Source organism: Rhodoferax potami, from assembly GCF_032193765.1.
GTDB classification, from domain to species: domain Bacteria; phylum Pseudomonadota; class Gammaproteobacteria; order Burkholderiales; family Burkholderiaceae_C; genus Allorhodoferax; species Allorhodoferax potami.
The window spans coordinates 340,745-398,415 of sequence record NZ_JAVBIJ010000001.1 but is presented as its reverse complement, the minus strand read 5'-3'; the positions used below and the strand labels follow the sequence as shown (position 1 = coordinate 398,415).

Genomic DNA, 57,671 nt, shown 5'->3' with positions numbered 1-57,671 from the left:
AGTTGGTGAGCGTCTGCAACTCGACCCCACTGGCCTGAAAGCGCAGCATGGTGAAGTAGCTGCGAAAGGTGGCGTTGCCGGTGTCAGCCATTCGCTCCAGAAGCCGCTTGTCCACAAAGTAGCGCTTGGACATGTCGAACTGGATGCCGGTTTTGCGATAGAAGAACTCCCGGAATTTCTGGAAGTCGTCTTCGGAGATAGAGGCGTCTGCCATACGGTGCTCAGTTCTCTTGAATGCGTTTGATCGCGAGATCAGCGGCATATTGGATGTAAGGCTCATCAGCGAACCGGACTTTGAGGCGCAACAGAGATTCGAGTGAGGCTGCGCCACCGACCTCACCCAGCAAATCCACCGCGGTGCCGCAGACGTTGACATGGTCGTCCACATCGATCACCTGCAGCAGCCAGTTCTCCACCAAGGGGTGGCGCAGGGACTCCAGGATGTTCACCGCGAAGATGCGCACATCGCTGTCTTCATCCATCAACAGGCCCAGCATGATCGGTGCCACCGCATCGGGCAGTTGCTTCATGGCTTCGATGGCTTCGTTCCGCAGGCCCGCATCCTCAGAGCGCAAGCACGCCACCAGGCCATTGACAGCGGTACCGTCACCAATGCGGGTGATGCTGGTCAGCATGACCTCACGCACCGAGGCATCAGGCTCGACTTGCAAAGCTTCCACCAGGGCCTCCGAGCAATCGGGGCAATCCACCAGATCCCGCGCAGCCCAGCGGCGCGCTTCGGGGTCAGCGGCGAGCAATTGCTTGCACAAGCTGGGGCAGTCACGCGCGGAGGTCCGGGTGTCCCCGCGGACGCCCTCCGCTGGAGTTTGTTTGATCAGTCCCATCGTGTGTACCTCAGGTGCGTGCAACCCAGGTTTTGACCTGCGCTGCAATTTTGTTTAAGGGGAGAACCAGGCTTGCGCCTTTGCGCTGAACCAGTTCTTTGGGCATGCCGTACACCACGGCGGTTTCTTCGGACTCGGCAATCGTGCTGCCACCGCGCCGTTTGATTTCTGCGAACCCCTCGGCACCGTCGTAGCCCATGCCGGTGAGCAGCACTGCGATGATCTTGGAGGGAGCCACATGCTCAAGCGCACTGCGCGCCAGCAACTCCACCGACGGATGCCACATGTGCTCGGGCGACTCCGGCTTGGGCGCCACGGTCAGGGTGTTGCCACGTTTGCTGAGCACCATGTCTGCACCCCCTTTGCCGATGTAAATCTTGCCGGCTACCACCGGCATGGGGCGATCGGCCTCCAGCACCTCCAGGGGGCACATGGCGTTCAGGCGGCCTGCAAAAGGCGCGGTAAAACTGGCCGGCATGTGTTGCGCCACCAGCACCGGCAGAGGAAAGTCTTCCGGGAAGAAAGGCAACACCTCTTCCAGTGAGCGGGGGCCGCCGGTAGAGACCCCCACCAGCACCACCCCGTCTTGCTTGCTGGCCGCCAACTGGCTCGCGCGCTCAGCCACCACCTGCCGGTCGGTTGCCATGCGCTCGCGCAATGAGCTGGGCTCTGCGCCCGAGGTCGCTTTGCTCCGCAGTTTCGAGCGGGCTGCTGCCCGCACTTTGGCCAGCATGTCCTTGCGGATGTCGTCCAGCGTGAGCGAAATCGTGCCACCGGGCTTGGCCACATAGTCCACCGCCCCGAGGTTGAGGGCCTCAAAGGTGGCCAGTGCGCCTTTCTCGGTGAGAGACGAGACCATGATCACCGGCACCGGCCGCTGGGCCATCATCAAGGAGAGGGCGGTAATACCGTCCATCTCGGGCATGTTGATGTCCAGAGTCACGACGTCAGGCTCAAAGCTCAGGTTTTGTTCCACCGCATCCTGGCCGTTGCGGGCCTGGCGGATGTCGAAGTCACCTTCGCTTTGAAACAACTGCGTCAATTGGCGCCGCATCAGTGCGGAGTCGTCAACGATGAGCAGTTTGATCATGGCGGTATCTCTCTCTTTCTTCAGGCGCTGATCGCCGCAACCTGGTTCAGATCGGCGTCGGCGAGCAAGTGGGAGGGTTCCAGCAGCTGGAGCATGCGTTTCTGCTTCTCGAGGTTGGCCATGCGGGCCAGCAGGCTGCTTTGCGCATCAGACATGCGGGGTGCCGGCTCGATCGCGTGCAGTGGCACCTTCAGGACTTCGGCCACCGAATCCACAATGAAACCGGTACGCACGTTGTGGATCATGAAGACCACGATGCGTTGGCCATCATTACGGGCCACCCCGTTCAGCCCCAGCCGACGGCGCAAATCCATCACCGGCAAGACCTGTCCACGCAAGTTGATAACCCCCTCCACCGCAGCAGGTGCTTTGGGCACATGCGTCAGCTCTGCGGGCACACGCACGATTTCCTGCACGCTGTCGATGGGCACACCGAACTCCTCGGTGCCGAGGCGGAACACCACGACCTGCTCATCATCCGGGCCCGTGTTCTGGTGGCGGTCTGTCAGGCGCTGGCCCTCGGCATCGAGGTTGGCCAGGGCGTCCTTGATGGCAGAGTGGCGAAACAGGTTGTCGGTAGAGATGATGGACACCAAGCGCTTGCCGCCGTCGATGCTGCAGATTTCGGTGATATCGGCCATATCGCCTTCGCGGGCCAACAAGGGCGGCATGGGCTCCACCAGCTTTTGCGGGACCCGCAACACCTCGTTCACGTTGTCTACCACCACGCCGACTGATGCGCCCTGCACCGACACCACCACGATGCGGCTGGACTCATCCGACGCGCGGCGGTCGAGTGCAAACATGCTGCGCAAGGAGACCAGCGGCAACAGGCGGTTGCGCAAGGTCATCACCCCCAGTACATGACTCTGAGAGCGCGGCACTTTGATGATGGTCTCGGGGATTTGCACAATTTCTTGCACATCCGAAATCGCAATCGCGTATTCCTGAGCCGCTACATCAAAGCTCACCAGGTGCAACTCGTCTTCGCTGGCCAGGTGCTGCGCAGTGGCCGTGGTGCCAGAGCCCATGCTGCTGATGCCAGCGGCTTGCTGGTCGCGCTGCATGCGGGCAATGTGGGCAAACTCCTGGTCGATCAGTTTCTGAAAGTTCAGAACCATCACCATGGCGTGGCCACCCACGTCTTTGATGATGCCTGATAGCAGGTCTGCATCGACGGTGCAACCGACGCCGTCCAGGCCTTCCATTTTGCTGGGGTCTACCCCAACTACGCTGGATACCCGGTCCACCACAAAGCCCAAAGGCTCGCCGTAATTGATGACCACGGCCCGCGAAGAGTCGTCAGACACCCGCTCGGCAAATCCCAGCGCGCGGCGCAAGGACACGATCGGCAACACATGGCCCCGCAGGTTGGCCAGGCCCTCCAGGGTGTGAGGCGCCATGGGCACCCGCACAACCTCAGGCACACGGATGATTTCTTGCACCGGCGCCATTTCCACCGCGAAGACCTCGTCCCCCGCCATGAAAGTGACGTACTGCCGGATCCCGGAGGCGTTGTCGCCTTCGTCCGGCACAGCCGCACCGGGCGGCTGCATGGAACTGTTGGGAGTGCTCATAACGCGTTACTCCGGTTCAAGCGCTTTGGAGTTCGTCAGCGAGTGAAGAGATCTCTTCGATAGCAGCCGCCAGTTCTTCGGCGCCTTGGGCTTGTTGCTTGGCTGCGGAGGCCGCCTCTTCCGAGGCTTTGGCAGCTTCTTGCGCAGCACCCGCGATTTGCTCCACACCCCTCTTCACCTGTGCGACTGCCGCTCCTATTTCTGTTGCAGCGGCCAGAATCTCGCCCACGTTGTTGCCCACCTCGGCAATATCGCTCTCGATGGTGAGCAAATTGACGGTGGTGGCTTTGGCCTTTTCAACCTCGTTAACCGCAGTCGACACGATTTCTTCAAGGTCACGGCCTACAACGCCGATCTGGTCCTGCACCGCCTTGACCAGGTCTTTGATGCGGTCGGCGTTCTCGGCAGAGTCTTGGGCGAGGTTGCGAATATCCGTGGCAACCACCACAAACCCTTTGCCGAATTCACCGGCCCGGGCCGCTTCGATCGAGCCGTTCACAGCCAACATATTGGTTTGGATCGACACCGTGGTGATCGCATCCACAATCTTGTCGATACGGCGGGACACGAGCTCCAACTCTTTCACCTGGCGAATGCTTTGGCGGCTGGAGTCTGCACTGGCCAACACGTTGGCAATTAGCGCGTCCACCGAGGTCTTGTTGCTGGCAAGCAGTTCGCGAATCGCTTTCACTTTGGCCGTGCCGGCGGTGCCGCGCTCCACCGCCAACTGGGCGCTCTTTTCGATCTGGGTCACGGCTGCAGAGGCCTCTTCGGTTCCGGCGGATTGAACCTCGGCACCTTTGCGGATCTGGTCGATGGCGGCCATGATCTGGGAGCCCGAGCGGCTGATTTCCTGCACCGCGGACGACAACTCTTCTGCGGCAGAGGCCACTTCCTCGGCGCTCTTGGCAACATCGGTCGAGTTCTTCAGGTCCTCGGCCAATTCCGACAGACCTTGGGCGGTTTGCTCGCATTGCGACAGGGCCTGCGCCTGCTCTGCCACCGTTTTGGCGGCCTCTTCTGCGGCTGCGGACTGCTCTTCGGCGGCCGCGGCAATATCTTCAGAACCCTTGAGCGCCTGCACGGTTGCAGTCGCAGACTGCTGGGCACCGGTGGCGATCTCGCTGATGGCGCCCACGATTTCCACCGTGTCTTTGCGGATCTGCTCCAGCTGGCTGGTGATCACTTTGCCGTTTTGCACTTCCTCTTCCACCGCTTTGGCTGATTGGCCAATGCCTTCGGCGATCACTTTGACCTCGCCCTGAATCTGGCCCACGAGATCCTGGATTTGTTTGGCGCTCTTCTCAGAGGTCTCGGCCAAGGTGCGTACCTCGTCCGCCACCACTGCAAAGCCTTTGCCGTGCTGCCCGGCGCGGGCGGCTTCAATCGCGGCATTGAGTGCCAGCAGATTGGTCTGGTCTGCAATCCGGGCAACCGCTTTGACGATGTCCCCGATATTGGCGGCCTGCTTTTCCAGCTCTGCCACCATGCCCACCGATGCCGCTTGCCGCTGTGCCGACACCCCCACATTAGCCACCAGGCTGGTCACTTCGGTGCCTGTGCGGGCAATCAGTGCCTGAGAGGACTCCACGCGGGCCGCACTGGCCTTGGCGTTTTGCAACTGGCGTGTCACGGCACCTTCTACCTGCTTGAATGCGGCCAGCGACTCCTGGGCTGCGCCTGTTGCCTCTTCGGCACCGGTGGCGATCTGGTCGGATGCGCGCTTGAGCTCTTCGGCGGCAGAGGCCGCTTCGGTGATGCCGGATGACATCTCAGTGGTGGCCGCCGCAATGCGCTCTGCCGCTTGCTGTTGCTTGGCCAGCGTGCGGGCGCGCTTGCGTTGGGCCTCAGCCTCACGGGTGACAGCGGCGGATGCGCGGGCGGAGTTGGTATCTGCAGCGACGCCATGCGGTGCGCTAACGGCTTTTTTAACGAGTGCCATGGGAGTGAGTCCTTTCGGGGGGGAGTTGCAGGCAGCTGGGCGCAGGGTTGACGAGAACGAAAGGGCAGCGCCGGGGCCCGGCCATATTCCATTGCGCTGCTGGGGAAAACATGAAAGAGCCTTGTGAGTTAGCGGTGGGCCGCGCCGGCGGCTGCAGGCTCTAGCTGGGCCGCCTCTTCAATCAGGCGGGTCACCAGCTCAATCAGCTCCACAGGCTGAAAGGGCTTCACCAGATAAGCCTTGGCGCCACTTGCCATGCCGGCTGAAATGTCGTCCTCCGAACCGGCGGCCGACAACATGACCACCGGCACGTTGCGAAGCTGGGGGTCTGCGCGCATGACTTCGCAGGCCGTCAGCCCGGAAACGCCGGGCATCCGGACATCCATCAGCACGAGGTCGGGCTTGTGTTCACGCGCCATTTCGAGGCCCTGCTCACCGCCATTGGCCTCCAGCACCAGAAAGCCCATATATTCGAGCGTCATGCGAATCAGCCGGCGAATGCCATCGCCGTCCTCAACTGTCAAAATTGTTTTTTTCATGTTTTTAGCACCTGAAAATCTATTTGGCGAATTTACCGAAAATTCCACTTTTAGTGTTGATTTTGATTTAAATTTTTTCTCAAACTTTTCTATCACTTCCTTCTCGCGATAGTTTTCATGTTTATTTTTTCGAAGATCGTGGCGTGGATCACCCAGCCCTTGTTCTGGGTTCTCCTGGTGTTGATCAGTGCGTGGGTGCTCGCCAAGCGACGCCCGGCGCTGGCGCGACCGGCCCTGGGCTGGAGCGCGGTGCTGGTGGCATTGATCGGCTGGATGCCATTGCCGGAACTCCTGATCCGGACGCTGGAAGCGCCTTATGCCGAGATCCCCCCGGAAACAGACATCTCCGGGTACGCCGGCATCGTGGTCTTGGGCGGTGGTACGGCCCGGGGGCACCTGCAGGCCGACTACCGCCACCCGTTGACCAATGACGCAGGCGAACGCCTGTCTGTCTCTGCAGCGCTGGCGCTCAAGAATCCGGGAATGACAGTGATCTATACGGGTGGAGAAGGCGACCCCAACGGGGGTGGGCCCAGCGAGGCTGAGCGGGCACTCAGGTTCTATGACAGCCTGGGGGTCCCGGACGGGCAAGTGCGTTACGAGTCGGTCTCGCGGAACACGTATGAGAACGCGGTGCTGACGGCCGAGCTACCGGGCATCAACCCGCAAAACCGCTGGCTGCTGCTGACCTCTGCCTGGCACATGCAGCGGGCCAAGGCCACCTTTGAGAAAGCGGGGTGGAATGTGACGGCCTACCCGGTCGACTTCCGCGCCGAAAGCAGCCCGCGGTGGACACGCTACTCGATGCAAGCCGGCGTCTCCGACTGGCAAATGGTGCTCAATGAATACGTGGGCTGGGTGGCCTACCGGCTCACCGGGCGGCTCTAAGCGCCCGGGATACCAAACTTATGCCAGGGGCTCTTTGAACGCGCGCACCTGGTCGATACGCCGGCCTTCGAGGGTCTGCACTTCAAACACCCACTCGCCCACAGTAATGCGGGCACCGGGCTGGGGGAGTTGACCGGTCACCGCCATCAGCAGCCCTGCCAGCGTGTTGTAGCGGCCACGCTCTTCATCAGGGAGTTCATCCTGAATATCCAGGCGGGCTTTGAGCTCGCCCACCGGCATGAGCCCATCCAACAACCATTGGCCATTCTCTTGCAGCGTGGCCCAGGCCTCTTCCTTGGCGTCTGGTTGCAGTTCACCGGTGATGGCCTCGAGCAGGTCATGCGGGGTCATCAGGCCCTGCACCACGCCATATTCATCCACCACAAACACCATCCGGGCCGAGCGCACCCGGAATTGCTCGATCAGCTCCATGCCAGTGAGTGTCTCGGGCACAAACACCGCCTGCTCGGCCAATGAGTCCACGGTACCGGTGTAGGTGTCGCCCATGGCCAGCAAGCGGGACACGCTGACCAGGCCCACCACATTGTCCAAAGAGCCGCGGCACACCGGATACCAGGAGTGGCCGTTACCTTCGCGGGTGTCACCCGCCAAGGCCAGCGCCTGGGGAACGCTCAAACCGGCCTCTATCCACGCAATATCGACCCGCGGCAGCATCATGCTAGTCAACGGCCGGTCGTCAAGGTGGAACACATTGCGCACCATCTGGTGCTCGTGCTCCTCGATGATGCCGGCATCCACCCCTTCTTCAAGGCTGGCGGATATTTCTTCTTCCGTCACCGCGCGGTTGTCGGTGGCGTTGAGGCGGAGCAGGCGCAGGGTGGCGTGGGTCGCGTAAGACAGCAGTTTCACAAAAGGTTTGGCCCCCGTGGCCACCCAGGTCATAGGAATCGCTAGAGCCCGTGCCACGGTTTCGGGATAGAGCTGCCCGATGCGCTTGGGCACCAACTCGCCGAACAGAATGGTGATGAACGTAATGCCGGTCACCACCAGCGCAGTGGCCGAAATCTCGGCTACCCGGGTGGAGAGCGAAAACTGGGTTTCCAACCAATGCGCCACGCCGTCGCTGAAGGCCGCTTCACCCACAATGCCATTGAGCATGCCGATGGAGGTAATACCCACCTGCACCACAGACAAAAACTGGGTCGGGTTATCCAGCAGGGCCAAGGCCGCCTTGGCCCCCTTGTCTCCAGCCTCCACCATGGTTTGCAAACGGACTTTGCGGCTGGCTGTGAGCGCCAGTTCCGACATGGCGAATACGCCGTTGAGCAAGGTGAGAACCAGAATGAGTAAGAAATCCATGGATGCAAGCGAGAATCGAGACCATGGCAATGTACCTTATCGGGGATGTTCAGGGCTGCGACACCGCTCTGGAACGGCTCACCCAAGCCATCGACTTTTCTCCCAGCCGCGACACGCTCTATGTTTTGGGCGACCTGGTGAACCGTGGCCCCGAATCTGCGGCGGTACTGCGCCGCTTAATGGGCTACGGCAGCGCAGCCCGCTGTTTGCTGGGCAACCACGACCTGCATTTGCTCGCGGTGAGTTATGGGGTCCGCAAACCCGGCAAGCGCGATACCCTCGCCCCCTTGCTGGAAGCCGACGATGCGCCCGGGCTCTTGTACTGGCTACGGCACCAGAAACTGGCCATTTACGAAAAAGTGGGTGATTCAGGCATATTAATGGTCCACGCCGGCGTATTACCTGCGTGGACAGCTATCAAAACAATAGCATTAGCCCAAGAGGTGGAAGCCGCCCTTCAAGCGTCGGATGCGCACCTTTTCTTCCAGCAGATGTATGGCAATGGCCCGGACGCTTGGAGCGACACCCTCATCGGTGCGGACCGGTTGCGTGTGATCGTGAATGCGCTGACCCGGCTTCGTTATTGCACGCCGGAAGGTGTCATGGAATTCAAACACTCCGGCGGCCTAGAGGCAACACCTGCAGGCTATGTGCCTTGGTTTGATGCCCCCGCCCGCCAGACCACCGGTGAGGTCATGGCGTTTGGCCACTGGTCCACACTGGGCTGGCTCCACCGGCCGGATGTATGGGCCCTGGACAGTGGTTGCGTGTGGGGCGGGTGCTTGAGCGCGTTGCGGGTTGCTGCTGCACCCGCAGGCGGTCTTGCGACCGAGCTGATTCAGGTGAAATGCCCTCAGTCCCAGGAACCCGGGGACTGAGAGCCACCCAGACCGTTAGGCGGACTTGAACAGTGCCGCGACCTTGCGCTTGGGCTTGATGTTGGCAGAGATGCCACGGCTGGCCGGCTTGGCCGCCGACTCCCACGATGGGGAAGGCGCTTCAGCCGCAGGTGCGCTGGGCTCGTAGGGCTTGTCAAAGAACGGATCGCGGGGCGCAGGAGCCGGACGACCGTATTCGCGGGGAGCGCGGGTGCGGTAGGCATCATCACGCTCGTTGCTATGGCTGCGGCCACGGCCTGCGTCACCACGACCGTCGCCTCGGCCTTCGCTACGGGGGCCACGAGCTTGCTCGCCGTTTTCTGCGTACATGCGGCGGCCGTCATTGATACGGCCCTGGCTGCGGATGTCCGGACGGTCTTCGTCGAACTCCACGGCTTCGAGCTCGATCTTGGTTTTGATCAGCTTCTCGATGTCAGCCACCAAGCGCGCATCGTTACCGCCACCGACAAAGCTCACCGCCAGGCCGGAGGCGCCAGCGCGGCCGGTACGGCCGATGCGGTGCACATAGTCTTCTGCGTTGAACGGAATGTCCATGTTGAACACAGCGGGCACGTCCTTGATGTCCAAGCCGCGGGCGGCCACATCGGTACAGACCAGCAAGTCCACTTCGCCTTTTTTGAAGGCTTCCAGCGCTTTCAGGCGCTCGTCCTGGGTCTTGTCGCCGTGCAAGGCAGCAGCGCGCAGTCCATCGCGCTCCAGGGCGCGGGTCAGGCGGGCGCAACCGAGCTTGCTGTTCACAAAAACAAAAGCTTGTTTGATTTGTTTGCTGCGCACGATCTGCAAAAGGGCGTGGCGCTTGTCATCGTCGTTGACGCGGTAGAAATGCTGCTCCACGGTGGAAGCCGTCGCGTTGGAACGCGCCACTTCAATCGTGATCGGGTTTTGCAGGTAGCTGTTGGCCAAGCGTTTGATTTCGGGCGAGAAGGTCGCCGAGAACAGCAAAGTAGTACGGGTCTTGGGCAGGTAGCTCAAGATGCGCTGCAGGTCCGGCAGGAAGCCGATGTCCAGCATGCGGTCAGCTTCGTCCAGCACCACGTATTCCACCTGGTTCAACACTGCGTTTTTGGCTTCGATGTGGTCCAGCAAGCGGCCGGGGGTCGCTACCAGCACTTCCACACCGGCTTTGAGCTCCAGGGTCTGGGGCTTCATGTCCATGCCACCAAACACCACGGCACTGCGCAGGTTGGTGTACTTGGCGTACAGCTTGACCTGCTGAGCCACCTGGTCGGCCAGCTCGCGGGTAGGCAACAGCACCAATGCGCGAACGGGGTGGCGGGCGGGAGAGGTGGAAGCGTTTTCGTGCTTCATCAGGCGCTGCAGCAAAGGCAGTGCGAATGCGGCAGTTTTGCCGGTGCCTGTCTGGGCGGCGCCCATGACGTCTTTCCCGGTCAGCACGACGGGGATGGCCTGCGCCTGAATCGGCGTCATGGTGGTGTAGCCCATTTCCGCTACGGCGCGGGCAAGCGGGTTGGCCAGCTGCAGCTGGGCAAAAGCCATGGTGGGCGTGTCCGCGGTGAGCTCGTTGGAGGTCACGGGAGTGGGAGTCAATTCAGTAATCAAATCGGTAAGGCATAGCCATAAAGAGTGCTATCCATCCGATAGCGGGTCGCCCAAAGGAAGTCAGGGCAAACCCCGATTATCCTCTAGTTCCCAATTCCTACCACGCACACCTGTGGTGTGTGGGGGCTAGATTCCCCGCCGGGCCGCCCCAAGGGGAATCCGCCCCCCTGGGGGGCAGCGACCCGCAAAGCGGCGGAGCGTGGGGGCTAGATAGTCCGGTTAGAAAACGTGTCGCAGCCCTTGACGCTGCCGGTTTTCAGGCCCTTGTCGAACCAGCGCTGGCGCTGTGCGCTGCTGCCGTGGGTAAAGCTCTCCGGCACCACTGCGCGCCCTGAGCCGCGTTGCAAAGCGTCGTCACCGATTTTGGCGGCGGCATTCATGGCTTCGGCCACATCGCCGTCCTCCAGCAGCTGGCGGGCGTTGTTGGCATGGTGCGCCCAGACGCCAGCAAAACAGTCGGCCTGCAGCTCCAAGCGCACGCTCAGGGCGTTGCCTTCCGCCTCGCTGACGCGACCCCGTGCCTCCTGCACCTTGGCGCTGATACCCAACAGGTTTTGCACGTGGTGACCCACCTCATGGGCGATCACATAGGCCTGCGCAAAGTCGCCTGGCGCGCCCAGTTGTTTTTGCAGGGTCTCGTAAAAACCGAGGTCGATATAAACCTTTTGGTCGGCCGGGCAATAAAAGGGCCCCATGGCGCTCTGGCCTTGACCACAGGCGGTCGGCGTAGCGCCGCGGAACAGCACCAGTTTGGGGTTGCGGTAAGTGCCGCCCCCTTTGGCGAAGACCTCGCCCCAGACATCTTCCGTATCGGCCAGCACGGTCGACACAAATTTGGCCATCTTGTCATCGGCCGGTGGGCGTTGGGCAGGTGCCTGCTGCACCTGCGCCGTGGGCGCCCCACCGCCGCTCAGGGCACTCAAAATCGTCAAGGGGTTGATACCCAGCACCCATCCGCCCAGCAAGGCAATCACGATGGTGCCGACCCCCAAGCGCCCGCTCAGCAGCGCGCCCAAAGGCCCAAGCCCTCCGCCACCGCCGCCCCTGAAGCTGCCACCACCGCCACTGCGGCGGTCTTCCACGTTGTCGGACTCGCGGTTGCCTTCCCATTTCATAGCTGTATCTTTCGCCCGCCCTGTTCAGCGGGAAGAGGTGGTGGTGGTTTCAATAAACTGCGCCAGTTGGGCCGACCAATCGGCCGACTCCGGCTGCAAGGTTTGCAAAGACTCGATTTCCACTCCGGCATCGCCGAGCATTTTTTCGGAGGCTGCGTTCACCCGCTCCTGGTGCGCTTTCTTTTCAAGGTACACCACGCGTTTGATACCGACCTGGATGATGGACTGCACACAGCGCGGGCACGGGTATTGGGTCGCGTAGATGGTGGAGCCATGCAACGGCAAGGAAGTGCAATTCAGGATCGCATTCTGCTCGGCATGCACGATGTAGCTGTGGCGCGAGTTCAGCGGGTCGGTGTCGTCGTCCTGCCAGTAATGCTCGTCGTGGTCATCGCAGCCACGGGGCAAGCCGTTGTAGCCCACGCCGGAAATCTTGTTGTCCGGCCCGACGATGCAGGCGCCATTGCGCTTGCGGGAATCTTTGGAACGGGCGGCGGCCAGAAGCGCCACACCCATGAACATGGAATGCCAGTGGATCAGAGAATCGTTTTTCATAGCATGCAGTGGTTTGGTCCAGTCTAGCATTCGACGCTTGACCGATGGCACAGGGTGCGCTGTTGAACAGACAGGCCCCGGCGGGACAACTACTGTGCGTCATGCGCTTCATCACCCTACTCCCCCTCATGGCGCTGTGCAGCGGGTGCACCACCATGCTGCCGAGTGAGCAAACCGACTCCAGCACCTTCACCAGTTTTGACGAAGCGCGCTTGGCCGTCGAGGTGCTGGTACCCATGCAAAGCAACTGGCACCTGATAGAGACCGGCAACCTCAACCCCGCCAATCACCCCAATGCAACGCACCTGACACAGGCAGACATCGTGCGCAAATTCTTTGTCCCCAACACCATGCTGACCCGGGACGACCTGGACCCCGGTGTGCTGACCTGCGTGGCCGCCCGAAGCAATTGCCGGGGGATCGAGTTGATCATCTCCAAGATCACCAAGGCGCGCACCGGGGGCTTTTTCAAGGACGTGGCCAACTTCAGCCGCCGCACCGAAACCACCGGCTGGCGATTCAGCGCCACCATCCTGATGGTGGACGACGTGGTCGTGTACCGGGCCTGGGGTGGCCAGCCGTGGGTCAATGAACTGGAAGTCACCCACAACCCGCTCGGCCCGCTGCAGGGCATGAATTTCTCGGGGATTGTGAAGCCCTGAGCTCAGGGCAGTGCTGGCAAGCCTTGGATCAAGCTTGGCAAAGCGCACGGGTGCTGCGCCGCTCCAACGCCACCGATGCACCAAACACCAATAGGCCAAGGAACGACAGCGCCGCGCCCACATAACCGGTAGCGGCATAGCCGTAGCCCAAGGTGATCACCAAGCCACCCAACCATGCGCCCAAGGCGTTGGCAATGTTGAAGGCGGAATGCATCGAGGCAGCGGCCAGGGTCTGCCCGTCTGCGGCGACATCCATCAACCGGGTCTGGATAGCGGGGCCGGCAGCAAAAGTGCAGCCAATCAAAAAGGTACACAAGCACAGCATCCAAGGAGAGGCTGCGGTCACGCTGAACAGCGTCATCACCACAATATTGAAGATCAACATGCCGCCGATGGTGCCCATCAAGGCGATGTCCGCCAGTTTGGAGCCCACGACATTACCCACATTCATGCCAACACCAAACAGAGCCATGATGACTGGCACCATGCCCGCGGGCATGTTCGCGACTTCGGTGGCAGTGCCCGCAATGTAAGAAAAGATCGAGAACATACCGCCAAAACCAGTCGCGGCCAGGGTGAGCGTCAGCAACACTTGCGGGTGGGTGAACGCCACCAGCTCGCGCATCACCGTGGCACCTTCGCTAGGCTTGTCGCGTGGCAGGTAAAGCCAGATGAGCGTGACCGTGATAGCCCCGATCACCCCCACCGACAGAAACAGCACCCGCCAGTTGAGCGACTGCCCGAAATAGGCCATGACCGGCGTACCCAAAAGGGTCGCGACCGTGAGACCCATCATCACGTAGCCCACCGCCTGGGCTCGCATCTGCACCGGCACCAGCGATGCCGCCACCAAGGCAGAAACGCCGAAATAGGCACCGTGCGGCAGACCCGTCAAAAACCGCAGCACCGTAAAACTCAAGAAATCAGGCGCCATCGCACTGGCGAGGTTGCCCACGGTAAACACCGACATCAAGATCAGCAATAACGAACGGCGCGACGCCTTGGCCCCGGCAATCGCAATCAGCGGCGCACCCACCACCACACCCATCGCGTAAGCGCTGATGACATAACCCGCCTGCGGCGTAGTGACCTGAAACGTGGCAGCCACATCCGGCAGCAGGCCCATGATGGCGAACTCGCCAGTGCCGATACCGAAGCCCCCGCACGCCAGAGCGAGGATGACCAAAACCACCTGAAACCGTGTCAACGGGGTGGCATCTTTTTTTGAATGCATGAATTCCTTGGGGGTGGTGCAGTGCACCTCGACATGAAACCGCGAGTGCTGCGTCAATTGGGGCAGACGCGCTCTCCAGTTGCTTTTCTGACGAAGCACAAGTTTTCGTCCGGAGTGCGGCGCTCGCTTTCCGGGCGCTGCTTTTTCGAGGCCTCTTGGGCTTGTTGCTGTTGAACTGCGGCTTGCACTTGTTTGTCGCGGCGCTCGCATTCCGCCCGCGCATCCGGGGTAGGGTATTTGTTGCAAAGCTCTTGGGCTCGCGCAAGAAAGCCCCCGGTACTGCAACCGGCGAGCAAACTTGCAGCGATCAAAACAACCCCGCTAGCGCACCGAGCCATCGCTCAACTCCTGAGAAATCACCGTTTTCTCAACCAGTCGGTCGTCGCCCAGCACGATCAGGCTGAACAGCAGCTCATCGAGGTTGGACGCCAACGCTGTCTTGCGAGCTAGGAGCGGCGTGGCTTGGGGGTTGAGGACCACAAAGTCGGCCTCGCAACCGGGCAGCAGGTTGCCTACCGCAGGCCCACCATTCGCGCCGTCCAGCCCCAATGCGCCTGCGGCGCCGGCGGTGTGCTGCCACCACAGGTGTTGGGGTGAGAGCGAGAGGCCCGGCTTGGTCCGGCCCTCGCGACCCACGTAGTAGGCCGCGAGCATGGTGTGGAAGGGGCTGAACGACGTGCCGCCCCCCACATCGCTGGCCAGGCCGTACTGGTAGCCCACGCGGTCGGCACCTTCGTAATCGAAGAAGCCGCTGCCCAGAAACAGATTACTGGTCGGGCTGATGGCCGCGGCCGCGCCGGTGTCGCGCATCAGGGCACGGTCGTCGTCATCGAAGTGGATGCAGTGGGCGTAGATGGCGCGTTCGCGCATCAGGCCGAAGTCGTCGTAGGTGGCGAGGTAGGAGCGGGACGCCGGGAACAGCTCGCGCGCCCAGGTGATTTCGTCCTTGTTCTCAGCCACATGGCTTTGAATCCACACGTCACCGTATTGCTTGGCCAACTCGCCCGCGCCGCGCAGCTGGGCATCGGTGCTGGTGGGCGCAAAGCGCGGGGTGATGGCGTAGCCCAGGCGGTCCACGCCATGCCAGCGCTGGATCAGCGACTCGGTATCGCGCAGGCTTTGCTCGGTACCGCTCACACTGCCCTGCCCCTGGTTCACCAGGTAGTCCGGGGCATGGCGGTCCATCAGCACCAGCCCGGTGATCAGGCGCATGTGCCGGGCTTGCGCCTCGGTGAACAAGGCGTTGACCGATTCGGGGTGCGAGGTGGCGAAAGTGAGCGCGGTGGTGACGCCATTGCGCAGCAGCTCTGCTACAAAAAACGTAGCTGCTTGCGCACTATGGCCGGGCGCGGAGAAGCGATTTTCTTCAGGAAATGTGTAATTCTCCAGCCAAGGCAACAAGCCGCTGGCGGGCGACCCGATCACATCAATCTGCGGGTAGTGGATGTGCAGGTCAATAAACCCCGGCGCAATGATGCGGCCGGGAAAATGCTGCACCGGCACTTGCGGATACTGCTTCGATACCGTGCCGTAAGCACCGATCGCCTGCACCACTTGCCGCCCCTGCGCATCAGGACCGACGACCAGCAGGCCGTCCTGCTCGTAGAGGGCACGGGCCACGCCCTCGCTGCGGGGGGCGAACCAGAGAAGAGAGGCGCGATAAGCGTTCATGGTGCTGTGTTTAGTGGGCACGCAGCGTGCAGCTGTCGCCGATGCCGTCACGCCACACGCGCACTTGCGACAAGCCCGGAAACTCAGCCGCCATGGCACGCCAGATGAATGCCGCCAAATTCTCCAGCGTGGCTGGGCCGAGGCCTTCGACTTCGTCCAACAAATGGTGGTCCAGCTGGGGGCGCAGCACCTGAATCGCGTTACGCAAGTGGCCCAGGTCCACCACCATGCCGGTGTCGGCATCGGCGCTGCCGGTCACCGTCACTTCGGAGTGGTAGGTGTGGCCGTGGATGCGGCGGCTACCGGCGATCTCTTCGGCGTCGTCCACCGTGCGCTTCAAGGTATGGGCGGCATCGAAGAAAAACTTCTGGCTGACCTCGCAGCTGCGGGGGAGCGGGATGGCGGGTGCTTGGGTCATCGGATGCCTGTGATCTTGTGGGTTTGCAACGAAAGGCGCCAGGCCGGGCGTTGCATGCACTGGGTGATGCAGGTCTCGGTGTTGGCCGCGCGCTGCGGGTTGTCCATGGGCTGCAGGTAGCGGTGGGTGAAGCTGGCGGCCTCGCACTCCTCCAGGGTGATGCCGGCCTGCGGCCACACCAGTTTGAGCTCGTGGCCCTGGCGCTGGATCCACTGCGAGCCGGCTTTGGGGCTCACGCAAATCCAGTCGATGCCTTCGGGTGCGAGCACCGTGCCGTTGGTTTCTACCGCGATCTGGAATCCCAGCGCATGCAGCGCGTCGATCAGTGCGGTGTCCACCTGCAGCAACGGCTCGCCGCCGGTCATCACCACAAAGCGGTGGGCCGAGTCGCCGGCCGGCCACTGCGCCGCAATGCGCTCGGCCAGCGCCTCTGCGGTGCTGAACTTGCCGCCCAGCGTGCCGTCGGTGCCCACAAAGTCGGTATCGCAAAATTTGCAGACGGCAGTCGCGCGGTCTTGCTCCCGGCCGGACCACAAGTTGCAACCCGCAAAGCGGCAGAACACGGCCGGGCGCCCTGCGTGCGAGCCTTCGCCCTGCAGGGTGTAGAAAATTTCTTTGACTTGGTATGCCATGGCCGTTACGCAACCACAGCGAAAGAAAGAGAGAAACAACAAGCGGCCACAGGTGTGGCAGCGAGGTTTTTGTACATGGTAGTCCTCTACATGGCTCCGGAACACAAAAGACAAGGCCCGCCGGAGCAGCGGGCCTTGGGGTGGATTTTACCGTGCGGCACTGCAAACGGTATACAGCGCCGCAGATACTATCTATTTGATAGCTACCCGCGCAGACATAGCGAGCGCTAGAGGCCTATTTGGCACTCAAACGCCGCCCGGGAGCAGGCGAGCGCGCTTGGCGGGTGCTCAGCGGAAAGTTTCAAACACCCCATCCAAGCGCTGCACGTACTTCTGGCGCAGGGATGCATCGATAAAGCTGGCATCAAAGCTGTTACGTGCCAGCGCATACGCGTGCTGGGCGCTCAGGCCCAGGGCGGCAAATGTCTGGGTGAAGTTTTCGTTCAGGTAGCCGCCGAAGTACGCCGGGTCGTCGGAATTGACAGTAGCCATGATGCCGGCGTCCAGCATGGTGCCGATGTTGTGCTGTGCCAGTGTGGGGAACACGCGCAGCTTCAGGTTGGACAGCGGGCACACGGTGAGCGGCATCTTGTCTGCGGCCAGACGCTGCATCAGGGCCGCGTCATGGATGGCTTGCACGCCGTGGTCGATGCGCTCGACCTTGAGCACATCCAGCGCGCTCCAGATGTAGGCAGGGGGCGCCTCTTCACCTGCGTGCGCCACCAACCGGAAGCCCAACTCGCGAGCGCGGGCGTAGACCTTGGCAAACTTCTCGGGCGGGTGCCCCACTTCGCTGGATGCCAAGCCGATACCGACAATCTTGTCGCGCAACGGCAGCGCCTGCTCCAGGCATTCAAAGGCTTCTTCTTCGCTCAAATGGCGCAGGAAGCACAAAATGAGCGAGGCGGTCATGCCGAACTTGGCAGGCGCATCCGCGCAGGCGCGGTACAGGCCGTTGATGACCACATCGGCGCTCAGGCCGTGGCCAGTGTGGGTTTGGGTGTCGAAGAAGATTTCGGTGTGCAACACGTTGTCAGCCTGCGCTTTGGCCAGATACGCGCAGGTCATGTCGTAGAAGTCCTGCTCGGTCTTCAGCACCATGGTGCCCTCGTGGTAGATGTCCAAAAACTCTTGCAGGTTGTTGAACACATAAGCGTCGCGCAGCGCTTGTTCGCTGGGAAAGCGCAAAGGCACGCTGTTGCGCTTGGCCAGCGCAAACATGAGCTCGGGCTCCAGCGAGCCTTCGATGTGCATGTGCAATTCCGCCTTGGGCATGGCGCGCAACAGGGCGGGCATGCGATCAGCAGATACGCTCTTGACGGCAGGAAAATTGGTCATCAGCAGACTCCAAAAGTAATACGTTCTTGTTTGAGAAACCGGCGGTATGCCGATGAGGCTTTGTCTGCCGCGGTGTGCACTTCGGCGCGCACATCCAGGGGCAGGCATTGGGGGGTTTGCGATTCCAGCACCGGTTTGTCTTGCATGAAGATGGTGTGCTGGAAATCTTGTAGCTTGGCATCCGGCGACTCAAAGTCGGCCATGGCCAAGCGGAACCAGACGCGGCTGGTCTCCGGTGTTGTCGGGCAAATGAACAATGCGATGGACTCGCGGAAGCCCTGCAGCGCCACACTGGCGGCGTCAGGCACCTTGGTCAGCACAGCGGTATACGGTGCGACGACTTCGTAGGTGTACTCGACCTGTGCAGGGGCGGTAGAGTGCACATTGCTTTGGGGCTGCCAGGCTTTGCATTGGGTGGCACGCAAACCCGTGGGGGTGGGCTCTACCGTGTAGTCGTCAATCGCGGTCGCTTCGCGCATGCCGAGCCAACCTTCGTGCACAAAACCGAAGTGCGCCATGTCCAGAAAGTTTTCCACAATCCGCGGCGCGCTGGTGGCCACGTCGTAGGGGCCGCACAGCACTTTCCGCAAACCGCCATCGGATTCCGCCGCAAACGGCGGCACCGTACGGGTCGGGTCCGCCTCCAGCTGCACCCACAGGAGCCCATAGTGCTCTTCGACGCCGAACACGCGAGCGGCATGGCCGTCAGGTGGCACAAAGCCGGGAAGCGCCGGCACCTTGATACAGGCACCATCCGCCGCAAATTGCCAGCCGTGATATGGGCACTCCAAGTGCCCCGAACACACCCGCCCCAACGACAGCTTGGCACCGCGATGGGGGCATTGATCCGCCCACGCGTGGGCGGTGCCTGCGTCATCGCGCCAGAGCACTACCGATTGACCGAGCAACTGCACGCCCAAGGGGGCTGCTTGCAAAGCGGTGCTTTGCGCGACCGGGTGCCACATACGGGCTTCTGTCAAAGATTCCATGCTGTCCAAGATGCAACTATGTAGCAGCCATTAACAAAAAAGGGCCGCACAGGGCGGCCCTTTCACTTACCGGGTCACCATTATTTGGCGCCGGGAACCTTGCCTTCCACGCCCTTGACGTAGAAGTTCACGCCGGACAGGAACTTGTCGTCAGCGGTTTCGCCGTCTTTCAAGATTTCCTTGCCAGCGTTGTCCTTCAGAGGACCTTTCCAGATAGAGAAGCTACCGTCGGCCAAGCCCTTTTTGATCTCTTCGACCTTGGTTTTGGTTTCAGCGGGCACGTCTTCGGCGACGGAAACGATATCGATCGCGCCTTCTTTCACACCCCACCAGACACCGGTGTTACCAGTCCAGGTGCCTTCCAGGGCGTCTTTGGTGGCCTTGATGTAGTAAGGACCCCAGTTGATCACTGCAGATGCCAAGTGGGCCTTGGGGCCGTAGGCGGTCATGTCAGAGTCCCAACCGAAAGCGCGCTTGCCCTTGGCTTCCGCGGTCTTCAAGACAGCGGCAGAGTCGGTGTTCTGGAACAGAACGTCGGCACCGCCGTTGATCAAGGAAGTCGCAGCTTCGGTTTCTTTGGGTGGATCAAACCAGCCGTTCACCCACACCACTTTGGTCTTGATCTTGGGGTTGCTGCTTTGAGCGCCCAAGGTAAAGCTGTTGATGTTGCGGATCACTTCAGGAATTGGGATCGAAGCCACCACACCCAAGGTGTTGGTCTTGGTCATTTTGCCGGCGATCACACCCGCCATGTACGCGCCTTCGTAGGTGCGGCTGTCGTAAGTCCGCATGTTGTCGGCTTGCTTGTAGCCGGTAGCGTGCTCGAACTTCACGTCCTTGAATTCGGGCGCAACTTTGAGCATGGGCTCCATGTAGCCGAAGGTCGTGCCGAAAATCAGCTTGTTGCCGCTGCTGGCCATTTCGCGGATCACGCGCTCAGCGTCCGCAGACTCAGGCACGTTTTCCACGAAGGAAGTGACGATCTTATCGCCGAACTCGGCTTCGAGCGCCTTGCGGGCATTGTCGTGTGCGAATGTCCAGCCGCCGTCGCCCACAGGGCCGACGTAGGCGAACGCAATTTTCAAAGGTTCTGGCTTGGGCGCAGGTGCGGAGGCAACTGGAGCCGGTGCCGGCGCGGGAGCCGGCTCTTCCTTCTTGCCGCAGCCAACCAAGGCAGCGCCAGCAACGGCTGTAAGGGCCGCTACCTTGAGCAAGGAGCGTTTTTGCAAATCTGTCATGTCACTTCCTTATAAAAAAACGAGAGATCCAACCAAAACTTTCGCGCGTCAGGAACCCGGATAAAACGGCTTGCCAATAGAGGCCGGCATGTTAATCCGGATCCAACGCGGATTGCGCGAAATAAGAGCCAAGACCACGATGGTCGCAAGATACGGCAACATGGTCAAGAACTGGCTGGGCACTTCGACGCCGATACCCTGCAAATGAAACTGCAACATGGTCACGCCGCCGAACAAATAGGCTCCAAGCAACACCCGTGCCGGGCGCCAAGTGGCAAAAGTGGTCAGAGCCAACGCGATCCAGCCTTTGCCGGCCACCATGCCCTCGACCCACAAGGGGGTGTAAATCACAGATATATACGCACCCGCCAAACCGCACAGTGCGCCGCCGCACACTACGGCGCCTAAGCGGATGGCGCGCACCGGGTACCCCAGTGCATGCGCAGACTCAGGGCTCTCGCCCACGCTGCGCAAAATCAAACCGGCACGGGTGCGGTACAAAAACCAGATCAACCCCAGTGCAAACAGTACCGTCAGGTACACCATCGGGTGGTGTTTGAACAAGGCGGGGCCCACAAACGGGATGTCCGAGAGGCCGGGAATCGCGAAGCTGGGCCGATCGGGCATTTTTTCCTGAACATACGAAATCCCTGCAAACGCAGAGAACCCCGCGCCGAAGAGGCTCAGGGCCAAGCCGGTGGCGTATTGGTTGGTGTTGAGCCAGATCACCAGCACACCGAAGATGGCTGCCATGACCGCACCTGCGGCAATACCGGCCATGAAACCCGCCACATCGCTGCCGGTGTGCACCACCGCCGCAAAGCCGGCAATAGCGGCGCACAGCATCATGCCCTCGGCACCTAGATTGACGATGCCGGCTTTTTCGTTGATCAACAGGCCGAGCGAGGCAATGGCCAGCACCGTGCCGGCATTCAGAGTTGCTGCGATCAGCAGTGCATACGCATCCATTATTTTTTACCTCCTGCAGCGGAGACCCATTTGAGGCGGTAATTCACCAACGTATCGCAAGCCAAGAGGCTGAACAACAGCAAGCCCTGGAACACACCTGTCAGAGACTTGGGCAGCCCCAAACGGGACTGGGCGAGCTCGCCACCGATATAAAACATGCTCATCAGCAGCGCCGAAAACATCATACCCACCGGATGCAGGCGCCCCACATAGGCCACGATGATGGCCGCAAAGCCGTAGCCGGCCGGCACATAGGGGGTGAGCTGGCCGATGGGGCCTGCCACTTCCAGCGCGCCAGCCAAGCCCGCCATGCCGCCGGATACCAGCAAGGCGGTCCACAGCGCTTTGCGTGATGAGAAACCGGCATATCGGGCAGCGGCAGGCGCCAACCCGCCGACCTGCTGGGCAAACCCGGCACGTGTGCGGAACAGAAAAATCCAAATACCAGCCACGGCCACCACCGCAAACACCACGCCGATCGTCATGCGGGAGCCCTGAAACAGCCGTGGAATGCGGGTGGCCGCCTCAAAGGTTTTGGTTTGCGGAAAGTTGTAGCCCAAAGGATCTTTCCAGGGCCCGTAGACCAGATAGCCCAGTACCTGCACCGCCACGTACACCAGCATCAAGCTAACCAGGATTTCATTGGCGTTGAATTTGTCGCGCAAGAAGGCGGTGAGCCCGGCCCAGGCCATGCCCCCGGCAATGCCCGCTATCACCACGGGCACCACAATCCAGCCCCCGGTGGTTTTTTCGGCCAGCAAGGCCACACCACTGGCCGCCACCGCGCCAATGATGTACTGCCCCTCGGCTCCGATATTCCACACATTCGAGCGGAAACAGACCGCCAGCCCCAGCGCAATCAGCAGTAATGGGGTCGCCTTGACCACAAGTTCACCCAGGGCGTAACCGCTCTTGATAGGCTCCCAGAAAAACACCAACAGACCCCGCACCGGGTCTTTGCCCAGTGCCATGAACAGCACGATACCGATGAGCACCGTCACCAGTAGCGCGAGCACCGGCGAACCGTAGCCCCAAGCTTTGGACGGCTGGGGCCGGGCTTCGAGTTTCAATCCGGCTTTAGCCATGGGCCACCTCCACAGCAGCGGCTGCGCCGGAGCCTTCCCACAATCCACTCATCCATTCCCCAATCTTTTCGACCGTGGCTTCCGCCACCGGCACCGATGGCGACAGCCGACCATGTGCAATCACGTGCAGGCGGTCGCTCACCTCAAACAATTCGTCGAGCTCTTCGCTCACCACGAGGACTGCGCAGCCGGCATCCCGCAGGGCTAGAATTTCGCCGCGGATCTGCGCTGCGGCCCCCACGTCCACGCCCCAGGTGGGCTGGGACACGATGAACAGCTTGGGCGCTGCATCGATCTCGCGGCCCACAATGAACTTCTGCAAATTACCGCCGGAGAGCGAGCGCGCCGCAGCCGTGGGGCCATTGGCCTTGACGTTGAAGGCCTTGATGATGCGCGCGGCATGGTCTTCCAACTGGCGCACCCGGATCCAGCCGCCGGCGAACTTGGGCGCAGAAATGGACTCGGTGCGGGTCAGCAACATGTTTTGCGCCAGACTCAGGGTAGGCACCGCACCACGGCCCAATCGTTCCTCGGGCACAAAGTGCAGGCCCAGCTTGCGCCGGCCGCCGGGGTGCATGGAAGACACATCGGCCTTACCCATGCTCACACTGCCCTTGGGCGCGCGCACGTCTTCACCCGACAGGGCGTAGAGCAGCTCCCTTTGGCCATTGCCGGACACACCCGCAATGCCCACCACCTCACCCGCATGCACCGTGAGCGAAATACCGTTTAGATCTACACCGAACTGGTCTTCGCGGGCCAGGCTCAGGTTTTTAACGGTGAGTACTGGCGAGCCGGCTTGTTGGGGGCGATGCTCCAGCTGCGGCGGTTCCGCGCCGATCATCAGGCGGGACAGAGATGCGTTGGATTCTTCGGCCGGATTGCACACCCCGGTGACCTTGCCGCCGCGCAGCACGGTGCAGGCGTTGCACAACTCGCGGATCTCGTGCAATTTGTGTGAGATATACAAAATACTGCAGCCCTCTGAGGCCAGCTTTTTGAGCACCACAAACAGCTTTTCCACCGCTTGCGGGGTCAGCACCGAGGTGGGCTCATCCAAGATCAGCAACTGCGGGTTGGTCAGCAAGGCGCGGATGATTTCCACCCGCTGCATCTCACCCACGCTCAGGGTGTGCACCGGGCGGCTGGGGTCGATGTCCAGACCGTATTCGGCCGCCTTGGCGGTGATGCTGGCGGTAACCTGCTCCAGGCTTTGCGCCTTGTCCAGACCTAGCCACACGTTTTCCGCCACTGTGATGGTGTCAAACAGGTTGAAGTGCTGGAACACCATGCTGATGCCCAGCGCCCGCGCTTCTTTGGGGTTGCGAATGTTGACAGGCTTGCCGTTGAACAGCACTTGGCCGGCATCGGGCTTGATGGAACCGTAAATAATCTTCATCAAGGTGGACTTGCCGGCACCGTTTTCGCCGAGCACGGCGTGGGTCTGGCCGGGCAGCACGGTAAGCGATACGTCGCTGTTGGCGATCACGCCCGGGTAGGCTTTGGTGATGCCTGTCAATTGCAGCCGAGGGACGACAGGCATGGGAGGAGAAGATTCCATACGAACGGGTTGTATTAATTATTCTTTGCGAAGCTCGGCCGCCACCGACTTGATGCGCTCGCGCAGCCACCTATTGGACGCACTCGTGTGCGTGCGGGCGTGCCAGAGCTGGTAGTACATCATGCGGGGGAACTGCACAGGGCAAGGCATTATTGTCACCGGTAGGGTGTCCACAAAACGTTCACAGTACTGGCGGCCGGTAGTTAACACGAGCAAGGTTGATGCCACCATGCCCGGAATCAGGCTGAAATGGGGGCAACGGGCCACAATGTGCCGCTGCAAACCGAGGCCGCTCAGGTGCTCGTCAATCACTCCTTTGGCACCCGGGTGGGTGGCGCCGGGCGCAATGTGCTCGGCCTCCAGCCATTGGGTCTGGTCCCAGCCACGGCGCACGGCGGGGTGCTTGTTAGACACCAGGCACACCACTTCGTCCCCGAAAAGGCGGCCCAAATGAAGGTCGTCCGGCGGTTGGGGCCAGTTGCCGATGACCACATCAATATCACCCTGCGCCAACTGGGTGCGGTAGTCAGAGGCACCGCTCAGCGGGTGGATTTCTATTTCCGCAAAAGGCGCCTGCTCCTTGATTTGTGCGACCAGGCGCGGAAGAAACAGGGGGTCCAAATAATCGCTGGCGGCCAAGCGGAAGGTATTGCGAGCGGCATCGGGCTCGAACCCTCGCGCATCGGAGAACAACATCTCGGCGGCACGCAAAATGCTGGCACTGGGCTCGAGCATGCGCAGCGCCGTATCGGTGGGTACCATGCCGGAGCCGGAGCGCACCAACAAGGGGTCACCGGCAAAGTCTCGCAGCCGCTTGAGCGATGCGCTGACCGCCGGCTGGTGCATGCCCAGACGGATGGCGGCTTTCGAAACGCTGCGCTCGGTTAACACGGTATGAAGGACCCTGATCAAATGAAGGTCTATCTTGTCGAAAAGGGATTGGTCTCTCATACACAGCGTTCAATTGGACCCATATGCTAATGCGTATGGAAACGGAACAACACCCGGATTACCCTCCCGCACGAGGAAACACGCATGACCACCACCCCATTGAAGTTTGTACGCCGCGGCGAAATCGTCACGCTGCATGGCGTTCCCCCCACCCGCACCCTGCTCGAGGTGCTGCGCGAAGACCTGCACTGCACGGGCACCAAAGAGGGCTGTAACGAAGGGGACTGTGGTGCCTGCACCGTCGTCGTGGGCGAATCGGTCAACGGCGAACTGCAGACCAAGGCAGTAAACAGTTGCATCAAGATGGCCCACAGCCTGAACGGCAAGGCACTGTGGACGGTGGAAGACATTGCCGCCGACGACGGCCGCTTGCACCCTGCGCAAGAAGCCATGGTGCAATGCCACGGCTCGCAATGCGGCTTTTGCACCCCCGGCTTTGTGATGAGCCTGTTTGACCTGTACCGCCACCATGCCCATGCCGGCGCCCCCATCACCCGGGACGACGCGCTGCACGCACTGAGCGGGAATTTGTGCCGCTGCACCGGCTACCGCCCTATCCTGGATGCTGCCCAGACCATGCTGGGCCAACCCGCCGTAGACCTGCGCGAAGCCGAAACGCTATCAAAATTGGAGCTGCTTGCGCAGGATGGACGGGCGCTAAAGGTCGATTCTTCTTATATATCCCCCACCACCCTGCCCGCCTTGCTGGCGGCGCGGGCCCAGTATCCGCAAGCGCAAATAGTCGCTGGCTGCACCGATGTAGGCCTGTGGGTCACCAAAATGCACAAGGACTTTCCGCGCGTGTTGGATGTGACCCAAGTGGCTGAACTGCGACGCGTGGAGCAGTATCCGCACCACATCGCCATAGGCGCCGCCGTCACCCTGACGGATGCGTTTGCCGCCCTGGTGGCTGACCGGCCGCAGCTGGCCACTTTTGCCAGCCGCTTTGCCGGCCTTCCGGTGCGCAATGCAGGTACGCTAGGCGGCAATGTGGCCAATGGCTCGCCCATCGGGGACTCCATGCCGCTGCTAATTGCCTTGGGCGCCAGCGTGGTGCTGATGGCTTGGCGCGGCAAAGGCAACAAGGCCAAAGCGGTGCACCGCGAACTGCGCCTGGAAGACCTCTACACCGGCTACCGCCAGAACGTCATGGCGCCGGACGAAGTGCTGGCCTGGATCAAAGTGCCAAAGGCCGTGCCCCACGAGCGGTCACGCGTTTACAAGATTTCCAAACGCTTTGAAGACGATATTTCTGCCGTCTGCCTCGCGCTGAACCTGCATATCGAAGGCGACATTGTCACCCACGCCAGCATCGGGGTCGGTGGTGTGGCGGCCACGCCAGTGCGTGCGCTCAAGACACAAGCTGCCTTGCTGGGCAAACCCTGGAACCCCGCCACGGTGAAAGCCGCCCAGGCCACCCTGCGGTCCGAGTTCAGCCCGATTTCCGACATGCGCGCCAGCAGCGCCTACCGGGTGGAGGTGCTGGGCAACCTGCTACAGCGCTACTGGCTGGAAAGCCAGGGCCTCACGGCCATCAATCTAGATAGCTACGTGCTGACAGGAGAAGCCGCATGACTGCCCCCCCTATGATTTCAACGCTCATGCCTACGCTCTCGCCCGAGGTCGCCGCCGCCGTGCCCGCCCCCCGCGGCCCGGCCGCCGGCGTCAACCAGTTCCATGAAAGCGCCGTGGCCCAGGTGGCCGGTGCGGTGCATTACATCGACGACCTGCCCGAGGTACGCGGCACCTTGTATGCCGCGCCCATCCTTTCCACCCACGCGCACGGCAAGCTGCTGGGCGTGGACAGCACGGCAGCGCGCGCCATGCCCGGCGTGGTGGACGTGGTGCTGGCGGAGGACATTCCCGGCGACCCCATGCTGGCCGCCTTTGCCGGCGACGAGCCGGTGTTTGCCTTGGACACCGTGCAGTTCGTCGGCCAAGTGGTGGGCGTGGTGCTTGCCAAAACGGTGATGCAGGCCCGCCATGCCGCCCGGAAAGTGCAACTCAAGATCGAGCCCTTGCCGGCCATCCTGTCGGTGCAGGAATCCATCCGCGCCCAAAGCTTTGTGCTGCCGCCGGTCAACGTGCGGCGCGGTGATGCGGATGCGGCCCTGAAAAGCGCGCCCCACACCTTGCACGGCACGCTGGAAGTTGGTGGGCAGGAACACTTTTACCTGGAGGGCCAGATTGCCTATATGCTGCCGCAGGAGCAGAACCAGTGGGTGGTCTACAGCAGCACCCAGCACCCCGGTGAAGTGCAGCACTGGGTGAGCCACGCATTGGGCATCGACAACCACGCCGTCAAGGTGGAATGCAGGCGCATGGGCGGCGGCTTCGGCGGCAAGGAAACGCAGGCCGGCCATCTGGCCGTGTGGGCTGCCATTGCGGCGGCCAAAAACCGCTGCGCCGTGAAGCTGCGGCTGGACCGGGACGACGACTTCATGGTCACCGGCAAACGTCACCCCTTTGCGTATGAATACAGCGTGGGCTTTGACGATACCGGCCGCCTGACCGCCCTCAAACTGCAAATGGCTGTTAACTGCGGCTTCAGCGCAGACCTGTCCGGCCCGGTGGCGGACCGCGCCATCTTCCACACCGACAACGCCTACTACCTGCAGGATGTGGACATCACCTCCTACCGCTGCAAAACCAACACCCAGAGCCACACCGCCTTCCGCGGCTTCGGCGGCCCGCAGGGCGTGGTGCTGATTGAGGCGGTGATGGGCGACATCGCACGTGCGCTCAACCTCGACCCGCTGGATGTGCGCATGCGCAACCTCTACAGCGATGAGGCCATTGCAGGCACCGACCAGAGGCGCGACACCACCCACTACCAGATGAAAGTGGAGGACAACATCCTCCATCCCTTGCTATCAAAATTGGAGCTATCTGCGCAGTATCGACGGCGGGTAGAGGCTATTTCGGCATGGAACCAGACCAGCCCGGTGCTCAAGCGCGGCATCGCCATTACGCCGGTCAAGTTCGGCATCAGCTTTACGGCGACGCTGTTTAACCAAGCTGGCGCGCTGGTGCATGTGTACACCGACGGAAGCGTGCAGGTGAACCATGGCGGCGCCGAGATGGGTCAGGGCCTGAATACCAAGGTCGCCCAGATCGTGGCGGACGAATTGGGCATTCCCTTCACCCGGGTGCTCAGCACCGCCAGCGACACCAGCAAAGTGCCTAATGCTTCGGCCACTGCAGCCAGTGCGGGTACCGACCTCAACGGCCGCGCGGCCCAGTTTGCCGCCCGCAATGTGCGCGACAACCTGGCCGCCTTTGTGGCCGGGCTCGATGGCTGCGGTGCAGGGGCCGTGCGCTTCAAGCATGGCGAAGTGTTCTCGCCCACCACCACCCGCAGCTTCGACGACGTGGTGAAAATGGCTTATGCCAACCGCATCCAACTCTGGAGCGACGGCTTTTACCGCACCCCCAAAATCCACTACGACAAGACGACGCTGACCGGCCGGCCCTTTTACTATTTCGCTTATGGTGCAGCGTGCACCGAAGTGGTGATCGACACCCTCACCGGCGAAAGCAAGGTGCTCAAAGTGGACATCCTCCACGACGTGGGCCGCAGCATCAACCCCGCCATCGACGTGGGGCAAATTGAAGGCGCCTTTGTGCAAGGCATGGGCTGGCTCACCACGGAGCAACTGGTCTGGAACGACAAGGGTTACCTCAGCACCCACGCGCCCAGCACCTACAAAATTCCCACCGCGGCGGATGTGCCCGAGCACTTCAAGGTGGACCTTTGGCACGAACCCAACCGGGAAGACAACGTGTTCGGCAGCAAAGCCGTGGGCGAGCCACCTTTCATGCTGGGCATCAGCGTGTTTGAAGCCTTGCGCGATGCGGTAGCCCAAGCCAAAGGCCCGGGTGCCACCGTGCAACTCACGGCGCCGGCCACGGCTGAGAATGTGTTGAAAGCGCTCAAGGACTGAGCACGAAGGTTTGGGGCCTGCCCCTCACCCGCCGTAGCGGGCCCAGACCAACCACGCAGCGAACGGCAAGTGGGCGACCAAGAATGCCGGCCAGCGGACCCCGCCCTCGCTCAATGCCCGGGCTCCGCCCCACATGGCGATGCCCATGCCGACTGGCAGTAGCCAGAGTTGCCAGCCCGCGTTGCCCGGGGAAGACCATGCCACGGTGACCACGAACACCACCGTGGCAACAGGCCAGATACCCAACGTCAAAAGGAAGATCCAGAGCTTGAGCAAGTTGCGCATAAGTGCATCGGTAGAAAAGACCGCTGCAATGTAGCAACTATTCGCAGTCGCGCCTGCGAGCAAAGGCTGCGAAATGTAAGTGGCGATTACACCCCGGCAAGCGTTCGCAAACCGCTGGGGTCTACCAGATTCACCGTGCGGCCTGAGCCGCTGATGAGGCTGCGTTCCCGCAGGTGGCGCAGCACGCGGGAGAGCGTCTCGGGTGCAATGCCCAGCTGTGCAGCAATCAGGCGTTTGCGCTGTTGCAGCTGCACGGCGCAACCACCCTTGTCATTCGATTCGGCATGTTGCAGCAGCCATTCGGCGCAACGCGCCTCGGCGCCCTTGGCCAGGCGACTCACCGCCAGTTCGGTTTGTTCGCGGTGCGCCTGGGCCAAGCCGGTCAGCATGGTGGTGCTGAGTTGGCGGTTGGCGGCCAGGGCTGCCTGGAATTCAGCCATCGGCATCTTGCGCAATACCACCTCCGTCTGGGCAACCACGTCCACAACGGCGGGCAGCGATAGCACTGCAGCTGTCGGGTTGAGCCAACAGGGGCCCTGCATCTGACCGAGCTGATGCTCCAGCAGCTCGTCGCGGCTACCCGGCTCACCGCTGATTCCCGTGAGCACCAGACCACTTTCCAGATACCAAGCCGCCACCGTCGGGTCACCGCGACTTAACAGGACGGTGCCCGCCGCACAGCGTTCAAGGCGTGCACTGGCCAGAAACGAAGGGGGAGGAGTAGATGAGGGTGACAGCATGGCACCACTATGCCCGCCGACGCCGGGCTGCGCTTTGAGACAGATCAATGGTTTGGCGCACGCCGCCTCGCAAAAAAACCGCAACTTTGTGAAAAACCGCACTCTGCGACCCTAAAAAAACTAGAAACAATCTGTAACGACACGTAAGATTGCGCGCGTCACACATCTAGGGGTTTACGACTACAGATTCGCTCAAGCGGTCTGTGCGTTACCTCAGCCTGATGGCCTACGTTTTCGATAAGGCCACACTAAAAAATGAAAAAGCTCTTCTTCCGCTTGCTGGCTGCTTTCGCCTGTGCGGCTCAAGCCAGCGCTGCCAGTCCTTCCGTGGCTCTTTATTACGGTGCCTCTCCACCGTGGGAACTCCTGCGCGCGTTTGACCGGGTGGTGGTGGATCCCGGCCATGTGCCGGAGCCTCGCTCCATAAAAAATGGTCCGCCCGAATTGGCAGCTTATGTGGCGGTGGGCGAAGTACAGCCCAGCCGACCCTATGCCGCCGCCATTCCTGCGGCCTGGATCAAAGGTGAAAACAAAGACTGGGGCAGCCGGCTGATTGACCAAGCCCAGCCCGGGTGGCCTGTTTTCTTTGCAGAACGCGTGATCCAGCCTTTGTGGGCCGCCGGCTACCGGAGTTTCTTTTTCGACACGCTGGACTCTTACCACCTGTTTTCCAAAACGCCCGAAAGCCGCTCTTTACAAGAAGCGGGCATGGTTGAACTGGTGCGCGAGGTCAAACGACGGTATCCCCAAGCCAAGCTGATTTTCAACCGCGGCTTCGAAATCCTCGGCAAGACCCATTCACTCGTGGACATGGTGGCGGCAGAGTCCCTGTTTCAAGGGTTTGATGCCGGAAAAAACCGCTTCCGGCCGGTGCCCGGGGCAGACCGCGAATGGTTAATGGGGCAACTCTCGACCGTCAAAAACACCTATGGTTTGCCGGTCCTCGCGATCGACTACGTGCCCGCAAACGACAGGGCATTGGCCCGCACCACCGCGGAGCAGATCCGGGCTCTCGGCTTTACCCCTTGGGTGACTACGCCCGACCTCACCAGCATTGGGGTTGGCAGCGTCGAAGCCATGCCGCGAAAGGTACTGGTCGTACACAGCACACCGGTCAATGAGGCTTCGCTGCGCTACCTCGATCCCGTGCGCATGCTGTCGCTGCCACTGAACTATCTGGGCTATGTGCCGGAGTTTGTCGACGCCAGCCAGCTACCCGACCACCCCTTGAAAGGGCGGTATGCGGGCATAGTGATTTGGCAAACGGTCCCAGCCACCACCGCAGAGCAGCAGCGCTTGTCGGGCTGGCTGCGCAAACAAGTGCAAGACACGGTACCCGTGGCATGGCTCAACATGCCGGGCACCCTGCTCGACAGCAATTTGCGCAGCACTTTGGGCATCACCCTCACGCCCACCTCCGGTGCAATTGCCCCGATCACCGTGGTGCAACAAAGCGGGATCATGGGGTTTGAGCGGGCGCCAACGCCTGCGCTTGACAGCTTTGCGGGGATGACTGTCGAGGGCGCACAGCCTCTGCTGGTGCTGATGCAGGCCGATCGCACCCAGCAAGCAGCGGCCATCACCCCATGGGGTGGCTTTGTGAGCTCGCCGTTTGTGACCTCGGTTCTGCCCGGCGAACTGGGCAGCCGCTGGGTGGTGAACCCGTTTGACTTCTTGAGCCAGGCGCTGCGCCTGCCAGAGATGCCCATCCCGGACACCACCACCGAATCCGGCAAACGCATGCTCATGATCCACATGGACGGCGATGGCTTTATCAGCCGCTCCGAAACGCCGGGCAACCCCATCGCCGGTGAAATGGTCCGTGACCGTGTGGTGCGCAAATACGCGCTGCCGATGACTATCTCGGTCATTGAAGCTGAAATTGCACCGGACGGCCTGTACCCCGGTCTCTCGCCGCTTGCCGAAAAAGTGGCCAAAGAGATCTTTGCAGCGCCCCATGTGGCCATCGCATCCCACAGCTACTCCCACCCCTTCTTCTGGTACAAGGCCAGCGCGGGTGAAGGCTCGGACAGCTACAACCTGCGCATCCCCGGTTACCGCTTCGATGTGAAACGCGAGGTCGATGGGTCCATCGCCTACATTGAGCGCCGCTTGGCCCCGCGCGGGAAAAAGGTGGAAGTATTCCTCTGGACCGGCGACTGCATCCCGACCAGCGAAGCGCTGCGCGCAGTAGCGGCCGCGGGCATTGTCAACATGAATGGCGGCGACACAGTAGCCACACGCTCGAACCCGAGCCTCACTTACGTCGAGGGTCTGGGCCTGCAGCGGGCCGGTGGTTTTCAGGTTTTTGCACCCAACCAGAACGAAAACGTTTACACCAACAACTGGCTGGGTCCGTATTACGAGTTTGAGCGGGTGATTGAAACCTTCCAACTCACCGAGTCCCCGCGCAGACTCAAGCCCATCAATATTTACTTTCACACGTATCTGGCGACCAAGCGTGCCGGCGTACAAACCCTGGACAAAATTTTCCAGTACGCGCTGAGCCAGCCAGTCACGCCGGTGCACATTGCCGACTATGCGCGCAAGGTGATGGATTTTCAGGACTTGTCGATCGCCAGAACCCCTCAAGGATGGCAAATCCGGGGTGCGAGTGCACTGCGCAGCCTCCGGCTCCCTGCCGCGGTGCCATTGCCGGACCTCGAGTCCAGCCGGGGAATTGCCGGCTACACCGCGGATAGTGGCGACCGGTATGTCCACTTGCATACAGATTCGGTGTCCTGGGTAGCGTCGCCCGGCGCACCAACCAACCGGCCGCTGTTAGTGTCTGCCAATGCCCGGGTGACCGACGTGCAACACGCCTCCACCGGCGTGCGCTGGAGTTTGAGCGGCCATGTGCCACTGCAATTCACCCTGAAGAATGTTCAGGACTGCGATGTGCGCCTGGGCAACCGCAAGTTAACGCCCCTCCGCCAGGAAGGCTCCTTCTCTCACTTTGAACTCACTGAACATGTTGCCCCATCGCTCGAAGCGCTATGCAGGAATTGATGGAGAGATTCCACGCCTGAAGCTGGCGACGGGTTGGCAACTGCTACTCATCGGCTTCATGGTGCTGACTCTTCTGGCTGTCGTGTTTCCGCGCAAGGAACTGGTAGCCAAGCTTTACGAGCAAGAAACGCTCGATGAGCTCACACTGTCCTACATTCAAAACCTGTACCGGGCCAGTGCCGGCAACCTCGATGTTGCCTTGCTGCTCGCACGCGTGCAGCAACAGAAACTGGACCTGCCGACCCTGAGACTGATGCTGCTCTCAGCCGCAGCAGAGGGCGACCTGCGTCAACGCACCGCTGCCCGCACAATTTTGCTGAGCGCTTATGACCGCCGCTTGCAAAAAAGCACCAACGCCGAGCAACTGGCTGAACTCCGCCAAGGACTGCCCGCGTTTCTGGATCCGGCGCTCGCAGACCCAATGACAGAGAGCATGGCCCAGAAGTTTGCAGATCTGGCCTTCACGCTCGACAACCCAGATGCGGGTTTGCAGTTCATCGCAAAAACCCAGAAATCCAGTGGCCCTGATGCCTTGGAACGTTATGCCGTGCGCGGCTTGGCACGTGGCAACTATGAGCAAGCGGCAAGGTATTACTTCATGGCACAGCAGCAAACAGAACCGTACACCGACAAGCGGCGGCTGTTCATGGCCGGGGTAGACACCCTGATGGCAGGCGGCTTGTACGCCCGCACCATGAGCGCTGCGAACACACACCTGGGCGCACTGGCGCAAGACAGGGTCACGCTGCGCTACCTGGCACATGTTGCCCTGGCGGCGGGTTATCCGAACGAGGCCAACGCCTATGCCAAAGCCCTGATTTTTCAGCCGCAAGGAGCGCAACCTTGAGCCTGCGCCATGCCTGGATCCTTGCGCTTTACCCTGCTTGGGGCGCTGCGTGGGCCCAAGAAAACCCGACACCGGGCCAAGATTACCAATCCCTGCAAATCGCCAGTAGCACGGAGCTGAAAGGTTTGCAAAGCCTCTACGAGCAGCACCGGAATTTGCCCTTTCTCCGCTTGGAGAAGCGCGGAAATCAATTCACCTTGCGGGCTGGCTTTTGGCGTAGCACCGAAGAGGCGCGGCGCGCCCTCTCGGGCCGCGCCATCCCGGGTGCCCAGCTTCGCATCGCGGTGCTGCGCCCCGAGTTGCTGCTGCAGACCAACTGGACCTCGAATGCCCCGCTCGCGCAAGATGCGCGCCCCCAGGCCGCAGAACCCCTGCAGCCTAAACCCGCGACACCCGCGCCCCCTTCGTCGCCATCTCCCTCGCCTGTCCAGCCTGCCCAGCCGGCTCCTGTCAGGGCGCCAGAGATCATCACACCCAAGTCCTATAGACCTGACGACGGCAAAGCGACGGGCCTGACCCTGCGCAACCTGAACCTCGAAGACATGGCCCTGTCTTATGGTGTGCTGCTCAGCACCGGGGACTTGCAACCGGCTCTGCAGATTGCCCGTGCAGCGGTGCAGATGGCTCCCGCGAACCGGGAATGGCGCCTTCGCTTGGCGAAAGTTGCGGAGTGGACCCAACAGCCGCTGATTGCCGCGCAGCAGTGGGCCTATATCTTCCAACAAGGCGCCCGGGACGCAGAGACTCTGGCCAATGTGGCCCGACTCGCATGGCAGATGGAAGACCTCCAAGTCCCCTTGAGCGCATGGCAAACGCTGGCCAAACGTCGCCCGCTCAGCGCTGCGGAAATGGTGGAAGTGCTGAAGCTCTTTGAAGAGTCCGCACAGCCTGCAGAAGGCTCCCTGTTCTTCGAAGCCCAGTACCTGCAGCGGGGTGATCTGCAACTGCTGGAATACGCCGCGCGCCTTGCAGGCAACTACGGAAATGACGCACGCACGCTGCAGCTGCAAATTTTGCGCAGCCAGGCAAACCCCTTTTCGCTGGGCGCGGTGCTCGATGTGGTGATGGTCTACGTCCGCAGCAACCGGCTGCCGGAAGCCCTTGCATTTATGCAGAGCCACGAAGCACGCGTGCCCCCCGAGGCCTCGGAATTCTGGCGCCTGTTGGGTGAAGTGGCTTGGGACCTGCAGCGCGTGGACATTGCACGCGGGGCCTATGCCAATTACGTCAAAAGTGAATCGGCTACCAGTGACGATTGGGGCCGCCTCGTGGCATTAGCCGGCGTACAACAAACAGACCAGGCCGCGAACCTCGCGTTGGAAGGGTACCGCCGCTTTGGTACCTTTGCCCTGCTGACACAGGCGCTGGAGATGTTTGCCAACCAAGCCCAATGGACCCGCATGGGCGAGGCGCTGGCGCTTTTGCAAGGGGCGGCACTCAGTGATGCCGAGTCGTCGAGCCAGTTTTTGCTGCTACGCGCCCGGTATGCGCAAGGCCTGAAACAAGCAGATAACGCGTGGGCCGATCTGCGCCGGGCCATGGTGATGGAGCCGGTGTCCAAAACCGTGGGGCTCAGCAGCTTGTGGTTTTTGATAGACCAGCAACGCACCGCGGAGCTAGCCGTGGCCCTCAAGCACTACCAGAGTAATGGCGGGGATGCGGACTATTGGCCTGCCTTTGCTGCAGGCCACCAGGTGCTTAACCAACCACGGCAGGCACTCAGCTGGTACCAACGCATCGTGGCAAAGGCGCCGCAGGATGCATTCACCCTCCTGAACTATGCCGACGCACTGGAACGCAACCAACAAGCAGGCATGGCCGCACGCGTGCGCCGCCATGCCTGGCTGATCTTGCGGGCGCAGTTTCCAGCAGACACAGCGCGCACAGAGGCCGAGATGTCCAGCGCCGAATGGCGCACGCTCTTGAGGCTTTCGCTCTTGAACCGGCCCGGTGATCCTGCACTGCAACAAGCCCGCGACTGGGCCCGCAGCCTCAAGGCACTACCCGCCGACGCTTCCGCCCCGGAGACGACCGAACTGATATTGGCCTGGGCCATCAGCACCGAACAATTTGTCAATGCGCGGACGTGGATGACCCGCCGCTTCCGTGAGCAGGCCCAAGCGCCCGTATGGGGTCGGGCCCAAGTAGCCCTGCAAACCGGAGACACCCGGGACATGGACGACCTGCTGCAGACCCAACGCGAGGCACTGCCGATCTACAACCGCTATGACATCGAACGCGCCATGGGTCTGCACGCTGAGGCACTGACCACAGCATTCAATGGACTCACGCGCAGCCCGGATGACGAGGCCTTGTACGACCGTTGGCGCCAGCACGCGCCCGCCCAGGCGGCCTATCTGGAGAGCACGCTGAAGAGCGAAAACGCAGGCAGCTTCAGCAACTTTTCGGTCGGGCAGCATGCCCAGTGGCCGGTGAAACAAGGGCTGGTTGCAACCCTGGGCTGGACCGGAGCCCGGCAAACCTCAGGCGATGCAGGACTGCAAACGCTGCTCACCGATACCGAGCAACTCAACAACCTGGGCCTCCAATGGGCCAGCCCCGGGCAAAACGGGGCGCTCACCCTGTTCCAGCGCCGGGAGCTGGGCACCATGAATGGGGCGCAACTCAGCCAGTCACTCCGTCTGCCGTATGGGCTTCAGTGGAGCACCCGCCTGGACATCGGCAATGCCAGCCAGGCCAGCCCCGCCATGCAAATTGCAGGCGCAGAAGACAGCCTGAGCACCACCCTCGGTGCCCAGCTGGACAAACGCCTCAACCTGCAAGCCACCCCGGCAGTAAAGCGCTATTACAGCCAACTCGGTGACGGTCTCGGACGTGGTCAGTCTCTCGAACTCGAAGCCGGATACCGCCTGCGGGTGGACTATCCGGACTGGCGACTCCGCGTCAACTTGCGCAGACAAGTCTTCGACCGCGACGACGGGCCGAGTGCCGATTCGCTGCAACGCTACCCGGAAGCGTTTCAGCAAGCCGTGAGTGCAGGCACGCTCAGCACCACCAACTATTTCTTGCCGGAAAGCAGCACCAGCTGGGGCCTGTGCCTTGGCATGGGCGAAAACTTGGGCGGGCAGAGCTTGCAAAACGGATTCAGCCGAGGCTGGCGCCCTTTTGTCGATGCCTGTTTGCGCCATGACTCCCAAGCCGGCGAGGGCTACTCCTCGCAAGTCGGCCTGGCGGGCTCGGTGTTCGGGCGGGACTTGATACGTATCGAACTCCAACACATCGATGGCCTTGCCAGCAGCAACGGCCCGGGCAGAACCTTGACCCTGCGTTACCGCAATTACTTTTAACCACGAGCACCCTGATGAAACTCCACACTCTCTTGTGCACCGCTGCGCTGGCCTTGACCGGTTGCGCCACCTCCATCGAATCCAATACCGGCCGCGGCACGCTGGAAGCAGGCGCCTCTTGGGCCTTGCTCCCCTTGTCCAACAATACCGACACGCCGCAAGCGGCGCTGAGTGCAGAGTCCATGCTGGAGCACCTGTTGCGTCGCCGTGGTGTGCCGGAACTCAAGATCTACCCCGCAGCCCTGTCACGGGACAGCTTGTTTGAGCCCTCTGAGCGGAAAGTCAGCGAAGAAGCCCAGAAGTGGGCACGCGACCAGGGCGTTCGGTACGCGGTGAGCGGCAGCGTTGAAGAGTGGCGCTACAAAGTCGGCCTCGACGGCGAGCCCGCTGTCGGCATTACCGTCAAAGTAACAGACCTGAGCTCAGGGCAAATCGTCTGGAGCACCACCGCAGCCAGCAGCGGGTGGAGCCGGCAAGCCCTGTCCGGCGTGGCGCAGGCCGTCATGCGCGACGCCCTGACCAGCTTGCCACTGCCCGCCGTGGCACCTGCAAAGTAAGTCGCTTATGGGAGCACCCTCCTCGACCAGTTGGCTCAAAAAGCTCATCAGCCCGCATCGGCTGGCACCCGATCCGGTGCTGGCCCGTGACCAGTGGCTCGAAATATTTTTGATCCCCCTGATCGGCATTGCCGTGGGCTGGTGGATCAGCGCCGACGACCCGATGCTCGCGCAAAGCCACTTTCCCTGGCTCTGGTTTGCACCGATCTTGATTGCGTTGCGCTACGGCGTTTCGCCGGGCTTGCTGAGTAGCATTCCGCTGATCATCAATTGGTTGATCGCCAATGCCATGGGTCGGGTTGAAGATGCCTTCGCCTTCCGCTTTTTCTTCGGTGCGGGTGTGCTGGTCATGGTCTGCGGCGAGTTCAGCGATGTGTGGCGTGATCGTAATGCGCGCATGGAAGAGACCTACCTGTATGTGACCGAGCGTCTTTCGCGGCTCACCAAGAGGCACCTGCTACTCAACCTGTCCCACGATCGGCTTGAACAAGAGATGCTGATCCGCCCGGGCTCCCTGCGCGATGCCCTGGCCCGCCTGCGGGGAATGGCCATGCAACCCACCCCGCAGGATGACCCCATGCCGGCGGCCAATAGCTTGCTGCAACTGCTGTCGCAGTATGTCAATCTGGAATCCGCCACGCTGTATGCCATCAAGAACCCGGACACCGACCCGCAATTGGGCCCGGCTCTGGCGGTGATCGGGGACCCGCTACCGCTCTTGCCGGGAAATGTGCTGTTCCAGAAAGCACTGGAAACACGGGCGCTGGTGCACATCGCCGGCGAAGACATCAGCAGCTCTGACCCCGACAGCCCCCTGGTGGTCGCCCCGCTGGTGGCTGGCAACGACACCATATTGGGCGTGCTGGTCGTGACCCGTATTCCGTTTTTCTCACTGACGGTAGAGAACCTGCAAATGATGTCAGTGATCCTGGCCTATTACGCAGACAACATCCGGATCGGCCCCGATACCTACAAAGTCCAGCAGGCGCTTCCGGGCATCCCGGCATTGTTCGCAGAAGAGCTGGTGCGCATGAGCCGGCTGAATCACTCGGTGGGCCTGTCCAGCCATTTGGTGATCATGACCTTTGAAGGTGCATTGGGGGCCGAAATCACGGCCGAGTTTGTGCGCGTGAAACGCGGACTGGACTTGTACTGGCAAACGCATATCCGTGGGCAGCCTGCAGTCGTGGTGCTGATGCCGTTTGCATCAGACTCTGCCAAGGAAGGTTTTATCCAGCGGATTGATGACTGGCTGCAACTGCGCTTTCATGGCGACATCCAAAGCCTGCAAGTCCGCCTGCACACCATCGACTTCGCCCTGGAAGACCCGGTGCAAGCCCTGACCACCCAGTTCGCTCCGTGAGAAAGCCCGCATGTTCACATTGAAGTGGGCCTGGGCGGCCATCGCCATTGAAGTGGGGGTCTTCTTGAGCCCGCTGTTGCACCAGTCCACGCTGGGGGCGTTGCTGGCCATGCTGGCGCTGCACGCCTTGGCGAGCGCGATCGTGGCATCGGGCAGTTATGTGCTGCTGCCCCACAAGTACATGCGGCCCCGTGTGACCGTGTGGTTGCTGTTGTTTCTTTTTGCATTTGTCGCCCCCCTGATCGGTGCGGTCGGGATGCTGGCCATCATCTGGACGACCTTCCGGAAAGAGTCGCTGGATGGAGACCGTCCCGAGCCGGTGACGGTGCCCCTGCCCGAATTTGACATGCAAGCCAAGGACGTCAGCCGCAGCGGGCAAGGCTCCATTCGCTCACGCCTGAACTCGCATGTGCCCAGCGCCATCCGGCTTCAATCCCTGATGACACTGCAGGCGATCCCTACCCGGGTTGCCAATCCCATCCTGGACGAACTACTGAGTGACAACTCTGACGATGTGCGCCTCGTGGCGTTTGGCATGCTCGATGCCGAGGAAAAGAAAATCAACGCAGACATCCAGCGTGAACGTCGCCAACTCGACCAGGCGGAGAGCGACGCGCAACGCCACACCTGCTTGCGACATCTGGCAGAACTGCACTGGGAACTGATTTACGCCTCGCTGGCCCAAGGGGAACTTAAAAAGCACATCCTCAGCCAAACGCTGCAATATGTCGACGCCACCCTGGCCCTGGAGCCCGAGCCAGACGCCGCGATGCTGTTCCTCAAAGGGCGGATCTTGCTGGCCATCGGCGAATACACGCCAGCCCAAGCCGCCATTGAACACGCGATTAAGCTCGGCCACCCTTTGGTGTCTGCCGTCCCTTACGTGGCCGAGCTGGCCTACCAGCGCCGCGACTTCGCGCAAGTCAAACAATCCATGCTCCGCCTGGAGAAACTCAACGTCGCCTCCCGTACCCGGGCCGTTGTAGACATCTGGACCGGACGAGACAACTTCCCACACCGCAGTGACCGCAACTACCTCCCCCACATCTGAACCTGTACTGCCCAAGGCAGAGCAGGTCGACGTCATGCTTCTCCTGGAGGGCACCTTCCCGTTTGTGTCCGGGGGAGTGTCCAGCTGGGTCCAGCAAATCATTCTGGGCTTTCCGGACATCCGCTTCGGCGCCATTTTTCTGGGTAGCCGCAAACAGGACTACGGGCACATGCGCTACGCCTTGCCGCCCAACCTCGTCCATCTGGAAACGGCCTATCTGTATGAAGACGAGGCGCCCCCACCGATCGCACGTGTCAAGGCACCGGCCAAAAGCATGGAGCTGGTCGAGCGGATGCACGACATGTTTGAAAACGATCTGCGCCACCCCGAATGCCCGCACCTCTTCGCCAGCATGATGGACGAGGCGGGCCCCGGCGGCATGCTCAGCCAAGATATGTTTCTCTACAGCGAGGGGTCGTGGGACTACATCAAAAAAATCTACCGCAGCCGCAGCACAGACCCCTCGTTTGTCGATTACTTCTGGACCGTGCGCACCATCCACCGGCCGTTCTGGGGACTGCGGGAGGTCGCGGTCCGCGCGCCCAAAGCGCGTATCTACCATGCGGTGTCTACCGGATATGCCGGCATTCTGGGCGTCCTGCTCAAGCACCGGAACAAGCGCCCCTTCATGCTCAGTGAACATGGCATCTACGTCAAAGAGCGCAAGATCGACCTCTACCAGGCCCAGTGGATCAAGGACAACCGCAGCGTGTTTGAGCACGACCCCTCGCGTGTCAGCTACTTCCGGCAGTTGTGGATCCGTTTTTTTGAGCATCTCGGCTACGTGACGTACCACGCGGCGAACGACATCGTGGCGCTGTACGAAGCGAACCGGCAACGGCAGTTGCTCGACGGCGCGCCCGAGGAGCGCACCTCCAACATCGCCAACGGGATCGACGTGGTGAAGTTCGGTGCCTTGCGCCAAGACTGGCCGGATGGCCCGCCCCAGGTGTTGTGCCTGATTGGCCGTGTGGTGCCGATCAAAGACATCAAGACCTACATCCGCGCTGCGCGCATCATCGCCAACCGCATGCCCGGGGTGGAGGCCTGGATCGCCGGCCCCGAAGACGAGTCGCCGGAATACGCGCAAGAGTGCCGCGATCTGGTGGCCCAACTCGGGCTCGAAAACACCGTCAAATTCCTGGGATTCCAAAAGCTCACTGAGCTGCTGCCCCAAGTCGGGCTGGTGGTTCTCACTTCCATCAGCGAAGCCCTTCCCTTGGTCATTCTGGAGGGCTATGCCGCGGGCGTGCCCACCGTCAGTACCGATGTGGGCTCTTGCCGCCAACTGGTGTATGGCTTGCCGGGCGAGGATGAGGCCTTGGGCGCATCCGGGCGGGTGGTGCGGATTGCAGACCCCCAGGCCATGGCAGAAGCCACGCTCGAGCTACTGGGCGATCCGGCCGAATGGCAGCGGGCCCGCGAGTCGGGTATCCGGCGCGTCAAAAAATACTACGCACAGCACATCATGTTTGACCGCTACCGGTCGCTTTACGACAAGAACTTCGCATGGCAGGCATAGGCTTCGAACTCCGCAAACTCCTGCGAAAGCAGACCTATGCAGGTTTGCTGCAGGCCTACGCTTTCGCCGGCATCATCAGCTCCGGGCCCTGGGTGCTTTCCATCGTGGGCATCATGCTGATTGGCCTGCTGAGCGCGGGGGCGGGGGTGGCGTCGCCCCGGGTCAGTGTGTCGCAGTTTCAGGTCACGGTGACCTACCTGTTTCTGATCTCACTGATCAGCACCGGCCTGGTTCAACTGTCGTTCACCCGCTTTGTGGCGGACCGCACGTTTGCCAAAGACGAGGCCTCCATCCTGCCCAACTTCAACGGGCTGATTCTGGTGGTGATGGGCGTCAGCATGCTCGTGGCCCTGCCCTGCGTGGCGATCTTTTTCCCCGAGCAATCGGTGCTCTACCGCTTGCTGTTTGTGATGGGTTTGGGGGTCATGTCCGCGATCTGGATTGCGACTGTGTTCCTTACCGGCATGAAGCACTACCGCGCGATTGTGCTCATGTTTTTTCTGGGCTACAGCGCCACCCTAGGCCTGGCCTTGTTGCTGCGGGGGCCGCTAGGTCTGGAGGGCTTGTTGCTCGGCTTTGTTCTGGGGCACTACCTGCTCCTGATGGGCATGGTCTATCTGGTTTACCGGCACTACCAGTCGGACCGCTTTGTCGCATTTGACATCTGGAAGCGCGGCGCCATGTACACCAGCCTGATGGCCACCGGCTTCCTATTCAACCTGGGCGCGTGGATCGACAAGCTGATGTTCTGGTATTTCCCCAGCACCGGGCAGCAAGTCATCGGGCCCCTGCATGCTTCGGTGATTTACGACTTCCCGATCTTCTTGTCGTACCTGTCTGTCATCCCCGGAATGGCCATTTTTCTGGTGCGGATCGAAACCGACTTTGTGGAGTACTACGTCAAGTTCTACAACGCTGTCCGCGAGGGCGCCACGCTGGACTACATCGAGCGCATGCGCAACCACATGGTCTACCACGTGCGCCGTGGCTTGTTTGACATCGCCAAAATCCAGGGTATCGCCGTCCTCTCTACCTTTGCGGCCGGCGGCGTGGTGCTCCAAGCGCTGGGCATCTCCACCTTGTACCTGCCGCTGCTGTATGTGGATGTGGTCGGTGCCGCGCTGCAAGTGGTGCTGCTGGGGATATTGAATATTCTGTTTTACCTCGACCAGCGCCGTGCGGTGGTTTTGCTGACCGCCATGCTGCCCCTGTGCAATGCGGTGTTTACCGGCATCACCTTGCACCTGGGCGCGGCATGGTTTGGCTATGGCTTTGCGCTGGCGATGCTGGTCACCGTGCTGACCGGCATCTGGATTCTCAGCCGCAAGCTCGAGGTTCTGGAGTACGAGACCTTCATGCTCCAGTAAGGGCCGCCGTCCGCCTGCCGCCCTAGGGTTTCAGGCCTTGCGATAGCCGTCGGGGTTGCGGCTCTGCCAGCGCCAGGAGTCTTCGCACATCGACTGCAGGTTTTGCGCGGCCTGCCAGTCCAGCACGGCTTTGGCCATGGTGGCATCGGCATAACACTGGGCCACATCGCCGGGGCGGCGCGCCACCACGTCGTAGGGCACAGGCTTGCCACTGGCTTGCTCAAAAGCGCGCACTACATCCAGAACGCTGTAGCCCTGGCCGGTGCCCACATTCACGGTGAAGGTGTCAGCCCCTGCCAGGAGTTTGCGCACCGCCGCCACATGGGCCTGGGCCAAGTCTTGCACGTGGATGTAGTCGCGCACGCCGGTACCGTCGGGTGTGGCGTAGTCGCCGCCAAAGACTTGCAGGCGGGGGCGCTTGCCCACCGCAACCTGGGTCACAAAAGGCATCAGGTTATTCGGGATACCGGACGGGTCTTCTCCAATCAAGCCGCTCGGGTGGGCACCCACCGGGTTGAAATAACGCAGCACACCCGCACGCAAGGCAGGCAGCGCGGCGCACTGGGCCGCGATCATGTCCTCACACACCAGCTTGGTGTGGCCATAGGGATTGGTGTGGCTGCGCGGAAACGACTCGGTGATCGGCACCGATGCGGGGTCGCCGTAGACCGTGGCGCTGCTGGAAAACACCAACTTGTGGCAGCCGGTAGTGGCCATGGCCTGCAACAGCGCAATCGTGCTGCCAAGGTTGTTTTCAAAATACTTAAGCGGCTGGGCCACGCTTTCGCCGACTGCTTTGAAGCCTGCGAAATGGATCACCGCCTGGACCTGGTGCTGCGTCAGCAAGGCTTCCAGGGTCGCACGGTCGCGGGCATTGCCGCGCTGGAACAGCACTTCGCGCCCGGTGATTTGCTGCAGGCGCTGCAAAACCTCCGGGTCGCTGTTAGAGAAGTCATCCAGAATCAGCGGCTGGTAACCGGCCTCCACCAAGGCCACATAGGTGTGGCTGCCGATGTAGCCGGCCCCGCCAGTCAGCAAAATAGTCGTTGGTGATGTCATTTTTTTAAGCTCCCTCAAAAGTCGCGTGTGTCGGTAACACCCGAACTTTACTTGCCTTTGATGACGCTGCCACTGACACCAGCGGCGCTCACAACACCAGCAGGGCCCGGAAGTCGTTCACATTGGTGTGGGTCGGGCCGGTGGTGAACAAGTCGCCCAGCGGCTGAAAGAAACCCACCGCGTCGTTGCGGTCCAGGCAATCGCTCAAGGACACGCCAACCGCTGCTGCACGCTCCAAGGTGTCCGGGGCGACCAGCGCACCGGCGTTGTCTTCTACCCCGTCAATGCCATCGGTGTCGGCGGCCAGCGCCCAGACATTGGTCTGTGCTTGCAGGCCAAGGGCGAGCCCCATGCAGAACTCACCGGCACGTCCGCCGCGGCCCTTTGCTGAGCCTTCTCGACGCGGGCGCACGGTCACGGTGGTCTCGCCGCCGCTCAGAATCACACAGGGCTTGGCAAAGGGTTGCACTGCAGAGGCCGGCTTTTGCGCCGCCGTGCGGGCCAAGGCTGCATGTACCTTGCCCACCTCGCGGGATTCACCCTCCAGCTCATCGCTGAGGATGTAGGCATTCAGGCCCATGCTGCGGGCCAGATCGGCGGCAGCTTCGAGCGACTGCTGGGGCGCGGCGATCAGGTAGACCGTGTTGTTGGCAAACACGGCATCGCCGGGCTTGGGGGTTTCCAGCACGCCGGACTCCAGCGCTTTGAGAACTAAATCGGCCTCCAGCGCTGATGCATTCTGCGCAAGGCGCTTCAAAATTGATAGCGCGTCCGCGCAGGTGGTGGGATCCGGTACCGTGGGGCCACTGGCGATCACGCTGGGGTCGTCGCCCGGCACATCGCTGATCAGCAGCGTCACCACCTTGGCGGGATAGCAGGCTGCGGCCAAGCGCCCGCCCTTAATGGCGGACAGGTGCTTGCGCACGCAGTTCATCTCCTGAATGCTGGCGCCGCTCTCCAGCAAGAGCTTGTTGATGCGCTGCTTGAGCTCCAGACTGATGCCGCACTGCACGCCGTCCACCTCCCACTGCGCAGGCAGCGTCAGCAAGGAAGATCCGCCACCGGAGATCAGGCAAATCACCAAGTCGTCCTCGGTGAGCCCTTCGGTCAAGGCGAGGATGCGTTGGGCCGCTGCCAAGCCGGCTGCGTCAGGCACAGGGTGAGCGGCTTCCACTACTTCAATGCGGGCCGGTGCGGCGTCTGCAGGCAGGGGTGGCGTGTGGCCATAGCGCGTAACGACGAGACCCGACATCGGCAGGTCTTGGGGCCACAACGCGTCCAGCGCATGGGCCATGGCGCCACCGGCTTTGCCGGCACCCAGCACCAGCGTGCGCCCCTTGGGCGGCTCAGGCAAGTACGCACCTAGTGTGTGGGAGGGCAGCGCCTGGCGCACCGCAGCCCAGTACAGCTGGCTCAGCAACTCGCGCGGGGCCATGTCAGAGAAATGCGCAGGGGCTTGGAGATGGGTTTCAGTACTTGGCATATTCATCGCTTGATGCAAAAGTAAATGGGGCAAAATTCAGGGGCGCATAGCGCGTCAGCACAGCCCGGGATGCTCGGCAACGTGGTGCTCGCCTCTGGTGGCTCGTGCAGCCGGCCAGCGGGATTCGGCCTCGACAGGAGCCACCTTGACCGGTGGGACACTTGTTTGACGGAGAAACACATTCATGGGCACTTTGCTGATCCACAACGCGCGCGCCATCGCCACATTCGATTCGGCCACTTTCGACCACGCTGACCCGGCGCAATCCACCGAGCTGCGCAACGCTTCGATTTATATCGAGGGTAACCGTATCGCTTTTATGGGCGCCACGGCCGACCTGCCGCCACACGCGCTGGAAGCTGACGAGGTGATCCACGCGCAGCGCCATCTGGTCACCCCCGGTCTGGTGAACACCCACCACCACATGTACCAGAGCCTCACGCGGGCCATACCCGGTGTGCAAAACGCAGAGCTGTTCGGCTGGCTGCGCGGGCTGTACCCCATCTGGGCCGGCCTGACCCCCGAGATGGTGCAGGTGAGCACCCAGATCGCCATGGCGGAACTGCTGATGAGCGGCTGCACCACCAGCAGCGACCACCTCTACATCTACCCCAACGGTGTGCGGCTGGACGACAGCATTAGCGCGGCTGCCGAAATCGGCATGCGCTTTGTGGCCACGCGGGGCAGCATGAGCGTAGGCCAGAGCCAAGGCGGCCTGCCTCCGGACCGGGTGGTAGAACAAGAAGACTTCATTCTCAAAGAGAGCCAACGGCTGATCGAGCAGCACCACGATGCGAGCTGGGGCTCCATGCTGAATGTGGCACTGGCGCCCTGCTCCCCGTTCAGCGTGAGCCGCGACCTGATGCGCGAAGCCGCCCTGCTGGCCCGCAGCTTCAAGGGTCAGGGCGTACGCCTGCACACCCACCTGGCGGAGAACGACCACGACCTCGCCTACAGCCGCGAAAAGTTCGGCTGCACCCCCACCCAATATGCCCAAGACCTGGGCTGGCTGGGTGAGGACGTGTGGCACGCCCACTGCGTGAAGCTGGATGACGAGGGCATCAGCCTGTTTGCCGCCAGCCGCACCGGCGTGGCCCACTGCCCGTGCAGCAATATGCGCCTGGCCAGCGGCATCGCCCCCATCCGCAAAATGCTGAACGCCGGCGTGCCGGTAGGCCTGGGTGTGGACGGCAGTGCCAGCAATGACGCTGCCCACATGGTGAACGAGGCCCGCCAGGCCCTGCTGCTGGCCCGCGTAGGCCGCGCCATGCAGCCACCCGAGGAGCGTGTGCTGCCCACTGGCGAACGCCGCACCTTCTTCGGTTGCGATCTGGGCCCGGCCGAGATGACCGCGCGGGATGCCCTGAGCGTAGCCACCCGGGGCGGCGCGCAAGTACTGGGCCGCAAAGACATCGGCCACCTTGCAGTGGGCATGTGTGCGGACCTGGTGCTGTTTGACCTGGACACGCTGGGCTTTGCCGGTGGCGCAGTTCATGACCCGGTCGGCAGCCTGCTGCTGTGTGCCAGTCCGCAGGCGGACTACACGGTCGTCAACGGCAAAGTGGTGGTGCGCGAGGGCCACTTGGATACGGTAGATCTCGGCCCGCTGATGGAGCGCCACAACCGGCTGGCGCTGCAGCTGGCTGCGGCTGCAGTCCACTGACCTCACCTGCGCAGTAGCTAAAGGCATTAGCGCGGATTTGCTCCTGAAATAGGAGCTGCTCGCGCAATATCGACGGGCGCTAGAGGCCAATTCAAGCCTCAACGTACGAGGCAGGGACGCTTGGGGTCGAACTTCCAGCCGGGGATCAGGTACTGCATGGCCATCGCATCATTACGTGCGCCCAAGCCGTGCTGCAAGTAGAGCTGATGGGCTTTTTCCACTTCGACCATGTCCAGCTCCACACCCAAACCAGGCGTGGTGGGCACCGCAATCTGTCCGCCCACAATCTGCAGCGGGTCTTGGGTCAGGCGCTGGCCGTCCTGCCAGATCCAGTGCGTATCAATGGCCGTCACCTTGCCCGGTGCAGCGGCCGCCACATGGGTGAACATGGCCAGCGACACGTCAAAGTGGTTGTTGGAATGCGAACCCCAGGTCAGACCCCAGGTTTGGCAGACCTGCGCCACCCGCACCGAACCTTGCATGGTCCAGAAATGCGGGTCGGCCAAGGGAATGTCCACCGACTGCAAGGCCAGCGAATGCGCCAGCTCGCGCCAGTCGGTGGCAATCATGTTGGTGGCAGTGGGCAGGCCGGTGGCGCGGCGGAACTCGGCCACGACTTCGCGACCGGAGAACACGCCTTCTGCACCGCAGGGGTCTTCGGCGTAGGCCATCACGCCATGCAAGTCGCGGCACAGGCGCACCGCGTCATTCAACAGCCATCCACCGTTCGGGTCCAAGGTGATGCGGGCTTGCGGGAAGCGGGCATGCAGGGCGCGTATGGCCTCCACTTCTTCCTCGCCGCGCAGCACACCGCCCTTGAGCTTGAAATCCAGAAAGCCATAGCGCGCATAGGCGGCTTCTGCCAAGCGCACTACGCCGTCCGCGTCCATGGCTTTCTCGTGGCGCAGGCGCTTCCAGTCATCTGCCTGATCCGGCTCGCTGATGTAGGGCAAGTCAGTCTTCTGGCGGTCGCCCACATAGAACAGGTAGCCCAGCACCGCGACGCTGCTGCGTTGTTGGCCATCGCCCAGCAAGGCCGCCACCGGCACACCCAAGAATTTGCCCAGCAAATCGAGCAAGGCACTTTCCACGGCGGTGACTGCGTGAATCGCCACGCGGAGGTCAAAGGTCTGCAGGCCACGGCCCTCGCTGTCGCGGGCGGCAAAGGCTTCGCGCATGCGGTTCAGGATGGCGTTGTAGTTGCCAATGGATTGGCCTACTACCAAAGAGGCAGCGTCTTCGAGGGTCTGGCGGATCTTCTCGCCGCCGGGCACTTCGCCCACACCGGTGTTACCGCTGCTGTCGGTCAGGATGACGATGTTGCGGGTAAAGAAAGGCGCGTGGGCACCACTCAGGTTCATCAACATTCCGTCATGGCCGGCAACCGGGATGACGCGCAGCGCAGTCACCACAGGGGTGCCGCGCACAGAGGGTTTTTCAGACGGGGTCATGGTCAATCTCCTTAGCGGGGCGCTCGATATGAAAGGATGGGTGGCGCCCCTACATATAGGACATCATACAACTAAACCGCGTCGACCTGCGATTTTCTCAAACGGTCCTTGCTGTTCGCCAAGTGGGTGCGCATGGCGGCGCGGGCCGCATCCGCGTCCTGATTGCGGATGGCGTTGAAGATGTATTCATGCTCACCATGCACCCGCCGCAGGTACGCCAAGCGCCCTTCCGGCGCACTGCTCGCGGTGTTGATGCGGGTGCGCGGAATGATCATGGTGCCCAGGTACGTCATCAGGTCGGCAAAATGACGGTTACCAGTGGACTTGGCGACTTCCATATGGAAACTGAAGTCAGAAGGCACCGCATCCGAGTCCTCTTCGATCGACTTTTGGAACGCATCCAGCATAGCTTGCATGGCCTGCAAATTGGCCTCCGTGCGGCGCTGTGCCGCCAGGCCCGCCGCCTCGGTTTCCAGCGAAATCCTTAGCTCTAGCAGGGCAATCACATCTGCGACAGTGGCGAAATCCACATCAGCGATCTGAAAGTTGCCACTGCTCTGCGGTGCCAGTGCGAAGGTGCCCACACCGTGGCGGGTCTCTACCAAGCGGTTGGCTTGCAGGCGCGAAATGGCTTCGCGCACCACGGTGCGGCTGACATCAAAACGGCCCATGATTTCTGACTCGGTGGGCAGTTTGTCGCCGGGTTGGATCGCGCCTTCGCGGATGCTGGCGGCCAGACTTTCGACCACTTCATTTACCAAGCCTTTGGCGCGGCGCGGGCGCAAAACGTCGGTCGCCTCCGGTGTTGCACCAGACGCTGCAATTGTTCTAGGGGTTTGCACTAGGTCCATGGAAAAGTCCTTGACGCGGTCTGAGACGATGACCACAATTTAACACATCAGACAACATACAACTGACAATTCAGCTCTCTATTTCATGACCATTAAAGTACACCACACTTTGCTGATGACCGGCGCTGCAGGCGGCTTGGGCACTGCCATGCGCGACCGTTTGAAGGCCAATTGCGAGGTCTTGCGCCTCTCTGACCGCAGCGATTTCGGCGCTGCCCGTGCCGGCGAAGAGGTGGTGCTGGCTGACCTGGCCGATGCAGCAGCGGTTGATGCGATGGTCAAAGGCGTGAACGCCATCGTCCATTTCGGCGGCATCTCGCTGGAGGGCCCGTTCGAGCCCATTCTGCAAGCCAACATTTTGGGCGTCTACAACCTGTACGAAGCAGCCCGTAAGCATGGCGTGAAGCGGGTGGTGTTTGCCAGCTCCAACCATGTGACCGGCTTTTACAAGCAGAGCGAAACCATCACCCTGAACCACCCTGCCCGCCCCGACAGCCTGTACGGCGTGAGCAAGGCTTTTGGCGAAGACCTGTCCCGCATGTATTTCGACCGCTACGGTATCGAGACGGCCTGCGTGCGCATCGGATCTTCGTTTGCCGAGCCGCGCGACCGCCGCATGTTGGCCAGCTGGCTGAGTTTTGACGACCTGCACCGTTTGGTGACTGCTTGCCTGACCACGCCGGTGCTGGGGCACACCGCGATCTTCGGCATGTCGGATAACGCGGTCACTTGGTACGACAACAGCGCCGCCCGCCATGTGGGCTATGTGCCGCAGGACAGTTCCGACCCGTTCCGCGAGGCGGTCTACGCCCGCACGCTCGAACCTGATGTGACCGATCCTGCCGTGATTTACCAAGGCGGCGGCTTCTTGTTCCAGGGCGAGCCGATGACGGCGCACCTGCCACCCAAGAAAACCGCTTGAGGTGTCTGTGTCTGTTCACACCCCTGCCGTAGAGGCCATCAGCATCAGCCGCGACAAAGTGGGCGAGAGCCCCGTCTGGTCCGTGGCTAACCAGTGCATTTATTGGGTCGACATTGAAGGCCCGTTCATTCACCGGTTGAACTGGGGCAACCGCCACCAAAGCACCTGGACACTGCCGGAGCGCGTGGGCTGCATCGCCATGACGGAGCGCGGCACTCTGATTGCCGCCATGGAGACGGGCATTTTTGAAGTCACCTTGAGTGACCCACCCGTCGCGCACCTCAGCCTGTTGGCCAGCGTGACCCATCCGCACCCGAGCATGCGCTTCAATGACGGTCGCTGCGACCACCACGGCCGCTTCTGGGCGGGCACCATGGTCCGCGACATGGGGCTTGCCAGCCCCGCCGGCGGCATCTACGGCCTGGACGAGAGCGGACTGCGTGGCCCGGTGCTGGAGGGTTACATCACCCCCAACGGCATGGCCTTCAGCCCGGATGGCACGACCGCGTATTTGTCAGATTCGCACCCCAGCCGCCAACAGATCTGGAAACACTCTTTCGACACCGCCACCGGCAACTGGGGCCCGCAAGCCGCTTGGGTCGACATGCAAGCCCTGCCCGGCCGGCCCGATGGCGCAGCGGTAGATGCAGAAGGCTGCTACTGGATCTGCGGCAACGACGCAGGCCAGATCCACCGCTTCAGCCCAGAGGGCACGTTGTTGCAGTCGGTCGCCGTGCCGGTGAGCAAGCCGGCCATGTGCGCCTTTGGCGGGCCTGAGCTGCGCCACCTGTTTGTTACATCCATCCGCCCTGCCAGCCCCGCTCCCGGCTTCGATGCCACGCTGGACGGCGCCTTGCTGGTCTTGGAGCCTGGCGTGCAGGGCCTGCCCGAACCCTTGTTTTCCCGTTTTCCCGTCCGTTAACCCCAAACCAATCCCCATAGAGGAGACAACATGAAACTGGTACCTACCGTCCTGGCCGCTGCAGTGGCTGTTTTGAGCCTGACAGCACACGCCACAGAGTTCAAGTCCGCCGACATCCATAACTCGGACGACTACCCCACCGTTACCGCAGTCAAGTTCATGAGTGAAGAACTCAAAAAAGCCACCGGCGGCAAGCACAGCATCAAGGTGTTCAACAAAGGTGCTCTGGGCACCGAAAAAGAAACCATTGACCAGGTGAAGATCGGCGCGCTGGACATGGTGCGCGTGAATATCAGCCCGATGAACTCGGTATGTGCCAAGACCAATATCCCGGTGCTGCCTTTCCTGTTCCGCTCGGTGGATCACCTGCACAAAGTGCTGGACGGCCCGATCGGTGAAGAAATCGCCAAGGACTGCGAAGCGCAAGGCTTTGTGCTGCTGGCCTACTACGACTCCGGCGCGCGCTCGATCTACAGCAAGAAGCCCATCAAGTCGGTGGCCGACACCAAGGGTCTGAAGATCCGCGTGCAGCAGTCTGACCTGTGGGTCGCACTGACAGCCGCGATGGGCGCCAACCCCACCCCCATGCCTTTCGGTGAGGTCATGACCGCCCTGAAGACCGGCATTATTGACGCGGCAGAAAACAACTACCCCTCTTACGGCTCCGGCAGCCGCCACTTTGAAGCGGCCAAGTTCTACAACAAGACCGAACACTCGATGGCTCCCGAAGTGCTCTTGTTCTCCAAGATTGCCTGGGACAAGCTGCCCAAAGCCGAGCAAGACCAGGTCCGCGCAGCAGCCAAGGCATCGGTCGCTTTCAACCGCACCGCCTGGGCGGCCTATGAGAAGAAAGAATTCGACATGGTGAAGGCTGCCGGCGTCGAGATCGTGGAAGTGGACAAAAAGTCCTTCCAGGACGTCATGGGCCCTGTGTATGACAAGTTCGCCAGCACCCCTGACATGAAGCGCCTGGTGAAGGCCGTGCAAGACACGAAGTAATTCGCGTCTGTGCCACCTCTCGGCCTGAGGGCCGGGAGGTTTTCTTTCTTCACCGGAGCTCCCCATGTACACCCGCTTCTGTGCCACGTTATCCAAGCTCAGTTTGATGCTTGCGGTAGCGGGCCTCATCGTGCTCATCGCCTGCGTGCAATACCAGGTCATCGGGCGCTATGTATTCAACGACACCCCCACTTGGGCAGAGGCTTTGGCCTTGCTGCTGGTGCTGTATATCACCGCGCTGGGCGTGGCTGTCGGCGTACGTGACGCCGGCCACATCGGCATGGACTCCATCATCAGCCTATTGCCTGACCGCCTGCGCCTGAAGCTGGAGATCGTGATCCACATCCTGGTGGGCATTTTTGGCGCACTGATGGCCTACAACGGCTACATCTGGGCCGCCCTCAAATGGAACGACCAGAAGCCCATGCTGCCCATCCCCTCCAGCATGGACTACGTCCCGCTCATCATCGCCGGCGTGCTGGTGGTGCTTTTTACGATTGAACATGTGATCGCCCTGCTGCAGGGCAAGGAAGTGGTGCCGGCATGGAACTGATTGTTTTGGGTGTGAGCTTCGGCTTGCTGTTGATCATCGGCGTGCCTGTGGGCTTCGCCGTGGGTCTATCTTCAGTCGCCACCATCATCACTGCCGGTTTGCCGGTAGCCGTGGTGTTCCAGAAGATGGTGGGTGGCATGCAGGTGTTCTCCTTTTTGGCGATTCCGTTTTTCATCTTTGCCGGTGAGCTGATGCTGCACGGCGGCATCGCGCACCGCATCGTGCGCTTTGCCAACAGCATGGTGGGTCATGTGCGGGGCGGCTTGGGCATGTCCAACGTAATGGGTTGCACGCTGTTCGGCGGCGTGGCCGGCTCTCCTGTGGCCGACGTATCCGCCATGGGTTCGGTGATGATTCCTTTGATGAAGAAGGAAGGCTACAACACCGACTACGCGGTGAACGTAACCACCCACGCGTCCCTTGTGGGTGCTTTGATGCCCACCAGCCACAACTTGATTTTGTACACCTTGGCCACTGCAGGCATCGCATCGGTGAGCGTGCTGAACATGATGCTGGCTTGTGTGATTCCGGCCTTGTTACTCACCGTGCTGAACCTGCTGGCTGCCTACGGTGTGGCTATCAAACGCGGTTACCCCACACGCGGCGCCTTCGCCGGCTGGGGTGAGGTGTTCAACAGCTTTGTCGCCGCACTGCCGGGCTTGCTGATCGTGGTCATCATTCTGGTGGGCATCTTGTCGGGTGTGTTCACCGCCACCGAGTCAGCTGCCACTGCCGTACTTTGGGCACTGCTGATTACCGCTGTGGCCTACCGCTCGCTGTCTTGGAATGACTTCATCAAGTCCTGCGCAAAAGCGAGCAAGACGACCGGTGTGGTGTTGTTCCTGATCGGTATCTCCAGCGCCTTCGGCTACTTCTTGGCGATGTATGACGTGCCCGAGCGCACCGGCGAGCTGATGGGGACCATCACCCAGAGCCCATGGATGATCTTCCTGATGATCAACCTCGCCTTGTTCGTGCTGGGTACCTTTCTGGACATGGCGCCCACGCTGCTGATCTGCACGCCCATCTTCTTGCCGATTGCCCAGAAATTTGGCATGGACCCGACCCAGTTCGGCGTGGTGATTTTGCTCAACTGCGCGTTAGGCCTGAACACACCACCGGTGGGCACCACCCAAGCGGTGGGCTGCGCGATTGGCGGCATTTCGATCGGACAGGTCATGCGCTCCATCTTGCCGTTTTACGGCGCACTGCTGGCTTGCATGATGCTGGTCACTTACGTGCCGGCGTTCTCCTTGTGGCTGCCCAACTTCGTGTTGGGAAACTAAACACTCCACCGAAAGCACACCATGCAACGCCGACAACTGCTGCAAGCCGGACTGGCCGTGGCCGCCACCACCCCTACCTGGAGCCGGGCCGACACCTGGCCTGCCAAGCCGATCACTCTGGTCGTGCCCTTCCCGCCGGGCGGGTCTACCGACCTGATCGCGCGGGCGCTCTCGACCAAGATGGCCGAGAAGCTGGGCCCCGGCTTCACTTTCATTGTGGACAACAAGGCAGGCGCTACCGGTACCATCGGTGCCGCGCAAGTCGCACGCGCTCAGCCTGACGGCTATACCTTTCTGGTGTCGTCCCTCGGGCCGTTTGTAATTGCGCCGCACCTGATCAAGGCGAACTACGACGCCCTCAAAGACCTGGACCCCATCACCATCGTGGCGCAAGCGCCCAATGTGCTGGTGGTGCCCGCGGCGTCTGCACGCAAGTCGGTGCCCGAAGTCATCAGCTACCTGAAGGCCAACCCGGACAAGATGAGCTTTGCATCGTCAGGCAACGGCAGCAGTGACCACCTGACCGCTGAATTGTTCTGGCAACAGACCGGTACCACTGGGGTGCATGTCCCCTACAAAGGCGGCGGCCCGGTGATGACCGACCTGCTGGGCAATCAGGTGGAGTGTTCGTTCATGAACATCAACACCGCCCTGCCCCAGATCAAAGCCGGCAAGTTGCGCGCACTGGCCATCACGAGTGCCAAACGCTCCCCCTTGTTGCCCGACGTTCCTACCCTGGAAGAGAGCGGCGTCAAGGAAGCCAACGTCAATTCCTGGCAAGCGGTGGCAGCGCCCAAAGGCCTACCCGCGGACATCAAGAAGCGGATGCTGGATGCCATCACCGCTTCGATCAAAGACCCTGCAGTGGCCCCCAAGCTGCTGGAACTGGGCTTTGAGCTGGTGCTTAACACCCCCGAGCAGTTTGCCAGCTACCAGGCTGCCGAGTACGTCCGCTGGCAAAAGCTGATCAGCGCCCGCAACATCAAAGCCGACTGACGCTTTCATGAGCTTGAACCCTTCATCCCCACCGGATTCGCCGCGCAGCATCCGCATGCACGCGGCGGACAACGTGGCCATCGTGGTCAACGACGGTGGTCTGTCAGCGGGCACCGTGATGCCTGATGGCCTGACGCTGGTGGACCGCGTGCCCCAGGGCCACAAAGTGGCCTTAACGTCGATTGCCAAAGACGCGGCGGTACTGCGCTACAACGTGCCCATAGGCTATGCGCTCAAAGACATACCTGCGGGTGCGTGGGTGCATGAACGTTTGCTGCATATGCCGGATGCGCGCACCTTGGACAACCTGCCCAAGGCGACTGCACCTGCCTGGAATGCCGAGCCGCTCACGGGCTACACCTTCGAGGGTTACCGCAATGCCGATGGCTCGGTCGGCACCCGCAATATTCTGGCGATCACCACCACCGTGCAGTGCGTGGCAGGAGTGGTGGACTTTGCGGTCCAGCGCATCAAAGAGCAGTTGCTGCCGCGCTACCCCAATGTGGATGACGTGATCGGCCTGGAGCACAGCTATGGATGCGGTGTGGCCATTGATGCACCGGATGCCATCATCCCCATCCGCACCCTGCGCAACATCTCCAAAAACCCGAACTTCGGCGGCGAAGTGATGGTGGTCAGCCTGGGCTGCGAAAAGCTGCAGCCTGAGCGCCTGCTGCCCCCGGGCAGCATCCCCCTGCAAGCGAACGAAGCGTTGGACGTGGTGTGCCTGCAAGCCGACAAGCATGTGGGCTTCATGAGCATGATTGATTCGGTCCTGGCCTCTGCAGTGCCGCACCTAGAGCGGCTGAACGCGCGTCGCCGCGAAACCATCCCAGCCAGCGAGCTGGTGGTAGGCGTGCAGTGCGGTGGCAGCGACGCCTTCTCGGGTGTGACTGCCAACCCCGCCGTGGGCTATTGCACCGACTTGCTGATACGCGCCGGTGCCACTGTCATGTTCTCGGAAACCACCGAAGTGCGTGACGCCATCGAGCAAATGACGGCTCGCGCCACCACCCCTGAGGTTGCCGACGCCATGGCCCGTGAAATGGCTTGGTACGACGCCTATTTAGGCCGCGGCCAGGCCGACCGCAGTGCCAACACGACGCCGGGCAACAAGGCTGGCGGCCTCTCCAACATTGTGGAAAAGGCCATGGGCTCGATCATCAAATCGGGCACCGCACCCATCAGCGGTGTGTTGTCGCCCGGCGAAAAGCTGCAGCACAAGGGCCTGCATTACGCGGCCACACCGGCCAGCGACTTCATTTGCGGCACGCTGCAACTGGCAGCCGGCATGAACTTGCATGTATTCACCACCGGTCGCGGCACACCTTACGGACTGGCCGAAGTGCCTGTCATCAAGGTCGCCACCCGCACCGACCTGGCCCGGCGCTGGCACGACCTGATGGACGTGAACGCCGGCCGTATTGCCGATGGCGACGCCACGATCGAAGACACAGGGTGGGAACTGTTCCACCTGATGCTCGAGGTCGCCAGCGGCCGCAAAAAGACCTGGGCTGAACACTGGAAGCTGCACAACTCCCTGGTGCTGTTCAACCCGGCCCCCATTACCTGATCCACCGGACTCCCCGGATTCACCCGACTTCACCGAGGCCTGCCATGAGCTACCCCACCCCTTATCGCCCTTTTCCTAACCAGTTCAAAAAAGACCTGCTCGCCGGCAAGCGCCTGATCGGCTGCTGGGCCTCGTTGGCCAGCCCGATCAGCACCGAAGTGCTGGGCGTCGCCGGCTTTGACTGGGTGCTGCTCGATGGCGAACATTCGCCCAACGATGTGATCACTTTTGTGCCGCAACTCATGGCACTCAAAGACAGCGTCAGCGCTCCATTTGTGCGCCCGACCAGCAACAACGCGATTGAGATGAAGCGCCTGCTGGACGCCGGCTTTTATAACTTCCTGGTGCCTTTTGTCGAGACTGCCGAGGAAGCCCGCCAGGCCGTGGCCGCCACCCGCTACCCCCCTGAGGGCATGCGTGGCGTGTCAGTCGCGCAGCGCAGCAACCGCTACAACTCGATTGCCAACTACTTTCAGGAAGCCAACCAGCACATGTGCGTGGCGGTGCAGATTGAAAGCCGCCAAGCGGTGACAGCGACTGCCGAGATTGCCGCGGTGCCCGGTGTGGACTGCATTTTTGTGGGTCCCTCAGACCTGGCCGCCGGCTATGGTCACCTGGGTAATGCCAACCACCCCGAGGTGCAGGATGCCATTGCCAGCGTATTCGCCCAAGCCAAGGCCCAGGGCAAGCCCAGCGGCATCCTGGCGCCGGTCGAAGCTGATGCGCGCCGTTACATGGAAATGGGTGCAACCTTTGTGGCGGTTGGCAGCGACTTGGGGCTGTTCCGCAACGCTACGCAGGCTTTGCGGGACCGGTACCTCGGCTAATTCTTCTCCGGACAC

At 61.6% G+C, this 57,671-nt stretch carries 49 protein-coding genes (1 of these 49 cut by a window edge); 22 read left to right on the top strand and 27 right to left on the bottom strand.

Annotated elements, in window-relative coordinates; genetic code table 11:
- The 6 genes from RAE21_RS01910 to RAE21_RS01885 form a co-directional block, all read right to left on the bottom strand.
- On the bottom strand, positions 1-214 hold the 5' end (the start) of the coding sequence (locus RAE21_RS01910; protein WP_313879899.1) for a CheR family methyltransferase. Its footprint begins 623 nt before the window's first position; only the first 214 of its 837 coding nucleotides appear in the window; the start codon lies at positions 212-214; the stop codon falls past the left edge of the window.
- 7 nt (positions 215-221) lie between these two features.
- Positions 222-845 carry a HEAT repeat domain-containing protein gene (locus RAE21_RS01905; RefSeq protein WP_313879898.1) on the bottom strand — a complete coding sequence of 208 codons (624 nt, stop codon included), beginning with the start codon at positions 843-845 and terminating at the stop codon, positions 222-224.
- Between the two features lie 10 nt (positions 846-855).
- Positions 856-1,935 (bottom strand): protein-glutamate methylesterase/protein-glutamine glutaminase, encoded by a 1,080-nt coding sequence (locus RAE21_RS01900; protein WP_313879897.1) that lies wholly within the window; start codon positions 1,933-1,935, stop codon positions 856-858.
- 20 nt (positions 1,936-1,955) lie between these two features.
- Positions 1,956-3,512, bottom strand: a complete 1,557-nt coding sequence (locus tag RAE21_RS01895; protein ID WP_313879896.1) for a chemotaxis protein CheW — start codon at positions 3,510-3,512, stop codon at positions 1,956-1,958.
- Between the two features lie 16 nt (positions 3,513-3,528).
- Positions 3,529-5,454, bottom strand: coding sequence for a methyl-accepting chemotaxis protein (locus RAE21_RS01890; protein ID WP_313879895.1), 1,926 nt, complete (start codon positions 5,452-5,454; stop codon positions 3,529-3,531).
- A 128-nt stretch (positions 5,455-5,582) separates the two neighbouring features.
- Positions 5,583-5,993: a response regulator gene (locus tag RAE21_RS01885; protein WP_313879894.1), complete on the bottom strand. Its 411-nt coding sequence runs from the start codon at positions 5,991-5,993 to the stop codon at positions 5,583-5,585.
- 117 nt (positions 5,994-6,110) lie between these two features.
- Between RAE21_RS01885 and RAE21_RS01880 the strand changes: the two genes are divergently transcribed.
- Positions 6,111-6,881, top strand: a complete 771-nt coding sequence (locus tag RAE21_RS01880; RefSeq protein ID WP_313879893.1) for a YdcF family protein — start codon at positions 6,111-6,113, stop codon at positions 6,879-6,881.
- Positions 6,882-6,899: 18 nt separating this feature from the next.
- Here the strand turns inward: RAE21_RS01880 and RAE21_RS01875 are convergent, their stop codons facing one another.
- Positions 6,900-8,201 carry a hemolysin family protein gene (locus RAE21_RS01875; protein WP_313879892.1) on the bottom strand — a complete coding sequence of 434 codons (1,302 nt, stop codon included), beginning with the start codon at positions 8,199-8,201 and terminating at the stop codon, positions 6,900-6,902.
- A gap of 23 nt (positions 8,202-8,224) precedes the next feature.
- Here RAE21_RS01875 and RAE21_RS01870 point away from each other — a divergent pair, with 23 nt between their 5' ends.
- Complete coding sequence (locus RAE21_RS01870) at positions 8,225-9,079, top strand: symmetrical bis(5'-nucleosyl)-tetraphosphatase (protein ID WP_313879891.1); 855 nt, start codon at positions 8,225-8,227, stop codon at positions 9,077-9,079.
- A 15-nt stretch (positions 9,080-9,094) separates the two neighbouring features.
- Here the strand turns inward: RAE21_RS01870 and RAE21_RS01865 are convergent, their stop codons facing one another.
- The 3 genes from RAE21_RS01865 to RAE21_RS01855 form a co-directional block, all read right to left on the bottom strand.
- Entirely contained in the window at positions 9,095-10,597 is a 1,503-nt protein-coding gene (locus RAE21_RS01865; RefSeq protein WP_313882630.1) for a DEAD/DEAH box helicase, read from the bottom strand.
- A gap of 269 nt (positions 10,598-10,866) precedes the next feature.
- A complete protein-coding gene (ypfJ, locus tag RAE21_RS01860; RefSeq protein ID WP_313879890.1) occupies positions 10,867-11,775 on the bottom strand; it encodes a KPN_02809 family neutral zinc metallopeptidase in 909 nt (302 codons plus the stop codon).
- Between the two features lie 24 nt (positions 11,776-11,799).
- The gene (locus tag RAE21_RS01855) at positions 11,800-12,330 is read right to left on the bottom strand and encodes a deoxycytidylate deaminase (RefSeq protein WP_313879889.1); all 531 of its coding nucleotides are present in this window, start codon (positions 12,328-12,330) and stop codon (positions 11,800-11,802) included.
- Positions 12,331-12,431: 101 nt separating this feature from the next.
- On the opposite strand from RAE21_RS01855, the gene RAE21_RS01850 reads away from it, so the two are divergent.
- Positions 12,432-12,992: a hypothetical protein gene (locus RAE21_RS01850; protein WP_313879888.1), complete on the top strand. Its 561-nt coding sequence runs from the start codon at positions 12,432-12,434 to the stop codon at positions 12,990-12,992.
- Between the two features lie 28 nt (positions 12,993-13,020).
- On the opposite strand, the gene RAE21_RS01845 is transcribed toward RAE21_RS01850, so the two are convergent.
- The 11 genes from RAE21_RS01845 to RAE21_RS01795 form a co-directional block, all read right to left on the bottom strand.
- Positions 13,021-14,226 (bottom strand): MFS transporter, encoded by a 1,206-nt coding sequence (locus tag RAE21_RS01845; protein WP_313879887.1) that lies wholly within the window; start codon positions 14,224-14,226, stop codon positions 13,021-13,023.
- A 321-nt stretch (positions 14,227-14,547) separates the two neighbouring features.
- The gene (guaD, locus tag RAE21_RS01840) at positions 14,548-15,897 is read right to left on the bottom strand and encodes a guanine deaminase (RefSeq protein ID WP_313879886.1); all 1,350 of its coding nucleotides are present in this window, start codon (positions 15,895-15,897) and stop codon (positions 14,548-14,550) included.
- Positions 15,898-15,907: 10 nt separating this feature from the next.
- Positions 15,908-16,315 (bottom strand): 6-carboxytetrahydropterin synthase, encoded by a 408-nt coding sequence (locus RAE21_RS01835; protein WP_313873842.1) that lies wholly within the window; start codon positions 16,313-16,315, stop codon positions 15,908-15,910.
- Positions 16,312-16,947 (bottom strand): 7-carboxy-7-deazaguanine synthase, encoded by a 636-nt coding sequence (gene queE / locus RAE21_RS01830; protein WP_313879885.1) that lies wholly within the window; start codon positions 16,945-16,947, stop codon positions 16,312-16,314. The genes RAE21_RS01835 and queE overlap by 4 nt, the downstream gene beginning before the upstream one ends.
- A 288-nt stretch (positions 16,948-17,235) precedes the next feature.
- Positions 17,236-18,285: an adenosine deaminase gene (locus RAE21_RS01825; RefSeq protein ID WP_313879884.1), complete on the bottom strand. Its 1,050-nt coding sequence runs from the start codon at positions 18,283-18,285 to the stop codon at positions 17,236-17,238.
- Positions 18,285-19,274: an aromatic ring-hydroxylating dioxygenase subunit alpha gene (locus RAE21_RS01820; protein ID WP_428983953.1), complete on the bottom strand. Its 990-nt coding sequence runs from the start codon at positions 19,272-19,274 to the stop codon at positions 18,285-18,287. The genes RAE21_RS01825 and RAE21_RS01820 overlap by 1 nt, the downstream gene beginning before the upstream one ends.
- Positions 19,275-19,354: 80 nt before the next feature.
- A complete protein-coding gene (locus RAE21_RS01815; protein WP_313879883.1) occupies positions 19,355-20,512 on the bottom strand; it encodes a BMP family ABC transporter substrate-binding protein in 1,158 nt (385 codons plus the stop codon).
- 48 nt (positions 20,513-20,560) lie between these two features.
- The gene (locus RAE21_RS01810; RefSeq protein ID WP_313873846.1) at positions 20,561-21,481 is read right to left on the bottom strand and encodes an ABC transporter permease; all 921 of its coding nucleotides are present in this window, start codon (positions 21,479-21,481) and stop codon (positions 20,561-20,563) included.
- Complete coding sequence (locus RAE21_RS01805; RefSeq protein WP_313879881.1) at positions 21,481-22,566, bottom strand: ABC transporter permease; 1,086 nt, start codon at positions 22,564-22,566, stop codon at positions 21,481-21,483. Before RAE21_RS01805 ends, RAE21_RS01810 begins: the two co-directional genes overlap by 1 nt.
- Positions 22,559-24,109 carry an ABC transporter ATP-binding protein gene (locus RAE21_RS01800; RefSeq protein WP_313879880.1) on the bottom strand — a complete coding sequence of 517 codons (1,551 nt, stop codon included), beginning with the start codon at positions 24,107-24,109 and terminating at the stop codon, positions 22,559-22,561. Before RAE21_RS01800 ends, RAE21_RS01805 begins: the two co-directional genes overlap by 8 nt.
- A 36-nt stretch (positions 24,110-24,145) precedes the next feature.
- Complete coding sequence (locus RAE21_RS01795) at positions 24,146-25,078, bottom strand: LysR family transcriptional regulator (RefSeq protein ID WP_313879879.1); 933 nt, start codon at positions 25,076-25,078, stop codon at positions 24,146-24,148.
- A gap of 84 nt (positions 25,079-25,162) precedes the next feature.
- On the opposite strand from RAE21_RS01795, the gene xdhA reads away from it, so the two are divergent.
- Both xdhA and xdhB read left to right on the top strand, forming a co-directional pair.
- Positions 25,163-26,653 (top strand): xanthine dehydrogenase small subunit, encoded by a 1,491-nt coding sequence (gene xdhA / locus RAE21_RS01790; protein WP_313879878.1) that lies wholly within the window; start codon positions 25,163-25,165, stop codon positions 26,651-26,653.
- A gap of 26 nt (positions 26,654-26,679) precedes the next feature.
- Positions 26,680-29,022 (top strand): xanthine dehydrogenase molybdopterin binding subunit, encoded by a 2,343-nt coding sequence (gene xdhB, locus RAE21_RS01785; RefSeq protein WP_428984052.1) that lies wholly within the window; start codon positions 26,680-26,682, stop codon positions 29,020-29,022.
- 24 nt (positions 29,023-29,046) lie between these two features.
- Here xdhB and RAE21_RS01780 read toward each other — a convergent pair whose 3' ends face one another.
- Positions 29,047-29,307 carry a hypothetical protein gene (locus tag RAE21_RS01780; protein ID WP_313879876.1) on the bottom strand — a complete coding sequence of 87 codons (261 nt, stop codon included), beginning with the start codon at positions 29,305-29,307 and terminating at the stop codon, positions 29,047-29,049.
- A gap of 86 nt (positions 29,308-29,393) precedes the next feature.
- Positions 29,394-30,047 carry a Crp/Fnr family transcriptional regulator gene (locus tag RAE21_RS01775; RefSeq protein ID WP_313879875.1) on the bottom strand — a complete coding sequence of 218 codons (654 nt, stop codon included), beginning with the start codon at positions 30,045-30,047 and terminating at the stop codon, positions 29,394-29,396.
- 255 nt (positions 30,048-30,302) lie between these two features.
- On the opposite strand from RAE21_RS01775, the gene RAE21_RS01770 reads away from it, so the two are divergent.
- Genes RAE21_RS01770 through pelG form a run of 8 tightly spaced genes read left to right on the top strand, consistent with a single transcriptional unit; the run spans position 30,303 to position 43,071 of the window.
- A complete protein-coding gene (locus RAE21_RS01770) occupies positions 30,303-33,056 on the top strand; it encodes a bifunctional glycoside hydrolase/polysaccharide deacetylase family protein (RefSeq protein ID WP_313879874.1) in 2,754 nt (917 codons plus the stop codon).
- Complete coding sequence (locus RAE21_RS01765; RefSeq protein WP_313879873.1) at positions 33,019-33,903, top strand: hypothetical protein; 885 nt, start codon at positions 33,019-33,021, stop codon at positions 33,901-33,903. The genes RAE21_RS01770 and RAE21_RS01765 overlap by 38 nt, the downstream gene beginning before the upstream one ends.
- Positions 33,900-37,211 (top strand): tetratricopeptide repeat protein, encoded by a 3,312-nt coding sequence (locus tag RAE21_RS01760; protein ID WP_313879872.1) that lies wholly within the window; start codon positions 33,900-33,902, stop codon positions 37,209-37,211. Before RAE21_RS01765 ends, RAE21_RS01760 begins: the two co-directional genes overlap by 4 nt.
- A gap of 14 nt (positions 37,212-37,225) precedes the next feature.
- On the top strand, positions 37,226-37,768 hold the full coding sequence (locus RAE21_RS01755; protein WP_313879871.1) for a penicillin-binding protein activator LpoB: 543 nt from the start codon (positions 37,226-37,228) through the stop codon (positions 37,766-37,768).
- Positions 37,769-37,775: 7 nt separating this feature from the next.
- Positions 37,776-39,131: a PelD GGDEF domain-containing protein gene (locus RAE21_RS01750; protein ID WP_313879870.1), complete on the top strand. Its 1,356-nt coding sequence runs from the start codon at positions 37,776-37,778 to the stop codon at positions 39,129-39,131.
- Between the two features lie 10 nt (positions 39,132-39,141).
- The gene (locus RAE21_RS01745; protein ID WP_313879869.1) at positions 39,142-40,182 is read left to right on the top strand and encodes a tetratricopeptide repeat protein; all 1,041 of its coding nucleotides are present in this window, start codon (positions 39,142-39,144) and stop codon (positions 40,180-40,182) included.
- Positions 40,154-41,704 carry a GT4 family glycosyltransferase PelF gene (pelF, locus tag RAE21_RS01740; RefSeq protein ID WP_313879868.1) on the top strand — a complete coding sequence of 517 codons (1,551 nt, stop codon included), beginning with the start codon at positions 40,154-40,156 and terminating at the stop codon, positions 41,702-41,704. Before RAE21_RS01745 ends, pelF begins: the two co-directional genes overlap by 29 nt.
- Entirely contained in the window at positions 41,692-43,071 is a 1,380-nt protein-coding gene (pelG, locus tag RAE21_RS01735; protein ID WP_313879867.1) for an exopolysaccharide Pel transporter PelG, read from the top strand. The genes pelF and pelG overlap by 13 nt, the downstream gene beginning before the upstream one ends.
- A gap of 30 nt (positions 43,072-43,101) precedes the next feature.
- Here pelG and galE read toward each other — a convergent pair whose 3' ends face one another.
- Together galE and RAE21_RS01725 are read right to left on the bottom strand one after the other, a co-directional pair.
- Positions 43,102-44,130 carry a UDP-glucose 4-epimerase GalE gene (gene galE / locus RAE21_RS01730; protein ID WP_313879866.1) on the bottom strand — a complete coding sequence of 343 codons (1,029 nt, stop codon included), beginning with the start codon at positions 44,128-44,130 and terminating at the stop codon, positions 43,102-43,104.
- Between the two features lie 88 nt (positions 44,131-44,218).
- Positions 44,219-45,619: a glycerate kinase type-2 family protein gene (locus RAE21_RS01725; protein ID WP_428983952.1), complete on the bottom strand. Its 1,401-nt coding sequence runs from the start codon at positions 45,617-45,619 to the stop codon at positions 44,219-44,221.
- Between the two features lie 178 nt (positions 45,620-45,797).
- Here RAE21_RS01725 and RAE21_RS01720 point away from each other — a divergent pair, with 178 nt between their 5' ends.
- Positions 45,798-47,276 carry an 8-oxoguanine deaminase gene (locus RAE21_RS01720; protein ID WP_313879865.1) on the top strand — a complete coding sequence of 493 codons (1,479 nt, stop codon included), beginning with the start codon at positions 45,798-45,800 and terminating at the stop codon, positions 47,274-47,276.
- A gap of 98 nt (positions 47,277-47,374) precedes the next feature.
- Here the strand turns inward: RAE21_RS01720 and gudD are convergent, their stop codons facing one another.
- Together gudD and RAE21_RS01710 are read right to left on the bottom strand one after the other, a co-directional pair.
- On the bottom strand, positions 47,375-48,727 hold the full coding sequence (gene gudD, locus RAE21_RS01715; RefSeq protein WP_313879864.1) for a glucarate dehydratase: 1,353 nt from the start codon (positions 48,725-48,727) through the stop codon (positions 47,375-47,377).
- A 71-nt stretch (positions 48,728-48,798) separates the two neighbouring features.
- On the bottom strand, positions 48,799-49,578 hold the full coding sequence (locus RAE21_RS01710; RefSeq protein ID WP_313873864.1) for a FadR/GntR family transcriptional regulator: 780 nt from the start codon (positions 49,576-49,578) through the stop codon (positions 48,799-48,801).
- 85 nt (positions 49,579-49,663) lie between these two features.
- Between RAE21_RS01710 and RAE21_RS01705 the strand changes: the two genes are divergently transcribed.
- The 8 genes from RAE21_RS01705 (at position 49,664) to garL (ending at position 57,656) form a co-directional block, all read left to right on the top strand.
- Complete coding sequence (locus tag RAE21_RS01705) at positions 49,664-50,500, top strand: NAD-dependent epimerase/dehydratase family protein (protein ID WP_313879863.1); 837 nt, start codon at positions 49,664-49,666, stop codon at positions 50,498-50,500.
- A 7-nt stretch (positions 50,501-50,507) separates the two neighbouring features.
- Complete coding sequence (locus RAE21_RS01700; RefSeq protein ID WP_313879862.1) at positions 50,508-51,422, top strand: SMP-30/gluconolactonase/LRE family protein; 915 nt, start codon at positions 50,508-50,510, stop codon at positions 51,420-51,422.
- A 30-nt stretch (positions 51,423-51,452) separates the two neighbouring features.
- The gene (locus RAE21_RS01695; RefSeq protein WP_313879861.1) at positions 51,453-52,421 is read left to right on the top strand and encodes a TRAP transporter substrate-binding protein; all 969 of its coding nucleotides are present in this window, start codon (positions 51,453-51,455) and stop codon (positions 52,419-52,421) included.
- A gap of 64 nt (positions 52,422-52,485) precedes the next feature.
- Positions 52,486-52,974, top strand: coding sequence for a TRAP transporter small permease (locus RAE21_RS01690; RefSeq protein WP_313879860.1), 489 nt, complete (start codon positions 52,486-52,488; stop codon positions 52,972-52,974).
- On the top strand, positions 52,965-54,260 hold the full coding sequence (locus RAE21_RS01685; protein ID WP_313879859.1) for a TRAP transporter large permease: 1,296 nt from the start codon (positions 52,965-52,967) through the stop codon (positions 54,258-54,260). The genes RAE21_RS01690 and RAE21_RS01685 overlap by 10 nt, the downstream gene beginning before the upstream one ends.
- Before the next feature lie 21 nt (positions 54,261-54,281).
- Positions 54,282-55,256, top strand: coding sequence for a Bug family tripartite tricarboxylate transporter substrate binding protein (locus RAE21_RS01680; protein WP_313879858.1), 975 nt, complete (start codon positions 54,282-54,284; stop codon positions 55,254-55,256).
- A gap of 7 nt (positions 55,257-55,263) precedes the next feature.
- Positions 55,264-56,829 carry a galactarate dehydratase gene (garD, locus tag RAE21_RS01675; protein ID WP_313879857.1) on the top strand — a complete coding sequence of 522 codons (1,566 nt, stop codon included), beginning with the start codon at positions 55,264-55,266 and terminating at the stop codon, positions 56,827-56,829.
- A gap of 44 nt (positions 56,830-56,873) precedes the next feature.
- Entirely contained in the window at positions 56,874-57,656 is a 783-nt protein-coding gene (gene garL / locus RAE21_RS01670; RefSeq protein ID WP_313879856.1) for a 2-dehydro-3-deoxyglucarate aldolase, read from the top strand.
- The last annotated feature ends 15 nt before the right edge of the window (positions 57,657-57,671 follow it).

Excerpts from the sequence above, each read along its gene's own strand:
- RAE21_RS01800 (WP_313879880.1), bottom strand. The coding sequence starts at position 24,109 with ATGCCTGTCGTCCCTCGGCTGCAATTGACAGGCATCACCAAAGCCTAC.
- RAE21_RS01720 (WP_313879865.1), top strand. The coding sequence starts at position 45,798 with ATGGGCACTTTGCTGATCCACAACGCGCGCGCCATCGCCACATTCGAT.
- RAE21_RS01750 (WP_313879870.1), top strand. The coding sequence starts at position 37,776 with ATGGGAGCACCCTCCTCGACCAGTTGGCTCAAAAAGCTCATCAGCCCG.
- RAE21_RS01745 (WP_313879869.1), top strand. The coding sequence starts at position 39,142 with ATGTTCACATTGAAGTGGGCCTGGGCGGCCATCGCCATTGAAGTGGGG.
- xdhB (WP_428984052.1), top strand. The coding sequence starts at position 26,680 with ATGCCTACGCTCTCGCCCGAGGTCGCCGCCGCCGTGCCCGCCCCCCGC.
- RAE21_RS01680 (WP_313879858.1), top strand. The coding sequence starts at position 54,282 with ATGCAACGCCGACAACTGCTGCAAGCCGGACTGGCCGTGGCCGCCACC.
- garD (WP_313879857.1), top strand. The coding sequence starts at position 55,264 with ATGAGCTTGAACCCTTCATCCCCACCGGATTCGCCGCGCAGCATCCGC.
- RAE21_RS01705 (WP_313879863.1), top strand. The coding sequence starts at position 49,664 with ATGACCATTAAAGTACACCACACTTTGCTGATGACCGGCGCTGCAGGC.
- RAE21_RS01875 (WP_313879892.1), bottom strand. The coding sequence starts at position 8,201 with ATGGATTTCTTACTCATTCTGGTTCTCACCTTGCTCAACGGCGTATTC.
- RAE21_RS01805 (WP_313879881.1), bottom strand. The coding sequence starts at position 22,566 with ATGGCTAAAGCCGGATTGAAACTCGAAGCCCGGCCCCAGCCGTCCAAA.
- RAE21_RS01835 (WP_313873842.1), bottom strand. The coding sequence starts at position 16,315 with ATGACCCAAGCACCCGCCATCCCGCTCCCCCGCAGCTGCGAGGTCAGC.
- queE (WP_313879885.1), bottom strand. The coding sequence starts at position 16,947 with ATGGCATACCAAGTCAAAGAAATTTTCTACACCCTGCAGGGCGAAGGC.
- RAE21_RS01890 (WP_313879895.1), bottom strand. The coding sequence starts at position 5,454 with ATGGCACTCGTTAAAAAAGCCGTTAGCGCACCGCATGGCGTCGCTGCA.
- RAE21_RS01710 (WP_313873864.1), bottom strand. The coding sequence starts at position 49,578 with ATGGACCTAGTGCAAACCCCTAGAACAATTGCAGCGTCTGGTGCAACA.
- RAE21_RS01780 (WP_313879876.1), bottom strand. The coding sequence starts at position 29,307 with ATGCGCAACTTGCTCAAGCTCTGGATCTTCCTTTTGACGTTGGGTATC.
- gudD (WP_313879864.1), bottom strand. The coding sequence starts at position 48,727 with ATGACCCCGTCTGAAAAACCCTCTGTGCGCGGCACCCCTGTGGTGACT.
- RAE21_RS01810 (WP_313873846.1), bottom strand. The coding sequence starts at position 21,481 with ATGGATGCGTATGCACTGCTGATCGCAGCAACTCTGAATGCCGGCACG.
- RAE21_RS01895 (WP_313879896.1), bottom strand. The coding sequence starts at position 3,512 with ATGAGCACTCCCAACAGTTCCATGCAGCCGCCCGGTGCGGCTGTGCCG.
- RAE21_RS01885 (WP_313879894.1), bottom strand. The coding sequence starts at position 5,993 with ATGAAAAAAACAATTTTGACAGTTGAGGACGGCGATGGCATTCGCCGG.
- garL (WP_313879856.1), top strand. The coding sequence starts at position 56,874 with ATGAGCTACCCCACCCCTTATCGCCCTTTTCCTAACCAGTTCAAAAAA.
- RAE21_RS01755 (WP_313879871.1), top strand. The coding sequence starts at position 37,226 with ATGAAACTCCACACTCTCTTGTGCACCGCTGCGCTGGCCTTGACCGGT.
- RAE21_RS01775 (WP_313879875.1), bottom strand. The coding sequence starts at position 30,047 with ATGCTGTCACCCTCATCTACTCCTCCCCCTTCGTTTCTGGCCAGTGCA.
- RAE21_RS01870 (WP_313879891.1), top strand. The coding sequence starts at position 8,225 with ATGGCAATGTACCTTATCGGGGATGTTCAGGGCTGCGACACCGCTCTG.
- RAE21_RS01795 (WP_313879879.1), bottom strand. The coding sequence starts at position 25,078 with ATGAGAGACCAATCCCTTTTCGACAAGATAGACCTTCATTTGATCAGG.
- RAE21_RS01855 (WP_313879889.1), bottom strand. The coding sequence starts at position 12,330 with ATGAAAAACGATTCTCTGATCCACTGGCATTCCATGTTCATGGGTGTG.
- RAE21_RS01850 (WP_313879888.1), top strand. The coding sequence starts at position 12,432 with ATGCGCTTCATCACCCTACTCCCCCTCATGGCGCTGTGCAGCGGGTGC.
- RAE21_RS01880 (WP_313879893.1), top strand. The coding sequence starts at position 6,111 with ATGTTTATTTTTTCGAAGATCGTGGCGTGGATCACCCAGCCCTTGTTC.
- RAE21_RS01905 (WP_313879898.1), bottom strand. The coding sequence starts at position 845 with ATGGGACTGATCAAACAAACTCCAGCGGAGGGCGTCCGCGGGGACACC.
- RAE21_RS01690 (WP_313879860.1), top strand. The coding sequence starts at position 52,486 with ATGTACACCCGCTTCTGTGCCACGTTATCCAAGCTCAGTTTGATGCTT.
- RAE21_RS01765 (WP_313879873.1), top strand. The coding sequence starts at position 33,019 with ATGTTGCCCCATCGCTCGAAGCGCTATGCAGGAATTGATGGAGAGATT.
- ypfJ (WP_313879890.1), bottom strand. The coding sequence starts at position 11,775 with ATGAAATGGGAAGGCAACCGCGAGTCCGACAACGTGGAAGACCGCCGC.
- RAE21_RS01865 (WP_313882630.1), bottom strand. The coding sequence starts at position 10,597 with ATGGCTTTTGCCCAGCTGCAGCTGGCCAACCCGCTTGCCCGCGCCGTA.
- RAE21_RS01770 (WP_313879874.1), top strand. The coding sequence starts at position 30,303 with ATGAAAAAGCTCTTCTTCCGCTTGCTGGCTGCTTTCGCCTGTGCGGCT.
- galE (WP_313879866.1), bottom strand. The coding sequence starts at position 44,130 with ATGACATCACCAACGACTATTTTGCTGACTGGCGGGGCCGGCTACATC.
- xdhA (WP_313879878.1), top strand. The coding sequence starts at position 25,163 with ATGACCACCACCCCATTGAAGTTTGTACGCCGCGGCGAAATCGTCACG.
- RAE21_RS01845 (WP_313879887.1), bottom strand. The coding sequence starts at position 14,226 with ATGCATTCAAAAAAAGATGCCACCCCGTTGACACGGTTTCAGGTGGTT.
- pelG (WP_313879867.1), top strand. The coding sequence starts at position 41,692 with ATGGCAGGCATAGGCTTCGAACTCCGCAAACTCCTGCGAAAGCAGACC.
- RAE21_RS01725 (WP_428983952.1), bottom strand. The coding sequence starts at position 45,619 with ATGAATATGCCAAGTACTGAAACCCATCTCCAAGCCCCTGCGCATTTC.
- guaD (WP_313879886.1), bottom strand. The coding sequence starts at position 15,897 with ATGAACGCTTATCGCGCCTCTCTTCTCTGGTTCGCCCCCCGCAGCGAG.
- RAE21_RS01820 (WP_428983953.1), bottom strand. The coding sequence starts at position 19,274 with ATGGAATCTTTGACAGAAGCCCGTATGTGGCACCCGGTCGCGCAAAGC.
- RAE21_RS01825 (WP_313879884.1), bottom strand. The coding sequence starts at position 18,285 with ATGACCAATTTTCCTGCCGTCAAGAGCGTATCTGCTGATCGCATGCCC.
- RAE21_RS01815 (WP_313879883.1), bottom strand. The coding sequence starts at position 20,512 with ATGACAGATTTGCAAAAACGCTCCTTGCTCAAGGTAGCGGCCCTTACA.
- RAE21_RS01695 (WP_313879861.1), top strand. The coding sequence starts at position 51,453 with ATGAAACTGGTACCTACCGTCCTGGCCGCTGCAGTGGCTGTTTTGAGC.
- RAE21_RS01685 (WP_313879859.1), top strand. The coding sequence starts at position 52,965 with ATGGAACTGATTGTTTTGGGTGTGAGCTTCGGCTTGCTGTTGATCATC.
- RAE21_RS01900 (WP_313879897.1), bottom strand. The coding sequence starts at position 1,935 with ATGATCAAACTGCTCATCGTTGACGACTCCGCACTGATGCGGCGCCAA.